This is a genomic window from Pseudomonas sp. MWU15-20650 (assembly GCF_023242475.1).
Classification (GTDB): domain Bacteria; phylum Pseudomonadota; class Gammaproteobacteria; order Pseudomonadales; family Pseudomonadaceae; genus Aquipseudomonas.
In genome coordinates this window covers 113,245-170,915 of sequence record NZ_JALJFG010000006.1, presented here as the reverse complement: position 1 = coordinate 170,915, position 57,671 = coordinate 113,245, and the positions used below count along the sequence as shown (strand labels likewise).

The 57,671-nt window shown below is 57.3% G+C and carries 47 protein-coding genes, 1 tRNA gene and 1 pseudogene (2 of these 49 only partly in view); 17 read left to right on the top strand and 32 right to left on the bottom strand.

Features of this window, described 5'->3' with window-relative positions; translation table 11 throughout:
- Both M5B43_RS08390 and M5B43_RS08385 read left to right on the top strand, forming a co-directional pair.
- Positions 1 to 643: the 3' portion of an ATP-binding cassette domain-containing protein gene (locus M5B43_RS08390; protein WP_248749648.1), read on the top strand. It extends 122 nt beyond the left edge of the window; only the last 643 of its 765 coding nucleotides appear in the window; the start codon falls outside the window, past its left edge; it ends in the stop codon at positions 641 to 643.
- Positions 644 to 759: 116 nt separating this feature from the next.
- On the top strand, positions 760 to 1,668 hold the full coding sequence (locus M5B43_RS08385) for a MurR/RpiR family transcriptional regulator (protein WP_248749647.1): 909 nt from the start codon (positions 760 to 762) through the stop codon (positions 1,666 to 1,668).
- A gap of 195 nt (positions 1,669 to 1,863) precedes the next feature.
- Here the strand turns inward: M5B43_RS08385 and M5B43_RS08380 are convergent, their stop codons facing one another.
- From M5B43_RS08380 to M5B43_RS08345, 8 genes are all read right to left on the bottom strand, one after another.
- On the bottom strand, positions 1,864 to 2,976 hold the full coding sequence (locus tag M5B43_RS08380) for a methyltransferase (RefSeq protein ID WP_248749646.1): 1,113 nt from the start codon (positions 2,974 to 2,976) through the stop codon (positions 1,864 to 1,866).
- Positions 2,970 to 4,022, bottom strand: a complete 1,053-nt coding sequence (locus M5B43_RS08375; RefSeq protein WP_248749645.1) for an FAD-dependent oxidoreductase — start codon at positions 4,020 to 4,022, stop codon at positions 2,970 to 2,972. Before M5B43_RS08375 ends, M5B43_RS08380 begins: the two co-directional genes overlap by 7 nt.
- A complete protein-coding gene (locus M5B43_RS08370; RefSeq protein WP_248749644.1) occupies positions 4,019 to 5,896 on the bottom strand; it encodes a class I tRNA ligase family protein in 1,878 nt (625 codons plus the stop codon). The genes M5B43_RS08375 and M5B43_RS08370 overlap by 4 nt, the downstream gene beginning before the upstream one ends.
- 94 nt (positions 5,897 to 5,990) lie before the next feature.
- A complete protein-coding gene (gene lysA / locus M5B43_RS08365; protein WP_248749643.1) occupies positions 5,991 to 7,226 on the bottom strand; it encodes a diaminopimelate decarboxylase in 1,236 nt (411 codons plus the stop codon).
- Between the two features lie 13 nt (positions 7,227 to 7,239).
- Positions 7,240 to 7,614 (bottom strand): cupin domain-containing protein, encoded by a 375-nt coding sequence (locus M5B43_RS08360; RefSeq protein WP_248749642.1) that lies wholly within the window; start codon positions 7,612 to 7,614, stop codon positions 7,240 to 7,242.
- A 35-nt stretch (positions 7,615 to 7,649) separates the two neighbouring features.
- A complete protein-coding gene (locus tag M5B43_RS08355; protein ID WP_248749641.1) occupies positions 7,650 to 8,912 on the bottom strand; it encodes an ATP-grasp domain-containing protein in 1,263 nt (420 codons plus the stop codon).
- Between the two features lie 40 nt (positions 8,913 to 8,952).
- Positions 8,953 to 10,119, bottom strand: a complete 1,167-nt coding sequence (locus M5B43_RS08350; RefSeq protein WP_248749679.1) for an MFS transporter — start codon at positions 10,117 to 10,119, stop codon at positions 8,953 to 8,955.
- A gap of 2 nt (positions 10,120 to 10,121) precedes the next feature.
- The gene (locus M5B43_RS08345; protein WP_248749640.1) at positions 10,122 to 11,420 is read right to left on the bottom strand and encodes a SidA/IucD/PvdA family monooxygenase; all 1,299 of its coding nucleotides are present in this window, start codon (positions 11,418 to 11,420) and stop codon (positions 10,122 to 10,124) included.
- Positions 11,421 to 11,736: 316 nt separating this feature from the next.
- Between M5B43_RS08345 and M5B43_RS08340 the strand changes: the two genes are divergently transcribed.
- Positions 11,737 to 12,651: a LysR family transcriptional regulator gene (locus M5B43_RS08340; protein ID WP_248749639.1), complete on the top strand. Its 915-nt coding sequence runs from the start codon at positions 11,737 to 11,739 to the stop codon at positions 12,649 to 12,651.
- Between the two features lie 79 nt (positions 12,652 to 12,730).
- Here the strand turns inward: M5B43_RS08340 and M5B43_RS08335 are convergent.
- The 8 genes and pseudogenes from M5B43_RS08335 to dapA form a co-directional block, all read right to left on the bottom strand.
- Positions 12,731 to 13,453, bottom strand: a pseudogene (locus M5B43_RS08335) (IS3 family transposase); the annotation flags it as partial.
- Between the two features lie 189 nt (positions 13,454 to 13,642).
- Entirely contained in the window at positions 13,643 to 14,647 is a 1,005-nt protein-coding gene (locus M5B43_RS08330) for a hypothetical protein (RefSeq protein WP_248749638.1), read from the bottom strand.
- Positions 14,648 to 14,757: 110 nt separating this feature from the next.
- Positions 14,758 to 15,831: a PIN domain-containing protein gene (locus tag M5B43_RS08325; RefSeq protein WP_248749637.1), complete on the bottom strand. Its 1,074-nt coding sequence runs from the start codon at positions 15,829 to 15,831 to the stop codon at positions 14,758 to 14,760.
- 386 nt (positions 15,832 to 16,217) lie between these two features.
- Positions 16,218 to 16,307: transfer RNA gene (locus M5B43_RS08320), tRNA-Ser, on the bottom strand.
- An 83-nt stretch (positions 16,308 to 16,390) separates the two neighbouring features.
- Positions 16,391 to 17,104, bottom strand: coding sequence for a phosphoribosylaminoimidazolesuccinocarboxamide synthase (purC, locus tag M5B43_RS08315; RefSeq protein ID WP_010212191.1), 714 nt, complete (start codon positions 17,102 to 17,104; stop codon positions 16,391 to 16,393).
- A 27-nt stretch (positions 17,105 to 17,131) separates the two neighbouring features.
- Positions 17,132 to 17,890 (bottom strand): MBL fold metallo-hydrolase, encoded by a 759-nt coding sequence (locus tag M5B43_RS08310; RefSeq protein WP_248749636.1) that lies wholly within the window; start codon positions 17,888 to 17,890, stop codon positions 17,132 to 17,134.
- A gap of 4 nt (positions 17,891 to 17,894) precedes the next feature.
- The gene (gene bamC, locus M5B43_RS08305; protein ID WP_248749635.1) at positions 17,895 to 19,010 is read right to left on the bottom strand and encodes an outer membrane protein assembly factor BamC; all 1,116 of its coding nucleotides are present in this window, start codon (positions 19,008 to 19,010) and stop codon (positions 17,895 to 17,897) included.
- A 17-nt stretch (positions 19,011 to 19,027) separates the two neighbouring features.
- Complete coding sequence (dapA, locus tag M5B43_RS08300; RefSeq protein WP_248749634.1) at positions 19,028 to 19,906, bottom strand: 4-hydroxy-tetrahydrodipicolinate synthase; 879 nt, start codon at positions 19,904 to 19,906, stop codon at positions 19,028 to 19,030.
- 262 nt (positions 19,907 to 20,168) lie between these two features.
- Here dapA and M5B43_RS08295 point away from each other — a divergent pair, with 262 nt between their 5' ends.
- Together M5B43_RS08295 and M5B43_RS08290 are read left to right on the top strand one after the other, a co-directional pair.
- A complete protein-coding gene (locus M5B43_RS08295; RefSeq protein ID WP_176999172.1) occupies positions 20,169 to 20,729 on the top strand; it encodes a glycine cleavage system protein R in 561 nt (186 codons plus the stop codon).
- 9 nt (positions 20,730 to 20,738) lie between these two features.
- Positions 20,739 to 21,212 (top strand): peroxiredoxin, encoded by a 474-nt coding sequence (locus M5B43_RS08290; protein ID WP_248749633.1) that lies wholly within the window; start codon positions 20,739 to 20,741, stop codon positions 21,210 to 21,212.
- Between the two features lie 36 nt (positions 21,213 to 21,248).
- On the opposite strand, the gene M5B43_RS08285 is transcribed toward M5B43_RS08290, so the two are convergent.
- Both M5B43_RS08285 and M5B43_RS08280 read right to left on the bottom strand, forming a co-directional pair.
- Positions 21,249 to 22,319, bottom strand: a complete 1,071-nt coding sequence (locus tag M5B43_RS08285; RefSeq protein ID WP_248749632.1) for an AI-2E family transporter — start codon at positions 22,317 to 22,319, stop codon at positions 21,249 to 21,251.
- Positions 22,320 to 22,349: 30 nt separating this feature from the next.
- On the bottom strand, positions 22,350 to 22,589 hold the full coding sequence (locus tag M5B43_RS08280; protein WP_248749631.1) for a sulfurtransferase TusA family protein: 240 nt from the start codon (positions 22,587 to 22,589) through the stop codon (positions 22,350 to 22,352).
- Between the two features lie 95 nt (positions 22,590 to 22,684).
- Here M5B43_RS08280 and M5B43_RS08275 point away from each other — a divergent pair, with 95 nt between their 5' ends.
- Positions 22,685 to 24,118, top strand: a complete 1,434-nt coding sequence (locus M5B43_RS08275) for a M48 family metalloprotease (protein WP_248749630.1) — start codon at positions 22,685 to 22,687, stop codon at positions 24,116 to 24,118.
- Between the two features lie 67 nt (positions 24,119 to 24,185).
- Here M5B43_RS08275 and M5B43_RS08270 read toward each other — a convergent pair whose 3' ends face one another.
- From M5B43_RS08270 to rpoE, 4 genes are all read right to left on the bottom strand, one after another.
- A complete protein-coding gene (locus tag M5B43_RS08270; RefSeq protein WP_248749629.1) occupies positions 24,186 to 25,625 on the bottom strand; it encodes a DegQ family serine endoprotease in 1,440 nt (479 codons plus the stop codon).
- A gap of 234 nt (positions 25,626 to 25,859) precedes the next feature.
- Positions 25,860 to 26,816, bottom strand: coding sequence for a MucB/RseB C-terminal domain-containing protein (locus M5B43_RS08265; protein WP_248749628.1), 957 nt, complete (start codon positions 26,814 to 26,816; stop codon positions 25,860 to 25,862).
- A gap of 16 nt (positions 26,817 to 26,832) precedes the next feature.
- Positions 26,833 to 27,420, bottom strand: a complete 588-nt coding sequence (locus M5B43_RS08260) for an RseA family anti-sigma factor (RefSeq protein ID WP_248749627.1) — start codon at positions 27,418 to 27,420, stop codon at positions 26,833 to 26,835.
- A gap of 32 nt (positions 27,421 to 27,452) precedes the next feature.
- Positions 27,453 to 28,034 (bottom strand): RNA polymerase sigma factor RpoE, encoded by a 582-nt coding sequence (gene rpoE, locus M5B43_RS08255; RefSeq protein ID WP_003172477.1) that lies wholly within the window; start codon positions 28,032 to 28,034, stop codon positions 27,453 to 27,455.
- Between the two features lie 463 nt (positions 28,035 to 28,497).
- On the opposite strand from rpoE, the gene nadB reads away from it, so the two are divergent.
- Entirely contained in the window at positions 28,498 to 30,114 is a 1,617-nt protein-coding gene (gene nadB, locus M5B43_RS08250) for an L-aspartate oxidase (protein ID WP_248749626.1), read from the top strand.
- On the opposite strand, the gene M5B43_RS08245 is transcribed toward nadB, so the two are convergent.
- Together M5B43_RS08245 and M5B43_RS08240 are read right to left on the bottom strand one after the other, a co-directional pair.
- Complete coding sequence (locus M5B43_RS08245) at positions 30,083 to 30,529, bottom strand: protein YgfX (protein WP_248749625.1); 447 nt, start codon at positions 30,527 to 30,529, stop codon at positions 30,083 to 30,085. The two genes, nadB and M5B43_RS08245, sit on opposite strands and share 32 nt — an antisense overlap.
- Entirely contained in the window at positions 30,513 to 30,767 is a 255-nt protein-coding gene (locus M5B43_RS08240; protein ID WP_065949260.1) for a succinate dehydrogenase assembly factor 2, read from the bottom strand. The genes M5B43_RS08245 and M5B43_RS08240 overlap by 17 nt, the downstream gene beginning before the upstream one ends.
- Positions 30,768 to 30,907: 140 nt before the next feature.
- Here M5B43_RS08240 and M5B43_RS08235 point away from each other — a divergent pair, with 140 nt between their 5' ends.
- Positions 30,908 to 31,849 carry a folate-binding protein YgfZ gene (locus tag M5B43_RS08235; protein WP_248749624.1) on the top strand — a complete coding sequence of 314 codons (942 nt, stop codon included), beginning with the start codon at positions 30,908 to 30,910 and terminating at the stop codon, positions 31,847 to 31,849.
- 36 nt (positions 31,850 to 31,885) lie between these two features.
- Positions 31,886 to 32,707: an HDOD domain-containing protein gene (locus M5B43_RS08230; protein ID WP_248749623.1), complete on the top strand. Its 822-nt coding sequence runs from the start codon at positions 31,886 to 31,888 to the stop codon at positions 32,705 to 32,707.
- Here the strand turns inward: M5B43_RS08230 and M5B43_RS08225 are convergent, their stop codons facing one another.
- Both M5B43_RS08225 and M5B43_RS08220 read right to left on the bottom strand, forming a co-directional pair.
- A complete protein-coding gene (locus M5B43_RS08225; RefSeq protein WP_248749622.1) occupies positions 32,708 to 34,093 on the bottom strand; it encodes a sensor histidine kinase in 1,386 nt (461 codons plus the stop codon).
- Entirely contained in the window at positions 34,086 to 34,757 is a 672-nt protein-coding gene (locus M5B43_RS08220) for a response regulator (protein WP_248749621.1), read from the bottom strand. The genes M5B43_RS08225 and M5B43_RS08220 overlap by 8 nt, the downstream gene beginning before the upstream one ends.
- A 234-nt stretch (positions 34,758 to 34,991) precedes the next feature.
- On the opposite strand from M5B43_RS08220, the gene M5B43_RS08215 reads away from it, so the two are divergent.
- The 7 genes from M5B43_RS08215 (at position 34,992) to M5B43_RS08185 (ending at position 47,883) form a co-directional block, all read left to right on the top strand.
- Positions 34,992 to 36,281, top strand: coding sequence for an OprD family porin (locus tag M5B43_RS08215; RefSeq protein WP_248749620.1), 1,290 nt, complete (start codon positions 34,992 to 34,994; stop codon positions 36,279 to 36,281).
- Between the two features lie 27 nt (positions 36,282 to 36,308).
- Positions 36,309 to 37,298, top strand: coding sequence for a tripartite tricarboxylate transporter substrate binding protein (locus M5B43_RS08210; protein WP_248749678.1), 990 nt, complete (start codon positions 36,309 to 36,311; stop codon positions 37,296 to 37,298).
- Positions 37,299 to 37,445: 147 nt separating this feature from the next.
- Positions 37,446 to 37,904 (top strand): tripartite tricarboxylate transporter TctB family protein, encoded by a 459-nt coding sequence (locus M5B43_RS08205; RefSeq protein WP_248749619.1) that lies wholly within the window; start codon positions 37,446 to 37,448, stop codon positions 37,902 to 37,904.
- Position 37,905: 1 nt separating this feature from the next.
- Positions 37,906 to 39,420, top strand: a complete 1,515-nt coding sequence (locus M5B43_RS08200) for a tripartite tricarboxylate transporter permease (RefSeq protein ID WP_248749618.1) — start codon at positions 37,906 to 37,908, stop codon at positions 39,418 to 39,420.
- Entirely contained in the window at positions 39,413 to 40,429 is a 1,017-nt protein-coding gene (locus tag M5B43_RS08195; protein ID WP_248749617.1) for an AbrB family transcriptional regulator, read from the top strand. The genes M5B43_RS08200 and M5B43_RS08195 overlap by 8 nt, the downstream gene beginning before the upstream one ends.
- A 159-nt stretch (positions 40,430 to 40,588) precedes the next feature.
- The gene (locus M5B43_RS08190) at positions 40,589 to 44,134 is read left to right on the top strand and encodes a YncE family protein (protein ID WP_248749616.1); all 3,546 of its coding nucleotides are present in this window, start codon (positions 40,589 to 40,591) and stop codon (positions 44,132 to 44,134) included.
- 338 nt (positions 44,135 to 44,472) lie between these two features.
- The gene (locus tag M5B43_RS08185) at positions 44,473 to 47,883 is read left to right on the top strand and encodes a YncE family protein (RefSeq protein ID WP_248749615.1); all 3,411 of its coding nucleotides are present in this window, start codon (positions 44,473 to 44,475) and stop codon (positions 47,881 to 47,883) included.
- An 86-nt stretch (positions 47,884 to 47,969) separates the two neighbouring features.
- On the opposite strand, the gene M5B43_RS08180 is transcribed toward M5B43_RS08185, so the two are convergent.
- From M5B43_RS08180 to ung, 4 genes are all read right to left on the bottom strand, one after another.
- Positions 47,970 to 50,258 carry an autotransporter outer membrane beta-barrel domain-containing protein gene (locus M5B43_RS08180; protein ID WP_248749614.1) on the bottom strand — a complete coding sequence of 763 codons (2,289 nt, stop codon included), beginning with the start codon at positions 50,256 to 50,258 and terminating at the stop codon, positions 47,970 to 47,972.
- A gap of 182 nt (positions 50,259 to 50,440) precedes the next feature.
- Entirely contained in the window at positions 50,441 to 52,378 is a 1,938-nt protein-coding gene (locus M5B43_RS08175) for a hypothetical protein (protein ID WP_248749613.1), read from the bottom strand.
- Between the two features lie 262 nt (positions 52,379 to 52,640).
- Complete coding sequence (locus M5B43_RS08170; protein ID WP_248749612.1) at positions 52,641 to 54,671, bottom strand: hypothetical protein; 2,031 nt, start codon at positions 54,669 to 54,671, stop codon at positions 52,641 to 52,643.
- A 228-nt stretch (positions 54,672 to 54,899) separates the two neighbouring features.
- Positions 54,900 to 55,592: a uracil-DNA glycosylase gene (gene ung, locus M5B43_RS08165; RefSeq protein ID WP_248749611.1), complete on the bottom strand. Its 693-nt coding sequence runs from the start codon at positions 55,590 to 55,592 to the stop codon at positions 54,900 to 54,902.
- A 136-nt stretch (positions 55,593 to 55,728) separates the two neighbouring features.
- Between ung and M5B43_RS08160 the strand changes: the two genes are divergently transcribed.
- A complete protein-coding gene (locus M5B43_RS08160; RefSeq protein ID WP_248749610.1) occupies positions 55,729 to 56,841 on the top strand; it encodes an enoyl-CoA hydratase/isomerase family protein in 1,113 nt (370 codons plus the stop codon).
- Between the two features lie 4 nt (positions 56,842 to 56,845).
- On the opposite strand, the gene M5B43_RS08155 is transcribed toward M5B43_RS08160, so the two are convergent.
- Together M5B43_RS08155 and M5B43_RS08150 are read right to left on the bottom strand one after the other, a co-directional pair.
- A complete protein-coding gene (locus M5B43_RS08155; RefSeq protein WP_248749609.1) occupies positions 56,846 to 57,280 on the bottom strand; it encodes a DUF3757 domain-containing protein in 435 nt (144 codons plus the stop codon).
- 162 nt (positions 57,281 to 57,442) lie between these two features.
- Positions 57,443 to 57,671 carry the 3' portion of a hypothetical protein gene (locus M5B43_RS08150; RefSeq protein ID WP_248749608.1) on the bottom strand. 110 nt of this gene lie beyond the right edge of the window, so 229 of the gene's 339 nt are visible here — the last part of the coding sequence; its start codon lies beyond the right edge, outside the window; the stop codon is at positions 57,443 to 57,445.

Sequence of the window (57,671 nt, the reverse complement as noted above, 5' to 3'; positions counted from 1 at the left end):
CAAAAGCACGTTCCTGCGTTGCATCAACCTGCTGGAGCAACCCAATGCGGGCCATATCGTGCTCAATGGCGAACCGCTCAAGCTGGTGGCCAACAAGCTTGGCGGGCTGAAGGCGGCCGAACCCACGCAGTTGCAACGTATGCGTTCGCAGCTATCGATGGTGTTTCAACACTTCAACCTCTGGTCACACATGAGCGCACTGGAAAACGTCATGGAAGCCCCGGTGCATGTGCTGGGCCTGGGCAAGAAAGAGGCACGGGAAAAGGCCGAGCACTACCTTGAGAAAGTCGGTGTGGCGCACCGCATGAGTGCCTGGCCGGCGCATATGTCCGGTGGCGAGCAGCAGCGCGTGGCCATTGCCCGCGCACTGGCGATGGAACCCCAAGTGATGCTGTTTGATGAGCCCACATCGGCGCTCGACCCCGAACTGGTCGGCGAAGTGCTTAAAGTCATGCAGGATCTGGCGCAGGAAGGCCGCACCATGGTGGTGGTGACCCACGAAATGGGCTTTGCCCGCGAGGTTTCGAACCAACTGGTGTTCCTGCACAAGGGCGTTGTTGAAGAGCGCGGCGACCCGCGCAAGGTGCTGGTCAACCCGCAGTCCGAACGCCTCCAGCAGTTTCTGTCCGGAAGCTTGAAGTAAGACCGCCGCCCACTCGGCGTTGCCCTGACAAGGTTAGCTTCGGATACACTCCAGCCAACCTTGTCAGGGTATCAGGCACGACCCTTCTCTCACCTTCAGGAAATGTTGAGCTGGATATGCCAACCCCATCGAAAGACACCACTGTCTATGCCGCGCCAGTCATGCGCAAACTGACGGAAATCGTTTCCGAACTGCCACCTTCACTGCGCAAGGTGGCGGACTTTATCCTGCGTCACCCGCTCAAAGCCGCGACGCTGACCATCGAGGAGATGGCGCACGAAACATTGACCTCACCCGCCGCCGTCAACCGCCTGGCCAAAGCGCTGAACCTCGGTGGCTACAGCGGCATGAAGGTCGAGTTGCTCGCCACGTTGCAGCAGATGGTGTCGCCGGTCGACAAGCTGCGCAACGAACTTGCCCATCGCCCAGACGGCGCGTTTGGCCTGCACGAGCAACTCCAGAGCGCCAGCAGCAACCTGGCCACGGCGGCAACCAACAACCATGCCGATACCTTTGAAGCGTTCGTCACCCGCCTGATCAGCGCACGCAAAATCTATATTCTGGGGTTCGGCAACAGTGTTTACTTAGCTGGCCTCGCCGCCTCGACCCTGATGCCCTTCTGTGCCGAAGCCACGGCCATCAGCATGGAGGGAGGCAACGAAAACGCCGCGTACCGACTGGCCGCGATCACCGATCAGGACGTGTTGTTGGCGATCTCCCTGCCGCGCTACTCCCTCGATACCCTGCAACTGGCCCGCTTCGCCAATGAACGTGGCGCATCGGTGCTGGCAATTACCGACTCCCCCGCCTCGCCGCTCACCGGCATTGCCGAACACACGTTGTTTGCGCCTTGCGATCACCCGGTGCTGACCAGCTCCAACATCGCCGTGCTGGCCCTGATCGAAGGCTTGGTCGCCGGCGTGATGGCGCGTAATAAAGAAGCGGTTAAGCTGGCTACCGAACTGACTGAAAGCGTGATGTCGTACCTGCACATTCCTGCCAGCGGTAAGCCGTCGAAAAAGTGATTCCGTTAGGGTTTTTACCTCATGGGCCTGTGCGGTCTCGATGTGTTTAGAGCATTTTCGTACAGCCCATCAGCCAACCGGCTCGAACCGGCGCCGCGTCAGGAACAACCCCACCCCCAGCGCAACGGCAAAGATCGACAACAACCCAGATCAACCCCCAATAAGCGGATCTAGCTTGCCGCAACGCAGCCGCCCCTATCTCCGGAGACCTTCAGATATCTTGCTCGCAAGCACGGTATCGCGGCAGCCATGCACACGATTGAGCTGCACCTCAATGTGATCGAACCGGTTGCCAGACAGTAGCGCCACCAGAGACCGCGCGGTGAAATTCTGCCCGCCTTCAGTCAAGATCTGTACATAGAGACTCATGAGCGCCGGCAGAATCGGCCCGGCCAGATCATCGTCCAACAAAGTTTCACTGACCACCAGACACCCTCCTGATTTGAGGTGGTGGTGAGCATTGGCCAGCAGTGTGACTTGGTAATCATGACTCCAGTCCCCCAACACAGCGGAAATCAGCACCACATCAAATTCAGCCTCAGCCAATGGCAAGCGAGCGAAGATATCTCCGGACAGACAAGAAATTCGATCGCCCAATCCATTGCGATCGACTTCGGCGCGGGCAAAACGCGTGGCTTTTTCCAGATCAATCAGTGTGATCTGCGCCAGAGGGATCGCCTGTGCGATTTCAATAGACACCTGCCCACCACCGCCGCCCAGATCAAGTATGCGTAACGGAGCCGCAGAGCCGATTCTCGCGCTCACTGCATCGGCAATTCGTGTCCCCGCGCCAGTGCTGAAGGTGTTCATGGCCGACATAAACACATCGAAGTCGTTCTCGCTTTTGTCCAGCTCGGCGTAAAACTCATTGGTGTTGCCTGGCGCCGAAGACAGTTGCAGGCGATCAGAGATTGGCTTGCCACTTTTGAGCGACTCGGCAAGCTGACCGAACAATGGATAGACATGACGACTATGGTGTTCGACCGCCGAGCAAATATTGTGCGCACTGTGGCGTGAAAGCAGTTTCTGCGCATCGCTTGAGTTGAAGAACTGTTCATCCCTCTGAATGATCAATCCCACCGACAAGCCGAAGGACACCAGTTTCTGGACTTGCGTCGCACTGAGCTGGCACGCGTCGGCCACTTCACTGATTGTCATTCCCGATGTCTCATCCAGATGACTGAACAGACCCACCTCTACGCAACCGAATAATGAGGCAGACAACATGTAGCCGTTAACCAGGGTATGTACCAACGCTTCTGAGCTTGGCAATTTACCTCGAAAATCAATGGTTCCCTGATTCAGCATATCTTTGATCCCTGTATTAAATTGATGTAAGCCAAGCTCTTGGCCGGTGCGTACTTGAAAGCGGCGCCTTCGCCGAAAGCAAATACATGTGTATGGTCGGGCAATGTGGCTTGCGCCTCAGGCGCCACTGAAGCGAAGGCGTCTGCCGAGCGTGTGGTTCGCACACCGGAGAATGAAAGCGGCGCGGGTGCGTAGCGCTGTAAATGCGCCACGGCCTTGTCCAGATGAGCGTTGGCACGGTCAGGCAGATTGTCTGGCGCGACGTCCCAATCTGGCTGAGGGAGGCCAAATAAGATCTCGCCGCACGCGGTCGGACGAGCATGGAAGCCACTGCCGTGTTCAACCACAAACGGCAGGTGCGCCAGGTTATGGCCTGCAAGCCGGTGAACGGTGATGGTTCGATTGCGCACTACATGCGGCAGCCCTAGGCGCTCGAGCAGGCTTGGGGTCCAGTAACCCGTGGCAAAGATCACTCCATGCGCCATGTAACGTCCCGCTTGTGTCACCAATTGCCGTACACTGGCACGGTCCTCGAAAGCCAGCACCTGATGACCAAACCGGAAGACCACCCCAAGCCGTTCACACGCAGCACGCAGCGTATGCCATGTGATCAGGGGATCTCTGAAGCCCGCGTGTTCATCTTCCACGGCGTAATCCACTGCCCCCCATTCGATATGCGGCCTGCACGCCTTAAGCTGTGCACGTGAAAGCACTCGCATGCCGCTCGCGTGAGCCCTGTCCAGCAGACCCTCAGCGGCTGCCGTACCGAAGCCGTAATAACTCGTGCAAGGACGGAAATCGTCAGCCAGTCCCAGTTCCGAGTAAAAATTGTGGCTCTGTACGATCTGAGCCGAGATGATAGGGTCAGGATCGAAAAAGCGTATTCCGGCCCCGGACACAATAGAGGCGTTTGCCACCTGGGACATTTGCTCGATGACGCACACACGCAGCTTGCGTCGTGCCAGATGCAGTGCGGTGCACAGACCAACCACCCCGGCACCGACGACGAGCCAGTCGTGGTGGCTAGATCCCTCGCTTGCACTCATGATCGATCCAGCTCGCCAATCACCTGCGGCATGATGCAGCTCAAGTGCAAGCGCAACAGCGCCATGGCTTCGGACTCCAGATACATGCTGGTGCGGCGCTCACCGTGGTCGGCCGAATCATCGAAATAAGCGCAGGTCATTCGCTGAAAACGGGTTAACACATCAAGCAATTGCTTGACTGAATTGGCGTATTGTTTGACGGCATACCCGTTGGGCACGCTGAGGGCGTTGCCCAGATGGATCTTGTGCCGATTGAAATACGTGTCGTATTCCTGGTGCAATCCAGTCCAGGAGCCTGGCTGCGGAACGACGCCCGCAAAGTGCTCGTCGAGTCGCTGTCGATGGATTGCAAACAATTGCGTGAGGTCGGCCTGAGCGCTTTGGCGAAACCTGTCAAACTCACTGCGATCATAGTTTTCCCGGTTAACGTCGGGTCTTTTCAGCGACAGGTAGAAGCGGTACCAGTCAGCAACGGCCGGCGAAGTAAACACATCGTTAGCCCAGATCGCGTGGTTGCGGCTAGTGGAAAATTTCAACTGTTCCAACAACAAGAACTCGTTAACCACGAACGTTATCTTCAATGCCCTCACACCCAGCGCGGCGAATAACTGCGGGTACAAATGGGCGTAATAAAACGAGTTGTCAAAACCCATCAGGTGAATGATTTCAAAATCTGCGCCATTGAGGCGTTCAATAGCCTGTTCGACATCACTGACTTCTTCGCCAAATACACTCTTGTAAATGGCGGCCAGGTAACCGGCAGCCATTTCGATCCAGGCTAGATAGGATTGCCCCCTCAGCTCCGGATATCTTGAAGGCACGCCCCATTCACTGTGGAACGTCACTACATAATCTTCCTGCGCGAGCCCCTGTTGCTTGAGCAGGTACTTTTCAAGTTTCTGTGGCGCAGTGACTTGAAAACCGGCGCGTTTAAAATCCGCAGCGCATCGGCCCAGATCCAGTACACCTTTTTTGCCCCGCCTTAGCGTCGGCGCCGCACCGCACAAGTTGCATGACACCTCATGCAGGTTGTAGCTGTTATTCGGGCTGCCGCAGTCTTCGCAAATACACCCATTGGAGGGGGCATGACACGTGGGACAGCCGCCTCGGGCAAAGGCGTCGAACACTTCAAGCTGGCAATCGGTGCACCATGCAATACCTTGCTGTTTGATCTGCAGAACGTCTTTTGCCAGCAGGCGCTCGATAAAGTCATGCACAAATTCGAGGTGAAAATGGCTGTCGCAATCATGCACGTCGTCATAACCGATACCTGCGTTATCAAAAGTGCACATGATCGAACGACTGAACTTTTCATAGATATCGTGGGCATGAATACCCTGTTGCCGCGCCTTCAGATCGACATAGGACTGGTGCTTGTCCAGACCGACAATCAGGCTGGCCGATGTGCCTTGGCTCTGTAGATAGCGCTTTATGATATCGGCGCAAATATAAGGCCCGGAAATATGCCCAAGGTGCAGATCGCCATTGGGTGTCGGGGGCGGCGTAAACAGGATCTGGCGAGTGGTCCGCGGCTCGGCTTGTGATTCTTCGTCTTCCCACCAGATACTCATGAACTCAACGTGCGACTGAGGATCAGCCTCGATGTAGTGTTCGCTGAAAGGCTTGATGTAAATGACATCTCCGGCCGAGATGTTGCTTCGAATGTTGTCCTGAACAAACTCGCCATGACCAGAAACGATGATGAACGTTTCATGTTCGTGGTGCAGATGTGGTTGGCTCAGCGTCCCGGCTTGAACGGTGACACTGGCAGAGCCGAAGGGTGTACGCAGCCACGGCTCAGGATAGATACGCTTGATCTGTGCGTTGTATTCATGACTCAACTTGAACTGCTGATGCTTTCTGACGACTTCCATGATTGTCTCCCCAACTCGCAAACATGCTGATCACCGGGCACAGGAATCCCCGGATGCAGACCTGTGTCTGCACCCTTCGTCCGTTCTTATTGGTTTAAATCGTTTCCAGCGAAAGTAACTCGTCGAATGTCTGGCGACGACGAATAACCTTGACCGCGCCGCCATCCAACATTAATTCCGGGATTAACGGTCGGGTGTTGTAATTGGATGACATGCTGGCACCGTAGGCGCCGCAATCATGGAAAACCAACAAATCATCCATTTGCAGATCCGGCAATAATTGGTGATCGATTTCAGCGTTGCTCTGCTGAGTGAATACATCACCAGCCTCGCACAGCGAACCGGCCACCACGGTATTGCGCCACAACTCCCGATCAAGCACAGGGACTTTCTGAAGCGCGGTGATCCGGTGAAAACTGCCATACATGGCCGGCCGTATCAGGTCGTTGAAGCCTGAATTCACCAGCACGAAATGATTCGTCCCGACATCCTTTTTAGCCCTGACTTGCGCCACCAGGCACCCGGACTCGGCGACCAGAATGCGCCCCGGTTCGATCTCCAGTGTCACTGCGTGCCCAAGATGTTTTTCAATCTTGCGACGGGCAAGATCCCAGATGCGGAAATACGCGTCGATGTCGATCTGCGGGTCATCGTCGCGATAGGCGACCGGCAGCCCGCCCCCTGCCGAGATCGCCGAAATATCGAACGGGCAGCGCATCACGTGCTCGACCATGCTTTCGCACACACGTTGCAGATGCTCGTAATCGACGCCCGAGCCGATGTGCATATGCAACCCCACCAACTCCAGACCGTAGGTTTCGATCAGTTGATAGCAGACATCCAGGTTTTCATGCCAGTTGCCGTGCTTACTGCTTTGGCCCCCGGTGTTGGTTTTGCGGCTATGGCCGTGACCGAATCCCGGATTGATCCGCAACCAGACTTTATGCCCGGGACTCGCCTTGCCCAGTTGTTCCAGCATTTGCGGTGAGCCGGCATTGACCGGAATGTTCAGTTCGATGACCCGCCGCAGCGTCGCTTCGTCCAGGACATCACAGGTGTAGACAATTTGGGCATGATCCCCGTCGTTACGGAATCCGGCTCTATGGGCTCGTTCAATTTCACCCAGGGACACGGCATCGACCATGGCACCCAGGCTTTTCATCAGTTTGAGTATCTGAATGTTCGGGTTGGCTTTCTGCGCATAGCGAATCACATCGAATGCATGCAACTGCGCAGTCCGACGACGAATCGAATCGGCGTCATATAGCCAGAAGGGGGTACCGAACTCGTGAGCCAGTTGGTTGATCAGCGAATCGTTGATGTTGTTCACAGTAAACACTCGTTCAAAGAGCCGGAGGGCTTAATTCGTACCAGACGTAAGCTTTTCGGGACGGTTCCAGCACATTCCATTCGCCCTTGTAGCCCGCCGGAAAGACCAGTTGCATACCGGGCAAAAACAACACCTGGGCGCCGTGCTCGTCTTCGATCATGATCCGCCCCTCCAACAGGCTGGCAAATTCATGCCCGGTGAAGTTCACCGTAAAACTGCCCACGCTGCATTCCCAGACCCCTACCGAGAACAACCGATCAGCACTTTCGAACTGCTTGTGAAAAGTCTGCACCGGACGACCCTGCGTGCACTTTTGCGGTGGGGTTGCGTACTCAGTGACTTCCATGGCCGGGTTGGCCAGCGAACGAATGTGGCGATTGTCAAACATGTTTTTATCTCGTGAAGGCGTTGGCAGGAACGGGTTCAGGCTGGCTCGATTTCAAACAAATCGGCCGATAGCCTCGCCGTGTGCAGCATGAAGTCAGGTGTGTCCCGATGCTCAATCGGCCAGAACCACTCCACATGGCCTTCACGTGTTTCGAAGTTCTGCGCATCCCTGTCGCAAACATCTCCAACGCCTTTGTAAAGACTGAGTTCCTGCACACCCTCGGGCAGTGCGACCGAATTGATACGGGTGATCTTTCCGGGCGCCGCTTTCAGAAAGGCGACGGCTGCCGTGCCACGGCGTTTGACGACAGGCATGTCATCCCAGATGTCACAGTAGCTCTTAGCGTGCAGGGCATAGAGGTCAATGCCCAGCGAGCGATAGACCAGGTCGATGATCCGGTCGCCCGCGGGGCGGGCGCCTACCTCAATGATGAAAGGCACGCCATCAACGATCTTGATCTCGACATGAGATACGCCACGTTCGATACCCAGTGCCCGACACGCCTCTTCGGCAGTCGCGCGCAAGGCGTCATAATCTGTCCCGGCATAGGGAACGATGTGGCCCATTTCAGCAAAATACGGACGTGGTGATAGTTGTTTGTGGGTGACGGCGGCCGCCGTACACTCGCCGGGCCTGCAATAAACTTCGACAGAAACTTCAAGCTCGCTGTCGAGGAAGGCCTCCAGGTGAATCCGCTCCGGGTCGATGTACAGAATGTCCTTGTACTTGTGCAACAGCTTCGCAGCGTCATCAATCGCCACTTGCAACTCCTGTCGGTTGCTCACCAAGCGCACGCCTCCACTGCCTCCAAAGACACTGGGTTTGAAAATGACCTTTTCCTGATCTTTGAAGACGTAGCTGGCGACACCTTCATTGACCGCCAGGGTCGGCGCCACATTCAGTCCAGCCTTTACCAGTTCAGTCTTCATCAGCAACTTGTCGCGGCAGCGTAGGATCACCGCGTCGCTGTGGAAGGGTATTGCGTACTGCCTGGCTATCGCAGCACCCGCCTCTAGAACAAAGTCGTTGACCGGAATGACTGCCGCCGGTTTGAGGCCTGTCCTGCGTTCGTAGTCTTTGACCGCCTCAAGCGCGCGCTCTGGATCCAGCAGGTACGGGCTGACGATGTAGTCGTCCGCCAGGCTGGCTGCCGGCCGGCGCCGCTGGGCCAGAACCTCGCCAGGGTAGGCGAGCACCACAACGGCCATGCCCAAGGCACGCGCAGTACATAGTACGGCCCGCTCCCTCATGGGCAAATCGGCGCCGATCAACAAGGCGTAACGATTGGATAATGTCATATCAAATCCTCAAACTTTACGTACATATGGCGCGCTTTTGTCAGGCGCTGACGGGGGCGGCGTTCGTCTGTCCTTGGGCAAAACGAATCGCAGAGGTCTGCAGCAAGAGTGCGATGGACAGCGTGATCATCAGGAACGGTACGAGCCACGCAGTTTCGATCATTGCCAGTTGCAGGCTCAGAATCAGCAACAGCACAGGTGTCGCCAGCGCATTGGCTCTGCTGACACAAAGGCCGACGGCGGCCTCGCTGTAGCGATAGGCAATAGCCGCGCGTATATGCACCCGGGCGCCGCCAAACGCCATGCCCAGAACCAGCAGGCTCAGGGCCTTGAGAACAAGCGAGTTGGGTACCAGGAACCACATCAGAGCGGCGACGACGGCAAGCGCAATCAGCCCGGACAAAAAGATCAACAGGTTACGGCCTGTATTGCCCAAAATGATCAGTACACCAATCAACGCCATGCCCATGCCGAACACGGCGTCCAGCACACCTAATTCAAACAGCGCCCAGCCATGACTCGCCACGTACTGCGGGAGCATGAAGTTGAACGCGCCGAGGATTGGCCAGATCAACACCATCGGAATGAATAAGGTCAGCGGAAGCTTCGCCGGCGCCACCGATGCGTTGCCCTCCTGTGTCTCAATCACGGTGGCGCCGCTTCGGGTGTAGCAAACCGTAGACACGAGCAAGAAGCTGATGCACAGGAGAATGTAGAAACCCATACCAGTCAGAACCGGCATCAGGCCGGCCGCCAATAACGGGCCAATCATCAGTGCCGCCTGGCTGGTGGCGGTGGTCGCACCGCTGATGCGCCTGACTGTCGCTTCATCCATGCCACGCTGAACCTGGGTAAACCACATGTCCAGGCTGGCTTCCAGCAGCATGAATATCAGCCATACAAACAGATTGGTGATGAGCAGTCCGACCGTGATATCACGGGCCACCCCGGCGACCAGACTCAGGGCTGCGAGGCAAACCAGGAACCAACTGCTCATCTGGCGCCCGTTCATTCGGGTCGACAGGCGTTTGATCATCATCGGCGTCACAAACGCCGGGATAAATGAACAAAAAATTGCGAGTGCCAACGGCAAATAGCTGCCGTCATTCTGATTGAGAATGGTCCATGTCAGGGAAACCAGCAGTGCACCGGAAAACAACCGGTAAACCGTGGAGGAGACTAAAAACACGATCAGCTCTCGGGGCATTTTCACGATGTAATTGCTCCCAGCATGGCCCTGTTATTCAGCGTATTGACGATTTCCCCACCCACTTCATGGGATCGTCGCGAAATAACCGAAAGCAATGTATCGCTCAGCCCATGAGTATGCTCCGACATGCCCTGGATATAAATGTTAGGTTTAAAGTTGGCAGTCATCTGCAAGGCGTAATTACGACTCAAGCGCGGTATGTGTGCAGACTCTGCCCAATAAGGTTTGAGGGAGTCCAGCAGCGCCAAGTTATTCTTGCGGCTATAACCGGTAGCACAGATAACTACATCCACTTCAAGCTCCTGACACTCACCGTCGAGCGTCGAAACCAATGTGACAGACAACGCTTTATTGTACTCGACCACATCGGTGAGCCGTTTGAACTTAAGCATTCCGAAGCGATCGACATCCCCGCCAATCAGAGCTTCATATTCTTCACGATAGAGGCTTTGAATAATTGCCAGATCGGCGACCGAGTAGTTGGTGTCGAAGTGTTTTCGAATCAGTGCTTGGCGATTGTCCGGATCCAGATGATAAAACCGGTCGATCATTTCGTTATCAAACACTTCATTCACGTATTCACTGTCATCGGCTTGCTTGAACCCGATGCCACTGCTCGCCACCCGCACATCTGCATGACGATAACGACTTATCAGGTGCTGATAAATCTCCGCCGCGCTCTGTCCGGAACCCACTACCAGAAACCGATAGCGTTCGTTTTCATCGTATTCCGACAGCTTTTCCAGCAACTGCGAGGAATGGAAGACGTGTGGGCTGGCGCACGCCACCGGCATTGCCGGTTCACCGCCAATAGCGATGGCAAGATTCTGCGTCCTCACGACCTGTATGTTGCCCGTCAGCATATCATTGACGGTTACATCAAGAGCGACGACCTGATTATCTTCTTTAACCGGCAGAATCGACTGAACCCATGATGAGTAACGCGTCACATGATTAAAGTGGCCGGCAACCCAGCGCAGGTAATCATCAAATTCCTTGCGACTCGGGTTGAAGTCGCGCAGGTTGGCGAAAGAACTCAGTCGGCGGTGCTCATGCAAATAGTTCACAAATGTAAAGTGACTTTTTGGGTTGCGCAAAAAACAAAGATCTTTCATAAAAGAAATTTGCATCTTGGCACTGGGCAACATCATGGGATGATGCCAGCCGTGCTTGTTCTTGGCTTCAAAAAAAGTGATTTTTTTGCCTTCAGTCTCCTCTTTATAATCTTCATAAAGCGAGACCGCCAAGCCAATATGCGAAGGGCCAAATCCAATGCCGACCAAATCATGCATGTCCATAAGTTGCACCCTCACATGGGTCGATTCCAATTAATCCATTCGTAAACTTGATCCGCCTGCTGCTCTCGCAGGGTCCTGATGCCCGTATCGGCACTGCTAAATAACAGATGCACGACCGCACATCTGATGGGAACAGAGTGGTAGAGATTTATTTGTCGGGCCAGTGTAATTACATGGCCAGCACATTCAAAATATCATTTCTTTTTAGGTATGTTTCATTTCTGATATGCCTTCAACAAGGCTGCAATGGGCTCGCGTGCTATGCTCGCCTGCGTTTTTCAATGGATTCAGGCCGTATCTGTGTTGGGGGGATGTAGTGAAATTCAGTTTCAGGCAAGTCGAAATATTCTGGGCGATCATGACCACCGGCAGCGTGACCAAAGCGGCGGCATTGCTCAAAACCTCACAGCCAACCGTCAGCCGTGAAATCGCACGTTTCGAGCATGTCCTGGGGCTCAAATTGTTTGAACGAACACAAGCGCGCTTGCAGCCAACCACTCAGGGGCTGAGCTTGTTTGAGGAGGTGAAAACCTCCTATTACGGGCTCGAACGCATCCACAATGCGGCGCTATCGATCAAGAATTTCCAGAGCAGTCTCACAATCGCATGCCTGCCTGCCTTTTCGCAGAGCCTGTTGCCCTATGTGTGTGGTCGGTTCATCAAGGCGTTTCCGGAAGTGAACATCAACATCACTCCGCAGGAGTCACCACTGCTCGAAGAATGGATGACGGCCCAACGGCATGATTTTGGACTGACTGAAAACAGCGAAACACCGTCAGGTACCCAATGTGAAAACATCTTCACAGGCGATGAAGTGTGCGTGCTGCCATCCAATCATCCGCTGTGCGGCAAAAAGGTAATTACGCCTCTGGATATGGCCGGTATCAATATGATTAGCCTTTCGGGTCAGGACCCGTACCGGATCATCCTCGACAAGATACTTGCCGAAGCCCAAGTCAAATGTCGCACGGTCATCGAAACCCACAGCGCAGCGGCCGTTTGCTTCTTCGTTCAGCAAAACGTCGGTGTCGGCATTATCAATCCATTGACGGCCTTGAGTTTTGCCAGTCAGGGTTTGTGCTTGCGGCGGTTTTCGATTTCGATACCATTTTCCGTCAACCTCATCACACCGTTGTATCGGCCACAGACGCCAGTAGCAATGTCCTTCATTGATGAGATGAAGTTGAGCTCCGGCGAATTACGCCAACAGCTTCATACTTTGCTGGGGTAGCGATGATGTTCATGACAAGTCGTCCATATGTGGGAGGACAAGGATGGCTAACCAGAGCAACGGTCGCTAACCGGCCCAGACAGTTGCCTCGATGACTCATGCTGACGACTAAATTGTTCGCTTTCAAATAGCTGCGCCAATCGGCGCTGCTGTGTTGCTGCCCTGGTCGGAATGAACCATCACCTCTTGCTTCGGTTTACGCCTCCAAACCGCCATCAACAACGCATCAATAGCCAAATCATCTGAGAGCGCAGCCCTTCAAGACGCATCAGCCTTGCCACACGATGGCGCCCGCAAACCTCACCGACCTCGCGCAGGTCGTCATGGATTTTGCGATAGCCATAAACGCCGCCGCTTTCCAGCCACGAATGCTTGATCAAACCCAGCAATCGTTGGTCGTCTTTAGCGCGTGCAGATTGCGGCTCAGACAACCAAGCGTAATAACCACTGGGATGGACTTTCAGTGTGAGGCAAAGCCGTCGAATCGAATAGTCGCCCGCTCGCTGCTTGATAAAGGCGTACTTCTACCGCACTCCTTGGCAAAGTACGCGGCGGCCTTTTTTAAGATGTCTCGCTCTTCGGTGACCGGCTTGAGTTCGGCTCGCAGACGACGCAGTTCAGCGTGCTGATCATCGTCTTGCTGCCGTTCTGCTTGAGGTTTGCTGTAGCGCTTTATCCAGGCATAGAGGCTATGCGTCGACACGCCAAGACGCGCCGCCACATCAGCGACAGGCAGCTTCTTTTCGGTCACTTGATTGACCGCTTGGATTTTGAATTCTTCGGGATAACGTGGGTTGCTCATGGCACCTGCTAATTGGCCTCAGTTTAAGGCATGGAGGTGTCCACGAAACCCGGGGCGATTCAAAGAGGGGTTGGCGATTTTTCACGCCGGTACAAGTCCCAGCGTTCTAAACCACCTTGACCTGAATCAAAGGCCTTTACGCGTCGTTTCACGGGCGTTCAGAGACCGAGAAACCAGTTTCTGACTCGTTTATCTACCACACGTCGTGCATTTTGGTTTCGGCGGTTTGCTTGGAATCGGATAACAAGCAAAATATTGTAGTGCCCCTACCCAGTTCGGCTTTATTTCGTAACCTTCGAAAATTGGTACTGAAATTTCTGAGGGGCTCCATTTTGGGCGTGAAACGCTTTCAAAGACGCTTTTTGCATCTTTATACTGCGTCCACTTATGGAAGATATTTTTGCCATATTGAGCTTCTAGCAAAATATGAATGGCAGCAATCGCATCAAGTAAGTTCTTGAAATTCGCATTTTTCAAGCTTCCCCCCCGATTGTGCTTCACTGAGTTGTATGCGTCATACCACTCAAGCGTCTGCGTGGGTGATTGGGCATTCCAGTTAGCAAAGGGTTGAAAAACTTTTAAATTCGGATATTGACCCAATACCACCTTGTATTCATTTAGCTTGAGTATTGGTAAGCAATAAATGTAGTCGCTTGTTTTGTAGGTTTTCTTTTGTGGGTAGCCGTTTTCAATCAGTACCCTAAGCAAAAGGTATTCGACCTCGGCGCATGCCAATATCAACAGTTCACGTATTTTATGACCATAAGATTCGAAATTTGTAACCGATGGTTCAACAACGTAGAGAAGTGAATCTAATGAATCTTGAATTGCTTGGTAAGCTCTAATTTCTTGATAGTAGCTATCTCCCACGTAGTTAAACTGGAAGTTCCCTCGACTTATTCGCGAGAAGAACAATCCGGGATTAGCGACCTCAACCAGATCGAGTACATCAATGTTGATATTTTCGCAAAAATGAAGCAGATAATAATAAATTGATTTTTCCGTAGGTTTCAGAATATCCCCGCCAGCGAATCTTTGATCGTAATCACTTTCAGTCTGTTGGATCCATTCCTTCCAGTTTCGACAGTCGTAAATGTAATGCGGACTATCCACGTACAGGTGAATTATTTCGCCTTCTTTTTGGAAGATTCCTAATAAACCGTCCCGATTACAGAAAGCATAGCTTTGTAGCATCGTCTAATCCTTGAGCAATTCATCGTTAACCCAGTGACCAGATCGCCGGGAAAGAAAGGCCGCATCTGCGGCCAAACGCTTAAATACCAATGGAAAATATAACGTAAATGCTACCGATAATCTTCGTAAGGGGTTTCCTCTACTGAGAATTCAATACCGCCCGATAGACCTTGAACGCTTATATCCATGCCTTGAATAGTGAATTCGCCATCGTCAACCTCATACGACAGGTCGATCTCCACTGTAAATTCTAGTTTTCCATCTTCTATCTGCGTCGTATCTTCGAATGTATAGATGACGTCGTCTTCCCTGTCGTATCGACCATTTGCATAATCCGGCCCCGTTACTGAAACACGATAATTTACCTCAACATCACAAACGATTTGGCAGTTTTCATCATCAATATGAATGATAGATGGATCAAAATCTCCAACGCCGAGAATCGAGAACTCATCTACTTCAGCATCCTCCCACGTCGACGAGTTGTAGGCGTCAGCATCTTCGATCAACGATTTGATAGTCTGCTTGATTTCCTCTTCATGCTCTTCGATATATTCTTTTATGAATTTAGACCGATCTTCATCATGAGAGTTATAAAGGTCGAGCAGTTTGCTTAGGCTTTCGATTTGTATGAATCTAGGGTTTTCTTCGCAAAAAGTAATTAGATCCTTGTCTTCGGAAACAACATATATCTCTTCCCGAACTTTCAATGCCCCCCGAACAGCCAGAAGCGTAAATGCGTCAGGGAATTCATTTTTTTTCTTCCCTCCCTGAAACGGCGGTTGTTGATCAAAATACATTTCGACAATTTCGTTTCCGTCTACCTTGCTCAAATCAACAACGGTAGTATTGGAGTCATCGAGGAAATCATCAAAAACCTGAATAGCGTGTTTTTCGATTTCTTTTTGATCGAAAGGCACGAATAAGTTTTTGATAACCTCATCATTAGAGTTTGTCAGTATTTTCGCTTTTCGACGAAACGCGTTGACACCATTGATAGCATCACCAATGTGCTCACCTATTTTACGCTTCACTTCTCGCACTACTATCGTACTGGTGAGGTGATTCAGCTCGCCAGCACCACAAATCTCTTTGAAAGACTCCAGTGTCTTGGATGAAAAATCCAAGCCAGCTTTGACAAAAAATTCGGTATCTACAAACACATTCCTTGTTTGAAGCGGCATCGCAATCTCCGTCGGTGATGGCTCTATGATTGCCAATACTCTCTTTGCCACGAATTCAAAGCAAGCCTCCTCGGTTGCCCTTCTTCTGCACCGACCCACAGCAGCACGTCATACGGTCTGTACAGAGCCATAGGAGCTTTGAATGCATAATCGCTCGCGTTCTATGCAGAGCGATGCGAACCACGCTGATTCGCACCATAGGCGGTCACACAGGGTGCGAGCCAATGAAGTGTGAGGTAGGACTCAAACGCAAAAATAAAAAGTACAGACGAAAAAAAACAGCGATTTGATCACTGCAGTTTGGCAAAAATTTGCTACAAACTACTGCTACAAATCGCTGTTTCTGAACCCTCGTAATTCATTGAATTACAAAGGTTTTTCTATAATGGCGGAGAGATAGGGATTCGAACCCTAGGTACCGGTGAAGGTACAACGGATTTCGAATCCGTCCCATTCGGCCACTCTGGCATCTCTCCAACGGCGCGCATCATAACAGCCTGTTACGTGGAAGCAAAGCTCAAAAGAGATTTTTTTCCGTGCTATCAGATGCTTGCGTCGATTACAGCGGTACGCCGAGACGATTGGCGACTTCTTCGTAGGCTTCGATCACATCACCGAGGCCCTGGCGGAAGCGGTCTTTGTCCATCTTCTTCTTGGTGTCCTTGTCCCACAGGCGGCAGCCGTCCGGGCTGAACTCGTCGCCCAGGACGATGGAGCCGTCGTGGAAGACGCCGAATTCCAGCTTGAAGTCCACCAGCAGCAAGCCGGCGTCGTCGAACAGTTTGCTCAGGACGTCGTTGACCTTGAGGGACAACTCCTTCATGCGCGCCAGTTGTTCAGCGGTGCCCCAGCCGAATGCCACGACGTGGGATTCGTTGATGAACGGGTCGCCCTTGGCGTCGTCCTTCAGGAACAGTTCGAACGTGTAAGGGTTGAGCTTGAGGCCCTCCTCCACGCCCAGGCGCTTGACCAGGCTGCCGGCAGCGTAGTTACGCACGACGCATTCGACCGGGATCATGTCCAGCTTCTTCACCAGGCACTCGTTGTCGCCCAGCAGTTTGTCGAATTGGGTCGGGATGCCGGCCGCTTCGAGCTTCTGCATGATGAAGGCGTTGAACTTGTTGTTCACCATGCCCTTGCGATCAAGCTGTTCGATGCGCTTGCCGTCGAACGCCGAAGTGTCGTTGCGAAACAGCAGGATCAGGCGGTTGGCGTCGTCGGTCTTGTATACCGACTTGGCTTTGCCGCGGTAGAGTTCTTCACGTTTTTCCATGATGGGCTCCGCTTGCTAAATGGTGGGCTAGGCGATGTGTCGCCAGTCGAGCCCTGAATCTTGATCGGCCAGTTGCAGCCAGTCCGGGTCGCACCCGAGGGTGTCGACAAAACATTGCCGGGCAAGCGTCGGCAGGTTGTTCTTGCTGCTCAGATGGGCGAGGACCAGGTGTTGCAAGTCTTGCCAGCCCAACTCATACACCAGGTACGCCGCCTGGTGGTTGTTCAAATGTCCTAGTTCGCCGCCCACCCGCTGCTTGAGAAAGTACGGGTAGTGACCACGCGCCAACATGTCTCGACAGTGGTTCGACTCAATCATCAACGCATCGAGGTTCCGGTAACCGTCCAGCACCCTGGCGCAGTAGGAACCCAGGTCGGTCAATACGCCGAAGCGTCGCTGGCCGTCACTGAATACGTACTGCGTCGGCTCCTGGGCATCGTGAGCGACCGCAATCACATCGATGCTCAAGGCTCCGACTTGCAGTTGCTCGCCACCTGCCAGGAAACCTGCGGGCTCTATGGGTTTGCGCATCCCGCGCAAGGTACCGCGACTCAAGTACACCGGAAGATTGTAGCGCCGAGACAGCAAACCCACGCCATGCACGTGGTCGGCATGTTCGTGGGTCACCAGAATCGCGCTCAGCTGCGAGGGGTGAACCCCCAGGCGCAGCAGGCGCCGCTCGGTTTCCCGCAAGGAGAAACCACAATCCACCAGCACGTACGTATCGTCATGGGCGACCAGCGTACCGTTCCCTTGGCTACCGCTGCCGAGAACGGCAAAACGCATCGGATCAGCCCAGGTTGTCTTGAATCACGCCCAACACTTTGCGCGCTGTTTCAGCAGGTGCAACGGTGTTGATGTTTTTCTCGACGGTCACTTGTACGTTTTCGCCAACCTTGCTCAAACGAACCTGGTAACGCTCGGCACGGGTTTCGATCTCTTCCTTGGTCGGCTTGCTGCCGAACAACTTGCTGAAGAAACCTGGCTCGTCGTCTTTCTTCTCGGCCTTTTCAGCCACGTTGATGTAATACAGGCCCAGGCTGCGGTTGATGTCCTCGACACGCCAAGGACCTTGCTCCAGCGCGCGGCCGACACTGGCCCACGCACGGTCGAGGTCTTCACCCAGGTTCAGCACCACGTTACCGCTGCCGTCTTCGGTGAGGCTGACGCGGTTAGGCGTGTCGTAATCCCGTGCGGCGAGCAGGGAAACGGAGCCCCCCTTCTCGGAGATGCGGCTCATGCTGGCCAGCATCTCGTCAACCAGTGCGGCGTCGACGCCGGTGTTGACCGAACGGTTGGTGAAGTCGACGTTGGCGGTGCTGCCGGCAGGACGCTCGGCGCTGACCACATAGACTTCACTGGTATTGCGTTGCACGCCAGGCTCGATACGCACACGCACACGGGCTTCGCTGTCGGCGGCGACACCGCCAGCCTGCAGGCGCTTGGCCATGCTGGCGGACAGTTCGCTGCTCTGCTGCCACGCGGTAGTGAACTCGCCGGTCTGCGGGCGCTGCTGGTCCAGGCGGAAACCGTTGTCCTGGAAGAACTGCACCGCCACCGGCCAGACTTCAGCAGGTGGGCGCTGAGCCATGATCCAGCGGTTGTCACCACTCTTCTGCAGGCTGTAGTCACTGGCCTGCGCCACGGACGCAATCGGCTGTGGACGCGGCACCACGAACTCGCCCTTGACGGTGTCGTCGGCAACGTTGCGTGGAATCGGCAGCAACGGGTCAAGACGCTTGGCTACGTTGACGTCAGGTGGCAGTTGCATCGGTTTGGTCGCTTGCGCATCCAGGTAATCGCTGCCGCGGTCACGGAAGTAGCCTTCCGGGCCCCAAATCCAACCGCAGCCACTGGTGCTGGAGATAATCAAGGCAAGTGCGGAAAGTCCGGCCAATCGCTTCATGCGTAGTGCTTCCTCAATTAAACCAGGACGCCGGACTGGCGCAGGGCCTGTCGCAGCGGTTCGTGGCAGGCTTCGCTGAGCCGGGTGAGCGGCAGACGGATACCGTCCGGCATCAGGCCCATTTCAAACAGTGCCCACTTCACGGGAATAGGGTTGGATTCGATAAACAGTGTCTTGTTGAGCGGCATCAGCTTCTCGTGGATCGCACGGGCGGTCACGGCATCACCGGCGAGGGCGGCGGCGCACATGTCGCTCATGGCTCGTGGGGCCACGTTGGCGGTCACGGAGATGTTGCCCTTGCCACCCAGCAGGATCAGCTCGACAGCGGTGGCGTCATCCCCGGAATACACCAGGAAGTCGTTGCTCACGCCGGCCAGGATGTCCTTGGCGCGCTGCAGGTCGCCCGTGGCTTCCTTGATGCCGATGATATTCGGCACGGTGGACAGGCGGATCACGGTCGCAGCCTGCATGTCACACGCGGTGCGGCCCGGTACGTTGTAGAGGATCTGCGGGATGTCGACAGCTTCGGCAATGGTGCGGAAGTGCTGGTACAAGCCTTCCTGGGTCGGCTTGTTGTAATACGGCGTGACCAGAAGGCAGGCGTCGGCGCCGGCTTTCTTGGCGTTCTTGGTCAGCTCGATCGCTTCACGCGTCGAGTTGGCGCCCGTACCGGCGATCACGGCGATACGCCCTGCGACGCGCTTGACCACGAATTCAATCACCTGGATGTGTTCTTCCACATCCAGAGTGGCCGACTCACCCGTGGTGCCGACCGCCACAATGGCGTTGGTGCCTTCTTGCAGGTGGAAGTCCACCAGTTTGCCAAGGCTGTCCCAGTCGAGATGACCTTGTGCATCCATGGGTGTGACCAGTGCCACCATACTGCCCGCAATCATGCAACCGCTCCTGCCGGAAAAAGAGAGCCGTAATGGTACTGGCGCCAAGATGCTTGTACAAGCAAAGTACCGCGTGAGGTTGCGTTCTGGATCAACTAAACGATGGGCAATGCCATCATTGAGCCAAAGCACCGCCTGCAGCAGACCGATCACGCAATGAAAACGCCACCTCCTAGCCCTTGGCGATGGTTTTCGCTACCCTTCATCCTTTGATCGATACAGCGCTTACCGTATCGACCGCTCATCGCTTTAGGAAGGCTGCATGTCCACCCCCACAGTTCGCGAACAATTCCTTGTTATCAGTGCCCTCGGCGCCAACCCCATGGAGCTGACCAACGTCCTGTGCCGCGCCAGCCATGAGAACCGTTGCGCCGTCGTGACCTCCCGCCTGACCCGCCACGGCGAATGCAGCGCGCTGGTCCTGCAGATTTCCGGTACCTGGGACGCCCTGGCGCGCCTGGAGACCGGCCTGCCTGGCCTGGCCAAGAAGCACGACTTCACCGTCAACGTGGTGCGCAGCGCTGCCCTGGAAAATCGCCCACAAGCCCTCCCTTATGTAGCGTATGTCAGCTCGGCCTACCGCTCGGACATCGTCAATGAGCTGTGCCAGTTCTTTATCGACCACAACGTCGAGCTGGAAAACCTGACCTGCGACACCTACCAAGCCCCCCAAACCGGCGGCACCATGCTCAACGCCACGTTCACCGTGACCTTGCCGCCCGGCGTACAGATCAGCTGGCTACGCGACCAGTTCCTGGATTTCGCCGATGCCCTGAACCTCGACGCACTGATCGAGCCATGGCGCCCACAGAACCCAATGTAAGGAAACCCCATGCCGGTAGCCATCGACAAACCCGTCGCCGACTTCGAAGCCCAGGCCACCAGTGGCCAGACCTTCAGCCTCGCAGCACTCAAGGGTAAACAAGTGGTGATCTACTTCTACCCGAAGGACAGCACGCCAGGCTGCACCACCGAAGGCCAGGGTTTTCGTGACCAGTACGCGGCGTTCAAGGCGGCCAACACCGAAGTGTTTGGCGTGTCGCGCGACAGCGTGAAGTCCCATGAAAACTTCAAGGGCAAGCAGGCATTCCCCTTCGAACTGATCAGCGATAAAGACGAGGCAGTCTGCCAACTCTTTGATGTGATCAAGCTGAAGAAACTGTACGGCAAGGAGTACATGGGCGTGGATCGCAGCACGTTCCTGATTGACAGTGAAGGCGTGTTGCGCCAGGAATGGCGCGGCGTGAAAGTACCAGGGCATGTGGACGCTGTTCTGGCGGCGGCACAAGCGCTGAGCAAGGCATGAACCTCTGGGGCGAGCACCGGGTGTTCGCCCCAACCGTTACAACAAAGGCGCAACAACCGGCTCTTGCCGCGGCCACGCATCCAGCACGGCCTTGAACAGCGTCGCCAGGGGTATCGCAAAAAACACCCCCCAGAACCCCCAGAGCCCACCAAACAACAGCACGGCGCAGATGATCGCCACCGGGTGCAGGTTGACGGCCTCCGAGAACAGCAGCGGCACCAGCACATTGCCATCCAGGGTCTGGATAATGCCGTAGACCGCCATCAGGTAGATGAACTGGTCACTCCAGCCCCACTGGAACAAAGCGATCAGCATCACCGGTACGGTTACCACCACCGCACCGACATAAGGCACCACCACCGACACCCCCACCAGCAATGCCAACAGCGCTGCGTAGTTCAACCCGAGCGCGACAAAGGCGATGTAGGTGACCCCCCCACAGATAACGATCTCAATGACCTTGCCCCGGATGTAGTTGGCGATCTGCCGGTTCATTTCTTCGGCCACTCGTGTAATCAACGCTCGCTCACGCGGCAGGTATCCGCGTACCCAGCGGCCTATCATCGTGCGGTCTTTAAGGAAGAAAAACACCAGGATCGGCACCAGTACCAGGTAGATCATGATGTTGACCACCAACGGCAAGCTGGACAGGGAAAAGGTCAGGGCCCATTGCCCGAACTTTCCGATTTCGCCGCGGGCCACTTCGATCGCCTGCAGCACCTGCTCATCCGACACCAGGTGCGGGTAGCGCTCCGGCAACAGCAGCAACAGCGATTGCCATTTGGCGAGCATGCCCGGCAACTCGTTGAACAAGGTGATCAATTGATGCCACAACAGCGGCAACACCACCACGATGAACACCACCAGCACCCCCATGAACAAGGCAAACACCAGCCCTACAGCCACCGCACCGGGCAGACGCAGGCGCTCCAGACTGGTGACCAGGCCCTGCATCAGGTACGCCAGCACCATTCCCGCCAGCACCGGCGCCAACATGCCACCCAAGGTGAGTACGGCGGTAAAGGCCAAAAACAGCAGGACGGCCAGCACCACGGCTTCTTCATCGGAAAAGTAGCGCTGAATCCAGTCTCGTAACACTTTGAACATCAATCAACCTCGGGTGGTGGGGCAAACGGCTCAGGCCTTGCGCAGCCAGTAACGGTAGACACCGGCCGCCTCTTCTTCGTGCAGCAGGGTGTGACCGGCCAACTTGGCAAAGGTCCGGAAATCGCGCTGGGAGCCTGCATCCGTGGCGGTCACCTTGAGCACTGCACCACTGGCCAGGCGGTTGAGTTCCAGCTTGGCCTTGAGCAAGGGCAACGGGCAGTTGAGGCCACTGGCGTCGAGCTCGGCGTCAAAGGCTACAGCGTCGGTCATGGTTTTACTCCGAGCGGGTATTCGAGCTGCTTAGAATATCTGGTCCGAAGCTCGGTGTCCGGCTACAGTAAGCTCTTTGTCGAAAGGCTTTGTGCATGACTTTTTTGCGCCCTACCCTGCTGACGCTGGCTTGCCTGCTGGCCTCTCCGGGCTTCGCTGACGACCTGCCGTCACTTGGCGACGCCAGTTCTGCCATTGTCTCGCCACAACAAGAATTCCAACTGGGCCGTGCCTGGCTGGCCTATCTACGAGGCCAGGTGTCGCAGCTCAATGACCCACAACTCAAGGATTACGTCGAAACCAGCGTGTACAAGCTGGTGGAAACCAGTCAGGTCAATGATCGACGCCTGGAATTTATCCTGATCAACAGCCCGCAGCTCAACGCTTTTGCGGCACCTGGCGGGATCGTTGGGGTCAACGGTGGCCTCTTCCTCAATGCCCAGACCGAGGGGGAATACGCGTCAGTACTGGCCCACGAGCTGGCTCACTTATCCCAGCGCCACTTCGCCCGCGGCGTGGAAGCGCAGTCACGCATGCAGATCCCAATGATGGCTGCCCTGCTGGGTGGCATCATCGCCGCCGCAGCAGGGGCTGGCGATGCCGGGATTGCCGCCATTGCCGGCTCGCAGGCCGCAGCCATCCAAGAACAACGCCGGTTTTCCCGACAGAACGAACAAGAGGCCGACCGTATCGGTATCCTCAACCTGGAGAAAGCTGGCTACGACCCGCGCTCCATGCCAACCATGTTCGAACGCCTGATGCGTCAATACCGTTTCGACGCCAAGCCACCGGAATTCTTGTTGACTCACCCGGTGACCGAGTCTCGAATCGCGGATACCCGCAACCGCGCCGAACAAGCCAAACCCGGCGGTAAGGAAGACAGCGTGCGCTATCAGCTGATTCGCGCACGGGTGCAGTTGCAATACGAGGACACACCCGGCTTGGCAGCCAAGCGCTTCCAGGCGCAACTGGACGAAAACCCGAAAAACGACGTGGCTCGCTATGGCCTGGCCATCGCACAGATCAAGGGCACCCAATACAAGGACGCCCGGGAGAACCTGCAACCCTTGCTGGCCAAGGCGCCCAACGACATCACCTACAACTTGGCGCAGATTGAACTGGACATCAACAACAACCGCCTGCCCGATGCCCAGCAACGCACGGACCGAATGCTTACCCAATATCCTGGCAACTACCCGTTGAATCAGGTCCGCGTAGACCTGCTGCTCAAACAGAACCGCACTGCAGATGCAGAGAAGGCGCTGGATGGGCTGCTCAAGTCCCGCCCGGATGATCCGGACGTGTGGTACCAGGTCGCCGAGACACGCGGCCTGTCCGGCAACATCATCGGCCTGCATCAAGCCCGTGCCGAGTATTTTGCATTGGTAGGTGACTTCAAGCAGGCGATCCAGCAGTTGGACTTTGCCAAGCGCCGCGCCGGAAACAACTTCCCACTGTCTTCGCGTATCGACGCTCGCCAGCGTGAGTTGATCGAACAGGAACGCCTGGTGAAAGGGATGATGAGCTGACCCCATCGCCCACAAAAAAGCCCCGCCTTCGCTAACCGAAGACGGGGCTTTTTATTAAGCTAGCGGATTACTCGGCCAGCTTGAAGGTGATGAAGCTGGCACGCCCCTGACGCAGCACGCGCATTGAGACCGAGCGGTTCTTCGGCAACGCCTTGGCGATATCGGTGAACTCCTTGGTGGAGTTGATCGCTTCGTTGTTCAGATGGGTGATCACGTCACCCGGCTGCAAGCCGATCAAGGCCGCCGGGCCGTCCTGGACTTCCTTGATCACAACACCGCTCTTGAGGTCGAAGCTTTTCTTCTGCTCATCGGTCAGCTCAACCACGGCAATGCCCAGGCGGTTGCTACTGCGTTCGGCACCTGGCTTGGCATTGCCCAGAGCATCCAGGGTCGCCCCCTCTTCAGGGATTGCACCTACGGTGAGCTCGACGGTCTGGCGCTTGCCTGCACGGATCACTTCCAGCTTGGCTTTGCTGCCAGCCTTGAGAGCCCCCACCAGATGTGGCAAGTCGGCCGACATGATGATTGGCTGGCCGTTCATGCTCAAGATCACATCGCCCACTTGCAGGCCACCCTTGGCGGCGGGGCCATCATCCTGAATTTGCGCGACCAGGGCGCCGGCCGGCTTGTCGAGGCCGAAGGACTCAGCCAGGTCTTTGTTCACTTCCTGGATCACCACGCCCAACCAGCCACGACTGACCTTACCGCCGCTCTTCAACTGATTGGAAACATCCATGGCCACGTCGATAGGGATCGCGAAAGACACGCCCATGAAACCACCGGAACGGGTGTAGATCTGCGAGTTGATCCCGACCACTTCGCCCGCCAGGTTGAACAGCGGGCCACCGGAGTTGCCTGGGTTGATCGGCACGTCGGTCTGAATGAAGGGGACGTAGTTCTCGTTGGGCAGGCTACGGCCAATGGCGCTGACGATACCTTGGGTGACCGTATGGTCAAAACCGAACGGCGAACCGATCGCCACGACCCATTGGCCAGCTTTCAGGTCCTGGGATTTACCCAACTTGAGAACCGGCAAATCTTTGCCGTCGATCTTCAGCAAGGCCACGTCGGAACGTGGGTCGGTGCCAATCAGCTTGGCTTTGAGTTCACTGCGATCAGCCAGGCGCACAAGGATCTCATCGGCGTCGGCAATCACGTGGTTGTTGGTGAGGATATAGCCGTCAGGCGAAATGATGAAACCTGAACCCAGGGACTGCGCCTCGCGCTGACCGCCGCCGCCACCGCGCGGCGCACGTTGTTGTGGCATGCCACGCTCGAAGAACTCACGCAACATGGGCGGCAAGCCTTCCAGGTCTGGCATCTGCTGGTTCGATACTTTGCGATCCGGCAGTTTCTGCGTGGTACTGATGTTCACCACGGCAGGCGAGGCCTGCTCCACCAACTGGGTGAAGTCAGGCAGCTCGGCCGCTTGCGCGGACACGGCCTGACCCAGCACCAGCACCGTGGCGACTATGGATAAGTAAGACTTCAAACGTGGTATCGACATACAGCTCCCGTTACGACGAGCAGGGTTGAGCGACAGGGTTCAATAAACGCCGAAAACTGCGACCGACATCTTTGATCCGCGAACAAAGCGAGGCCAGAACCGACAAGCCCTGACCTATAAAAAACATGGGGGATTTTTGCAAGTGAAAATACTGATCCAGAAATTTCATGCTCTCAGCACCCAACCAAGCTTGGGCTCAGATTGAAAGGCCAGGATGAACATAAGATTAACAAATCACGGCTTCGCAGCGGTCTTTTCACCGCGCACCGACAGCGCGATACGCTCGGCGGTGCCGATGGGAATTTCACCGACTACGGTCACCATGACTTCGCCGTCCACTGTATTCAGGCGACGAGATACGGCAACGGTCGGGCCGAGCTGAGTGCGGGTTTCATTCACGCTCGCACCGTCGGTCGACTCAAGGAACACAGAAAAACGCGCAAGCCCATCGTCATACATCAGGCTGTCGACTGTCGTTTTAGTTTGGGTATCTTTGCGCGAAATGCTACTGGTCAACTGGAAACCCGGCGGCAGCCAATCCAGATGCCATGCCTGGGTGGCGGGAACCACAGGCGCCTTACTGTTCGAAACAGCGACGGGCGAGCACTCGCTACTGGGTTGCAAGTCGTGATCGGTGGGTGTTCCCGTGCTCAGCCGAGTGAACTGAAAACGCTCTAACAACTGCCCCTGATCATTGAGCAGCAGAGACTTGAGCGGCAGCGCAGTTTCACGATCCACATGCAACTCAAAGCCATACCGGTATTGATCACGAGGAGTGATCGACACGATGACCGCATTACGCCCGGCCACACGCGATTTGCCAATGATGGCCAGCTCGTAGAATTGGGTGAGTTTTTGCGGATCAAGCGCACGCGAGGGCGCCTCAGGTGAATTGCCGAGACCGGCAACCAAAGTACCACTGACGCATTGCGTCCGGCCATCTACCCGTACGACTTCCTGGGCAGAACCATCGAGCTGCAGGAGCCGCTCCCGGACCTGACCCTCTTGGACACGGTGCCAGATGTCATGGGTAGAAAAACTGCCGTTACGCTCGTAAACGAACGTACCTTCAAAGCTTTGCTGCTGCTCGGCACGCCCAAGTCGGGTCAGCCAGTCTTGGGCTTCATCGGCATGGGCGGATAGTGCAAACCAACCACCGAGCAAAAGCGTAAGGAGCGGTATGGCGCGCATAGGGCTCCTTAGAGGTTCAACGGTTTTCCAGGCTTGCAGCGCGAGCGTATGGCAGAGCGCTTTCAGTGCCTTTCAAGGCCGATTCCTGAGCATGTTGGCGCAGGTAACCTGGAAGACGTTGGTCCTGCCAACCGGATTGCCCTTGAAGTACACCGTTAGCCATAGGGCCGGTGGTATCGGAGCTTTCCTTATAGCCTGCCAGTACAGCCGGGCCTTTGACTTGCGGACCGGCCATGACCGGTTGCTGAGCCTGTTGGGCCAGTTCGGCACCGGCAATTTCGTCCTGGTTGTACAGACGAACACCGGCCAGTACGGCAACGGTCACCGAAGCAGCCACCGCCAGACGACCCAGGCTACGCCATGGACCACGAGCAGCTTTTGCCGGAACGGCTTCATCGGCCAGCGCAGCAGAAACGGCCGCAGCAATATCCAGACGAGGGATTAGAAGATCCTTGTGCATCACCGCCCGAGCGACTTGGTAACGAGACCAGGTATCACGGGTTTGGGCATCATCAAATGCGTTGAGCACTCGACGAAGTTCCAGTTCATCCGCTTCGTTATCCATCACTGCGGACAGCGATTCCTGCAGGGCATCACGACTCATGGCGGTTCCTCTCTTGGCTGTCGCCGCTGTCTTTAGTTTTCCTGCAACAACGGTTGCAGGGCTTTATCGATGGCTTCCCGGGCCCGGAAAATCCGTGACCTTACAGTCCCCACCGGACATTGCATGACACTCGCAATGTCTTCGTAACTCAGACCATCGAATTCACGTAAAGTTAACGCGGTACGCAAATCTTCTGGCAGTTGCTGAATTGTGCGATGAACGGTGCCTTCGATCTCGTCGCGCAGCAATGCACGCTCCGGCGACTCGAGATCTTTGAGGCCGTGATCACCATCATAAAATTCAGCATCTTCTGAACTGACATCACTGTCTGGTGGGCGGCGACCGCGAGACACCAGATAGTTTTTTGCCGTGTTAATGGCGATGCGATACAGCCACGTGTAGAACGCACTGTCACCGCGAAAATTGCCCAGTGCACGGTACGCCTTGATAAAGGCTTCCTGTGCAACGTCCTGCGCTTCATGGGTGTCGTGCACAAACCGCACGATCAACCCGAGAATTTTGTGCTGGTATTTCAGCACTAGCAGATCAAATGCTCGCTTATCGCCGCGTTGTACGCGCTCGACCAGCTGCTGATCCTCTTCCTGGGTTAGCATGAACACTCCTCGTTGTACTTGAAGGAGGCTTGCATAACTAAACGATCAGGCTTGCAAACATAGACTCGGGCTTTTCGCAAAAGTTCTCCCCCTCCAAGCAAGTTTCCGGTGCGCACTGATTTGGCACACACGAAAAGCGCAGCCCGGGCGTTGCCGGCTGCGCGAATAATCTTGTCGCCGGTTTCCTGACGCGTCCAATGCTCCCGACGGGCCAATAAACTCAACGTTTTCCCAGCTTTCGGGCAACCTGCTATTGAGTCGGGGCTTATGCAAAAAGTTCCCGCTTCGCTAATTGGCCGCTTTAACCAAAGCTGTGCACCATAATCTCACAATGCCACGAATGCCTGGCTATTGTGCCGCTCCCCCCCTCTATATACTAGTGGCCCGTGTGACCCTTTGATTCGCCGATCCAGGCGTCCTGTTTGCGCCACCCCTTTGGATCGCTTTTTGCGGAATCCTTCAAATGAGCCAACAGTTTCAACACGATGTTCTGGTGATTGGTAGTGGTGCGGCCGGCTTGAGCCTTGCGCTGACGCTTCCCAGCCACCTGCGTATTGCGGTACTGAGCAAAGGCGACCTGGCCAACGGCTCGACATTCTGGGCCCAGGGCGGTGTAGCGGCGGTGCTGGACGACACCGACACGGTGCAATCCCACGTCGAGGACACCCTCAACGCCGGCGGCGGCCTGTGCAATGAAGAGGCGGTGCGTTTTACCGTCGAGCACAGCCGAGAGGCGATCCAATGGTTGATCGACCAAGGTGTGCCCTTCACCCGCGATGAACATGCAGGCAACGATGATGGCGGTTTTGAGTTCCACCTGACCCGCGAAGGCGGCCACAGCCACCGGCGCATCATCCACGCTGCCGACGCCACCGGGGCGGCCATTTTCAAGACCCTGCTCGACCAGGCCCGCCAACGCCCCAACATCGAGTTGCTGGAGCAACGTGTCGCTGTCGACTTGATCACCGAAAAACGCCTGGGCCTCGAGGGCGAACGTTGCCTCGGCGCCTATGTACTCAACCGCGCCAGCGGCGAAGTGGATACCTACGGCGCGCGCTTCACCATTCTCGCTTCGGGCGGTGCAGCCAAGGTCTACCTCTATACCAGCAACCCCGACGGAGCCTGCGGCGACGGGATTGCCATGGCTTGGCGCTCAGGCTGCCGAGTGGCCAACCTGGAATTCAACCAGTTCCACCCGACCTGCCTGTATCACCCGCAAGCCAAGAGCTTCCTGATCACTGAGGCCCTGCGCGGTGAAGGCGCACACCTGAAACTGCCGAATGGCGAGCGTTTCATGCAGCGCTTCGACCCACGCGCCGAGCTGGCGCCACGGGACATCGTCGCCCGCGCCATCGACCATGAAATGAAACGGCTGGGTATCGACTGCGTATACCTGGACATCAGCCACAAACCCGAAGCGTTCATCAAGACGCACTTCCCGACGGTCTATGAACGCTGCCTGACCTTCAATATCGACATCACCCAAGGCCCGATCCCAGTGGTGCCGGCTGCGCACTACACCTGTGGCGGCGTGATGGTCGACCAGCATGGCCGCACCGACGTGCCCGGCCTCTATGCCATCGGCGAAACCAGCTTCACCGGACTGCACGGCGCCAACCGCATGGCCAGCAACTCGCTGCTCGAATGCTTTGTCTATGCACGCTCGGCGGCGGCGGACATCCTCGAGCAACTGCCCCACATCCCCGTGCCGGCTGCCCTGCCCCGTTGGGATGCCAGCCAGGTGACCGATTCGGACGAAGACGTGATCATCGCCCACAACTGGGACGAACTGCGCCGCTTCATGTGGGACTATGTAGGCATCGTGCGCACCAACAAACGCCTGCAACGCGCTCAACACCGCGTGCGGTTGCTGCTGGATGAGATCGACGAGTTCTATAGCAACTACAAGGTCAGTCGTGACCTGATCGAATTGCGCAACCTGGCACAGGTGGCGGAACTGATGATCCGCTCAGCCATGGAACGCAAGGAAAGCCGTGGCCTGCATTACACCCTCGACTACCCGCAGATGCTGCCCGAGGCCCGCGACACTATTCTGGTGCCAACCACCTACGGCGGCTGAACTTCAGACGTACCCGCAGGCGCCGATGCACATCGGCGACCTGCGAATCCGCTGGTACACAGATCGAGCGCGCCCACCGCTCACCCTGCACCCGATAACGCAGCACCACGATCAACGGCAAGGCCAGGCTGTCGGGTCGCAGCTGCACGCGATGCCAGCCGCGCGCGTCGCTCCACACTTGCCAGCCGTCCTCGTCGCGGCACAGGCCACGAATCGACGAACGGTGAGTCAGCAGGATATGACGCGGTAAAACCCACACGGCATGCGCCAGACACAACAACATGCCCAGGCTTGAATAAGGTAAATCGAGAGCCAGCAAACTGCCCAGTGCGAACAACTGGGCGAAAAGATACGCCACCAGCAACAGCCGTGAGGCCTGCCAGCGGCATTCAAAGCGATTACTTGGGCTGGACACGATCCAGAATCATCCGAACCATGCGCTGCAGCTCCGGATCTTCAGATTCAGCGCGCTCCATGAACCAGCCAAACATGTCCTGGTCTTCGCAAGTCAGCAACCTGACGTAGAGGTCGCGGTCCACCTGATTGAGTGTCGCGTACACCTCTTTGGTGAAAGGCACCAGCAACACATCCAGCTCCAGCATGCCACGACGGCTGTGCCAGTAGAGGCGATTGATTTCTACAGCTTCGACCATGGAGCCCTCCTCAAATAGAGCGCAAGTATACAGGCCCGGCGGCACTGGAACAGTCGGCTTTGGTCGCCCTATACGGAAACTATCCATTTGCCGGGCGCCCCTCTATGATGCACCTATGACTTTTTGACCTGCGAAGACCCATGGCTGACTCTGCTTTTTTCTGCCCCCTGCCCCACGAAGGCGTTCTCGCCGTCCGCGGCTCCGACGCTGCCAAGTTCCTGCAGGGCCAACTGACCTGCAACCTCAATTACCTGAGTGAGACCCAGGCCAGCCTGGGCGCGCGCTGCACGCAAAAAGGGCGCATGCAGTCCAGCTTTCGGATCCTGCTGCAAGGTGACGGCGTGCTGTTGGCGATGGCCACCGAACTGCTCGAACCGCAACTGGCGGACCTGAAGAAATACGCCGTGTTCTCCAAATCCAAACTCACCGACGAAAGTGGCGCCTGGGCACGCTTCGGCCTGGCGAACGCGGACCAGGCCCTGGCCGCGCTGGGCCTGGCGTTGCCGGCCGAGACCGACAGCGTCGTGCGCACCGGTGCATTGATCGCCGTCCGCGTATCCCCCGACCGCGCCGAACTCTGGGTTCCCAGCGAGCAATCCGAAGCCGTGCGCAGCCAACTGGCCGCGCATCTGCAACAAGCGGGCTTGAACGAATGGCTGCTCGGGCAGATCCGCGCCGGTATCGGCCAAGTAATGCCCCAGACCCGCGAGCTGTTCATCCCGCAGATGCTCAACCTGCAAGCCGTGGGTGGCGTCAGCTTCAAGAAAGGTTGCTACACCGGCCAGGAAATCGTGGCGCGCATGCAGTACCTGGGCAAACTCAAGCGTCGCCTGTATCGCCTGAGCCTGCAGGCGTCCGAACTGCCCGAACCCGGCACTGCGCTGTTCTCTCCCAGCCACAACAGCTCGATCGGCGAAGTCGTCATCGCGGCAAAAGCTGACCATTCGATTGAACTTCTGGCCGTGCTGCAAGCCGAAGCTGCCGACAGTGGCGACGTGCATTTAGGCACCCTGGAAGGCCCCAGCCTACAACTGCTCGACCTGCCTTACCCACTGGATCGCGATAAAGAGATCCAGCGTTAATCGCCGTACCTTTTTGCAACACCCTAGAGAGCATGAATGAACAAGCTGGCGGAAAAAGTCCAACAGGCTTTGGTGATGGCCATCGACAACGATGACCTGGTTCTGCCGACATTACCGGAGGTGGCCCTGAAAATTCGTCAGGCCGCCGAAGACCCGGATATCAGCATCCACCACTTGAGTAAAGTTATCGGGCGCGACACCGCGCTGTCGGCGCGCCTGATAAAAGTGGTCAACAGCCCGCTGTTACGGGCGAGCCAGGAAGTCACCGACCTGCACACCGCCATTACGCGGCTCGGCACCAACTACAGCAGCAACCTGGCCATCGGCCTGGTGATGGAGCAAATCTTTCACGCTCGCTCCGAAGTCGTCGAGCTGAAGATGCGCGAAGTGTGGCGTCGCAGCCTGGAAGTGGCGGGCGTCAGCTACGCCTTGTGCCGCAGCCACAGCCAGCTCAAGCCGGACCAGGCAGCCCTGGGTGGCCTGGTGCACCAGATCGGCGTGCTGCCGATCCTCACCTATGCCGAAGACCATTACGAATTGTTGTCCGACCCCGTCAGCCTCAACCATGTGATCGACAGCATCCACCCGCTACTGGGCGACAAGCTGCTGCGCGTCTGGGACTTCCCGGAGATGCTGGCCAGCCTGCCAGGCCAATACCTGGACCTGACACGCGACTCTGCCAGCCTGGACTACATCGACCTGGTGCAAATTGCCGTGCTGTATTGCCACCGAGGCACCGACCACCCCCTGGCGAACGTGTCGATACCCACCTTGCCGGCCATCAAGAAATTACGCATAGACCCCTACAGCGAAGCCATGCGCACGGAATTGGATGAAGCGCGCTCGATGTTTTACTGATCAACCCGCGATAAAACTCACGCGCACTTTCAACCCGGCCAACTCGCCGTCATGCAGGCTGATCTGCGCCAGATGTGCGCGGCAGATCTCCCCGACAATCGCCAGCCCCAGGCCAGACCCCATGCCCTGCTGGTTGCGTCGATAAAAACGCTCAAACACCCGGTCCCGCTCATCCAGCGGGATTCCCGGGCCGTCATCTTCGACTTCCAGCACCGCCGGCGCCGTCACCCGCAGGATCACATTGCCGCCGGAGGGTGTGTGCGCCAATGCGTTATCGACCAGGTTGCTGAGCAGTTCATTGAGTAGCGTCGGTTCGCCGCGCAGCCACACCGGCTCATCCGCCTCCAGCGCCAAGGCCACACCCCGCGCATGGGCCAAGGGGGCCATGGCCATGCCCAATTCACGGGCCAACTGGCTGAGGTCGAGTCGCTGCGCGCCCCCTTCGGCAATGGCCCGGGCGCCGTTTTCGATACGGGCCAGGGACAGCAACTGATTGGCCAGATGGGTCAGGCGATCAGTACCCTGGGCGGCGGTTTCCAAGGTGCTGCGCCAAGTGGCCGGGTCTTCGGCACGCAGGCCCAATTCCAGCCGGGCCTTGAGCGCCGCCAGCGGGGTGCGCAGTTCATGGGAGGCGTCGGCAATAAACTGCGCCTGACGTTCGAACTGCCCGCGCAGGCGTTCGGTGAAGTGATTGAGGGAACGTACCAACGGGCCGAATTCGTGCTGCACCTCTACCAGCGGCAGCGGCCGCAGATCATCGGGCTGGCGCTCTTCGACCGCTGTGCGCAGGCGCTCCAACGGGCGCAGTGCCGCGCTCACGGCGAACCACACCAGCAACAACGCACCGACGGCGAGCATGCCCAGGCGCAGCAAGGTGTCGGCCATCAGGCTGCGGGCCATGGCGACGCGGGCTTCGTCGGTTTCCGCAACACGGATTTCCGCCATGCCATTCATGTTCGGCTCGGAGACGGCCTTGAGCAAGCTCACCACCCGCACAGGCTGCCCCTGGTACTTGGCATCGTAGAAGCGTGCCAACGCCGGGTAATCGTCAGTGCGCGGTGTACCGGGAGGCGGGCCGGGAAGGTTTTCGTAACCGGAAATGAGCTTCTGGTCGATGTCATTGACCTGGTAATAAATACGCCCGGCGCTGTCGTAGGCAAAGGTATCCAGGGCGACGTATGGCACATTGGCGCTGAGGGTGCCGTCCACTTGGGTCAGCCCTGCGGCAATGGTGCGCGCCGAAGCCAGCAGCGTGCGGTCGTAGGCCGTGTCGGCCGCTTCGCGACCATTCCAGTAGGCGCTCATGCCACTGGCAAGCATCAGCAACACCAGCAGCAGCGCCAGGTTCCACAGCAGGCGCCAGCGCAGGCTGCTGGGCTTATGCATCGCGGGCTTCCAGCAAGTAACCGAGGCCGCGGAAGGTCACAATGGCAATGGGCTGGCCGTCGAGTTTCTTGCGCAGGCGGTGCACGTAAATCTCAATGGCGTCCGGGCTGGCTTCTTCGTCGAGACCAAATACCTGGGAAGCCAACTGCTCCTTGCTCATCACGCGCCCAGGCCGCGCAATCAAAGCCTCGAGCACCGCTTGCTCGCGAGAGGTCAATGTCAGCAATTCACCACCGACCGTGAAACGCCGAGTGTCGAGGTCGTACACCAGCACGCCACACGCCTGCTGGCGTTCTCCGCCCAAGACGCTGCGCCGCAGCAGCGCCTTGACCCGCGCTTCCAGCTCCGTCAGTTCAAACGGCTTGGCGAGGTAGTCGTCGGCGCCCAGGTTCAGACCGTGTACGCGGTCTTTCACATCACTGCGCGCAGTCAGCATCAATACCGGCAGATTTTTCCCACGTGCCCGCAAGCGTGCCAGCACCTCAAAACCATCCATGCGCGGCAGGCCCACGTCGAGGATCACCGCCGCGTATTCCTCACTGCCCAAGGCCAGGTCCGCGGCCACCCCATCGTGCAGCACGTCGACGGTCAAGCCCGTGCTCTTGAGCGCTTGGGCGACGCTTTCGGCGAGTTGCAAATGGTCTTCAACCAGGAGGACACGCATGGATTTTCACCTCTTTCGGGCATGGTCGACGCCACACGTTGGCGGGCAGTTTACAGGCGCCACCTGGCCTGTGAAGCCCGAAAACATTGAAAGGCAACTGAAAGGTTAATGAAAGCTTCGCCCTTTAGCATCCAGCAACGGTGGTCTATGCCCGCCGAGCGACCTGATGGTTGCGCCCGAAAAACGCCTCGAAGCGTTTTCGCCAAAATAAGAACAATAACGGAGTACACAACGATGCTGTCGACACAGCCCCAGGCTTGCCCGCCTGTCCGTTTTTCCCGCCTTGCCCAGACCGCCCTAGCCAGTGCCACCGCCCTTGCCGGCTTTGCGCCGCTTAGCCAGGCCGCCTTCTTCGAAGACAGCAGCGGTACCCTGGAAACCCGCAATATGTACTTCAATCGCGACTTTCGCGATGGCACCAGCGCACAGCAATCCAAGCGCGATGAATGGGCCCAGGGTTTCATGCTCAACCTGCAATCGGGCTACACCGAAGGGACTGTCGGTTTTGGCGTGGATGCGCTGGGCATGCTCGGGGTCAAGCTCGACTCCAGCCCTGACCGCACCGGCACCGGTTTGCTGCCCACCGACGATGGTCGGGCCGTGGACGAGTACTCCAAACTCGGCGTGACGGGCAAAGTGAAGGTCTCCGCCACGGAGTTCAAGATCGGCACGCTGATCCCCGAGCTGCCGATCCTCAAGCCCAATGACGGCCGCATCCTGCCGCAGACCTTCAACGGTGGCCTGCTGACGTCGAAAGAGTTCAAGAACCTGGTCTTTACCGGTGGCCGCCTGGATAAAGCCAAAGACCGCGACTCCACCGACTACGAAGACATCGCCCTCAATAACAAGAACGGCCGTTTCGTCAGTGGCGCCACCGGCAAGCACTTCAACTTCGGTGGCGTGGACTACAAATTCACCGACAAGATCACCGGCAGCTACCACTTCGCTCAACTCGATGACGTGTACCGCCAGCACTTCCTCGGCCTGGTTGCTTCACGCCCGCTCGGCCCCGGCACCTTCGGCGCCGACCTGCGCCTGGCCATCAGTGATGACACCGGCAGTGCCCGCGGCGGCAAGATCGACAACAAATCCCTCAACGGCCTGTTCAGCTATGCCCTCAATGGCCATAAGCTCAGCGCCGGCTACCAGCACATGTCCGGTGACAGCGCCTTTCCCTACGTGGATGGCAGCGATCCGTACCTGGTCAACTTCGTGCAGATCAACGACTTTGCCGGCGCCGAAGAACGCTCCTGGCAGGCGCGCTACGACTACGACTTCGCCAAGCTTGGGATCCCGGGCCTGAGCTTCATGAGCCGTTACCTGTCGGGTGACAACATCAAACTCAAGAACGGCGAGACCGGCAAGGAGTGGGAGCGCAACAGCGAGATCCGCTACGTGGTGCAAAGCGGCACGTTCAAGGATGTGGCGGTGCGCCTGCGTAACGCGACCTATCGCTCCAACTATTCAGCCCGCGATGCGGATGAAGTGCGCTTGCTGGTGAGTTACAGCGTCGCCCTGTGGTAACCAGCCCTTATAACAACAAAGACGGAGATAGCCATGACCCTTTCACTGCGTAAATTTGCCCTCGCCGCCGGCTGCATGCTGTTCGCCGGCCAACTGCTGGCCGCGGATGAACCCAAGCGCCCGGAATGCATCGCCCCGGCCTCCCCCGGTGGTGGTTTTGACCTGACCTGCAAGCTGGCGCAAAGCGCGCTGGTCAACGAGAAGCTGTTGAGCAAGCCGATGCGCGTGACCTACATGCCAGGTGGCGTGGGTGCGGTGGCCTACAACGCCGTGGTGGCCCAGCGCCCGGCGGACGCCGGCACGTTGGTGGCCTGGTCCAGCGGTTCACTGTTGAACCTGGCCCAAGGCAAGTTCGGCCGCTTCGATGAGAGCGCCGTGCGTTGGCTGGCAGCAGTGGGTACCAGCTACGGTGCCATCGCGGTAAAAAGTGATTCGCCCTACAAGACCCTCGACGACCTGGTTAAAGCCCTGAAGAAGGATCCGGGCAGTGTGGTGATCGGCTCCGGCGGCACCGTCGGCAGCCAGGACTGGATGCAAACGGCCCTGATCGCCAAGGCCGCCGGAATCAACCCGCGAGAGCTGCGTTATGTAGCCCTCGAAGGCGGCGGCGAAATTGCCACCGCCCTGCTCGGTGGCCACATCCAGGTAGGCAGCACCGATATCTCCGACTCCATGCCGCACATTCTCAGCGGCGACATGCGCCTGCTGGCGGTGTTCGCCGAGGAGCGTCTGGACGAGCCGGAAATGAAGAATATTCCGACGGCCAAAGAGCAAGGCTACGACATCGTCTGGCCAGTGGTACGCGGCTTCTACCTCGGGCCGAAAGTCAGCGACGCCGACTACGCCTGGTGGAAAGACGCGTTCGACAAACTGCTGGCCTCCGAAGACTTCGCCAAGCTGCGTGACCAGCGCGAGCTGTTCCCGTTCGCCATGACCGGTCCGGAACTGGACACCTACGTGAAGAAACAGGTGGCTGACTACAAAGTGCTGGCCAAAGAGTTCGGCCTGATCCAGTAATCGCCCGTCTTTTGTGTAATGCCCCTGTAGGAGTGAGCTTGCTCGCGAAGAACGCAAGTACACCGTGTGCATCCAGGATGGCCGGCGTCATCGTTGACGTTTTTCGCGAGCAAGCTCGCTCCTACAAGAGGGGCCTTGGAGTTTTCTATGCTCTTACAACGCATTTTCGCTGCTGCGCTGTTACTGGCCTGCGCCGGCCTGGCGCTGATGGCCTGGCCGTACCAGGCGTCGTTTTCCTACGAGCCGGTCGGACCTCGCGCCTACCCACTGCTGATGCTCGGGCTGATGAGCCTGGCGTTGCTCTACATGCTGTTTCGCCCACAACCGACCCAGCACAGCGATGAAGAACCGCCGCTGGACCGCCAGACCCTGATCAAGATCGGCATTTGCGTGGTCTTGCTGCTGATCTTCGCCGGCACGTTCGAATCCCTGGGTTTCATTCTCAGCAGCATGCTGATCGGCATCCCGATGGCACGGCTGTATGGCGGCCGCTGGTTGCCCGGTGCGGTGATCATCACCTTGATGAGCGTCGGCCTTTATCTGCTGTTCGATAAAGCCATGGACGTACCGCTGCCCCTCGGCCTGCTCGACGTTCTGGAGAACTGATATGGATACTTTTGGCTATTTGGGTCAGGGCTTCGGCGTTGCACTGAGCCCGTACAACCTGGTGACCGCGCTGTGCGGCACCCTGATCGGCACCGTGGTCGGCCTGTTGCCGGGCTTGGGCCCGATCAACGGCGTGGCATTGCTGATTCCCATCGCGTTCGCCCTGGGCCTGCCGCCCGAGTCGGCCTTGATCCTGCTCGCGGCCGTGTACCTGGGCTGCGAATACGGCGGCCGGATCAGTTCGATCCTGCTGAACATCCCGGGTGAAGCGTCCACCGTGATGACCACCCTCGACGGCTACCCGATGGCGCGCAAGGGCCTGGCCGGTGTGGCGCTGTCGTTGTCGGCGTGGAGTTCGTTCATCGGTGCGTTTATCGCCACCTGCGGCATGGTGCTGTTTGCCCCGCTGCTGGCCAAATGGGCGATTGCCTTCGGCCCTGCGGAGTATTTCGTACTGATGGTGTTCGCGATCGTTTGCCTGGGCGGCATGGCCGGTGACAAACCGCTGAAGACCTTTGTCGCGGCACTGATCGGCCTGTTCCTCTCCGCCGTCGGTATCGACGCCAACAGCGGTGTGTACCGCTTTACCGGTGACAACATTCACCTGACCGACGGCATTCAGTTTGTGGTGCTGGTGCTGGGTTTGTTCTCCATCAGCGAGATCCTGTTGCTGCTGGAAAAAACCCACCGCGGCCAGGAAGCGGTCAAGGCCACCGGACGGATGATGTTCAACCTGAAGGAGGCGGGCGCGGTCTTCGTGGTGAACATTCGTTGCGGCCTGCTCGGTTTCATCATGGGGGTCCTGCCGGGTGCCGGTGCCACCTTGGCATCGGCCGTTGCCTACATGACCGAGAAACGCATGGCCGGTGCCAGCGGCACATTCGGCCAGGGCGACATGCGCGGCCTGGCGGCGCCGGAAACGGCTATCGGCGCTTCCGCCTGCGGCGCACTGGTGCCGATGCTGACCCTGGGCGTACCGGGTTCGGGCACCACGGCCGTGATGATCGGCGCACTGTCGCTGTACAACATCACCCCGGGCCCACTGCTGTTCCAACAGCAACCCGACATCGTCTGGGGCCTGATCGCGTCGTTGTTCATCGCCAACATCATGCTGGTGATCCTCAACATTCCGATGATCCGCATCTTCACCCGCATCCTCGCAGTGCCGAACTGGGCGCTGGTGCCAGTGATCGCCATCATCACGGCAATTGGTGTGTACGCGGTTCACGCCACCACCTTCGACCTGTTCCTGATGATCGGCATCGGCATCTTCGGCTACATCCTGCGCAAGCTGGATTTCCCGCTGTCGCCGGTGCTGCTGGGCTTTATCCTCGGTGGCTTGATGGAGCAGAACCTGCGCCGCGCGCTGTCGATTTCCAATGGTGCGCTGGAGATCCTGTGGTCGAGCCCGATCACCTTTGGCGTCTGGGTGTTGACCGCGCTGATGCTGCTGTTGCCGCTGGTGCGTATCTACCGCAGACGCGCCCTGCAGCGTCGTGCCGTGGCCGATGCTTAAACAATGGTGGGCAACACCGCTGGTCGGTCTGGCCGGCGGTTACCTGGCCAGCCTGGTGGGCTGGCCGTTGCCCTACATGGTCGGCTCGTTGCTGGCGATCATCCTGGTGCGTTGCCTCACGCCGTGGCAACTGGCGGAGATTCCCGGCGGGCGCAAATGCGGCCAATGGGTAGTGGGCATCGGCATCGGCCTGCACTTCACCCCCGTGGTGATTGAGCAGGTGATGAGCCACTTCGGCCTGATCTTCTTCGGCGCCTTGGTCACCAGCCTGTCCAGCGTGGTCGGCGTGTGGTTGATGCGCCGCAGTGGTGAAGACCGTGCCACGGCGTTTTTCTCCAGCATGCCCGGCGGCTCCGGAGAGATGGTCAACCTCGGCGCCCGCAATGGCGCGGTGCTCAGTCGCGTGGCGGCAGGGCAGAGTTTGCGCGTGCTGGTGGTCGTGTTGTGTGTACCGGCGATCTTCAAGTATTTGCTGGGTGGCGGCGCACCGCAGTTTCATCCTGCCCCGGTCGACTGGGCCTGGCTGGCCCTGCTGTTCCCGATAGGTGCGTTGGTCGCCTGGGGCTGGCAGCGTTTGCACCAACCTAATCCTTGGCTGTTCGGGCCATTGCTGGTAAGTGCCATCGCCAGCGTGACCTGGGACTTGCACATCGGCCTGCCCGACGGTGGCAGCCAGATTGGCCAATGGTTGATCGGCAGCGGTTTGGGCTGCCACTTCAATCGGCAGTTCTTTCGTCGGGCCCCGGCGTTTATGGGGCGTACCTTGATCGGCACAGCCTTGACCATGGCCCTGGCCACGTTGGCAGCGGTAGGGTTAAGTGCATTGACCCAACTGGATCTGCGCTCACTGACACTGGGCATGATGCCTGGCGGCATTGCCGAGATGAGCCTGACGGCGCAGACGCTGCAATTGTCAGTGCCGTTGGTGACGGCGATGCAGGTGATGCGCTTGTTGTTTGTGTTGTTTCTGGCGGAGCCGTTATTCAGGCATTGGAATCGGCAGTCCTGATCTTGCTTTGGCTTGGGTCGCCCCAGGCCCCTACCATTCGTCGCCACTGTCAATTCTCACAGCTATCCATCTCCCTGATCACAGCGTTGAATCAACCGAGCGATGCTCAGCCCAACCAGTTCGGGCACGCCCCTCAACGGCTCTGACAGGACCTTCTTCATGACTATCGACCAGGATACCCAGCACCCCGATCGCTCACCCATTTCCGTTCAGCCCGCCTCTTTGCGCCCTGAAGGCTTCACCATTGCCCAACCCGACGACGCCATCTTGACGTCACAGTCCTTTCGCAATACTCCCTTCGCGGACCTGCCTCTGTACCTGCCTACTCTGAGCAATCCGGTCGTCGGCTTCGATGGTGGCTTTAACCGGGCGGCGCTGGAGGTCAGTGACAAAGGCGTAACCTGTATCCTGCCGTCTTATCTTGAGCAGGCTGGCAGTGACTTCATCGAGCTGAAGTTGAACGGTGTTCGCGTTGACTTTCATACCGTCACCGATGAGGAGGCCCGCCTGGGCCTGCAAATTGTCCTGCATGTGGACAGCGGACGCTTTATCCGTGAGGCCGGCAACACGCTGCAGGCCTTTGTGACCCGCTTCGGTGGAGGCAGCGGCCAAACCAGACTCTTCAATATCAAGGTTGATATCGAGATCCCAGGTGGTCGTAACCCAGTAGCCAGTACCACGCAAAACGAGAACCTGCCCAAGCCCGTATTTCCTCAGGATGTAATCGACTTCGGCGTCACACCGGAAAACTCCACAAACCCCATCCCCGTATCCATCGGCTATTACCCGGTGAACACAAACCTGCCCAAGGTCAATCATCGCAAGGTGCGTGATGAAATTCGTCTGAGCCTCGGGGGGGCCGTTGTCAAACACTCCGTGACTGAATTCGAGGCGACGGGCGAAGCGCCGATCATCATCAACATCAACACCGGTAAGTGGGATGAGGTCGGTGACGGCGTGCACGTGTGCGATTACGACGTGAGGGACGAGGTCGGCAACCACTCCCAAGGATTTTCCCCACCTCAAGTCATCGAGGTACGGCGCAACACTGGTGCAGAACCGCTTTTACCGGCCGCTTACATCTACGAATCCGTCGAGCGGCCAGGCGAAAACGATCTGCTCGACGCTGATAAACTTAAAGGCGGCGATGCAACCATCGTGGTTGAAGTGAACCGCTTGGGCTATGAAGCCCACGACATACAACGCTTGAAAATCTCCGGACGCACTGCAGACGGCCAGCTGATTACCCACTCTTACGACCACCCTATTGACTCCACCATTCGCGCCCAGCGCATCCACTGGCCCTACGCCGATATCGTGCCGTTGATCGATGGGCGTATCCAATTGACCTATCAACGGCTTCGCCTCAACGCATTACCCCGCAACTCCTTCGCCAGGTTGGTGGATATCACCGGTACGCCCGTCGAGGCCGGCCTGGCGCCACCTATCGTGGTGGAGGCCGTAGGTGGAAACCTGCCCGCAGCCACCGACCCAGTGACGGTGATCATCAGAGCCCTTACCGGCTACCCTGCCAACGCCCGCGTTTTGCTGGTGCTCAACGGCACCTACGCCAATGGTCGGTCCTACTATGCGGAGTACCCGGCCCGCGCTGGCCTGGTCGATATCTACCTAGAACTGCCCAACGGGCCCAATGGCGAAATCGCCCAGTTGGAAGGCGGCTCGCTCTCGCTGCATTACACCGTCAACGGCGGGCCACCGTCACGTCGGCTGAACCTTAACGTGGGAGGGCTGCGAGCCGTTCTGCCACCGCCCATCACCCGCGAAGCAGTGCCACCGGACTATGTGTTCGACCCGGACAAGAACCGCGGCAACCTGAATGTTACGGTCAAGGCTCACCCCGCCTTCACCTTGGGCGCCACGGTGTACCTGCACGCCGAAGGCAGTGCCCCTGGCGGCAGCGCGCCCCCGATGGAGTTCGAGATCGACGAAAACTGGCTCGATGCCGACCTGCCCTTCGTGGTAGCTCGGCTCTACGTCACCGCCAACCTCAATGGCACCCAACGCTTGTACTACACCGTGGTAAAATCGGGGCAACGTGACATGCTTTCCGAGGCCCTGACGATCCGCGTCGGCGTGGCCCTCAATCTGCCCGTGCCCGAGGTGCTCGAAAGCACGTCGATCACGCCAACCCTGAGCCGCCTGAACCCTGTGCATGTGCTGCCACCGCGTGCGGAAGTAGTGACCGTGCGCGTACGTTACAGCCCGATGCTGGCAAGCGATGACATCAAGGCGTATATCATCGGCAAACCGGGGCTCGGTACACCGGATATCGCCATCAAACCCGGCATCCCCGCCCCCGGTGAAGACTACGTCGAATTCACCGTAGCCAACCCATTCGTGGGTGCCAACATGGGGCAAAGTTGCCGGGTGTTCTACGAGGTGATCCGCGATCACAAAACTGAACCATCCAAGGAACTGACCCTTGATATCCAGGCGCTGCCGGAGCAGGACTTGGACTTGGTGAGCGTGCCCCAGGCCGAGGCCAATAGTGGGGTGATTGACGTCACCAAGGCACATGATGTTCGGATTGATGCCTGGCCGTTTTTGCGCTACGACCCTGAGAACCCGCAATCGGTGTGGATTGATGCCGAGGGCACGGCGAATGAAGTGCTGCGCAACGGCACCCCACTGACGTCCGAAGAGTTTGCCGCCAAGCGCATCCTGACGCCGATTCCGGCCAGTTACCTGAGAAGACTCAACGACGGCAGCCCGGTGGACTTCCAGTCGTATGTGTCGCTGGATGGCGGCGGGCGGGCGACAGCGCAACCGTTGGTGCCTGCACGTTACAGAGTCAGGAAGCAGCCGGGTGTTGTAGACAGCATCAACGTAGGCGGCGGCCCGGATCGCATCGTCATTAATGCAGAGGGGACCGTGGCTTATGTTGCCAACTACAATAGCGCCACGGTATCCGTGATTGATCTGACGACGTTCAGCCTTTCGGATACGATTATTATGCCTGCTAACACTTACACAAATGGATTGGCGCTTCATCCGGATGGGTCACGACTGTATGTCAGTGGATACTACTCTGGCGAAATTCAAGTAATCGATACCAGCGACAATACAATCAGCAACAAGATTACGGGCGTTAACGTTTATGGATATGGCGCCTTAACTTTTAACTTGGACGGTTCACGCCTTTACTATGGGGCTTACTATCAATCCCGACTTCACGTTATTGACACATCGAACGACACTCTAATTTACACAGGCGTTGCCTATTACCCAGTAGACTTGGCGCTGGCGCCACAGGGCACACGCCTTTACTGCGCAGGGTTGGGTGCGATGGGTATTATCGACACCGCTACCAATACTCAGCTGTCGACACTTGGAGGCTTCAGTTATGCCTGGCGACTGGCATACAGCCCTTATGCGCAAAAAATCTATATGACAGATCAAAGTGCGGCCAACGTGAAAATCGTCGACACACGCACCAACTTAATCAGCAAGTCCATACCCAACCTAACCGCTGCATTCGGTATAGCCTTTCATCCCACACGCCGGCTGGCTTATGTAACGATGAGCAGCGCCAACTCAGTGGCAATCATTGATATCGACAAAGAGGAGGTCATCAGAACCCTGACGGGGTTCGTCAATCCCAAAAGCATCGCTATTGCCCCCGATGGGTCATATGCGTTGGTCAGTAACTTCACTGCCAACACGGTGTTCATCCTTCAACTTTGACACCCCGGAACGCCTTTAACCCGTAACGCAAACAGGTTTATCCAGTCGATAAACCTGTTTGCGCTTTATTTGCTACTTATCAGCGCTTATTCGCATTTTCACTGCTTGCAGCCAGCCCGGCAGCGGAGTCACCCACAGCGACCGCATCGACTTGCAGGAAAGCGCGAATATATCTGCTCGACGCAAGTTTGGGGGCAACCGTTCAGGCAGCCCTCAGTGGGCCATACCATTCGTCGGCACTGTCAATTCTCACAGCTAGTCATTCGTCCTCCACCTTGCGTTCAATCCCTGATGCTCCCTCCCGTCGCGGTGCCGCATCCTACTACGAGGTCTCGATCATGGAACCAGCCCTGAGCGCTCCCCCCCCTGTCTCGCAGCTAGCACCTTACATTCCCGGTTTGACGACGCCGGTGGTGGGGTTCTCCGGTGGCGTGTACCAACAGTTACTGGAGGGCCACGGTAGCGCGGGCTTGATTTGCATCTTGCGCGCCTATGCAGGCCAGCTTGAAGGTGATTTCATTGAGTTGTTCTGCACCGATCTGCTGGTTCCGGTCGACTTCCACACCGTTACCGAACAGGAAGCGCGCGAGGAAAAACCAATCCCCCTGCACATATCCGCATCCCGCCTACCAGACGGTACGGTGGGGCCCGTGTTTTTCCGGGTCACCCACCTTGATCACCGCAAAGAAGAAACCCATCGCCTGACCCTCAAGGTCGACACGGTATCGCCCGCCGATCGCGAGCCGATTACCAGCCCGCCCTGGGTCAATGAACAGTTGCCACGGCCACAACCGACATTAACCTTTATCGATTCGGCGGCCGCCGGACGTGGAGTGGCGATACGCATTGGCTTCTATCCAGGGGATCTCAACCGGCCAGTTGCAACTTACCGTGCGGCGCGCGACCGCATCCGTCTGAGTATCGGTGGGCAGATCATCGAGTACCCAGTCACCGAAAACGAGGCCAGTACTCGCAACCCGATCACACTCACCGTGTACTACGCCACTTGGTTGAGAATCGGCAGTGGCTTCCATGCCTGCTCCTACGATGTCATCGATGAAGTGGGCAACTACTCCCCCGGTCGGTCTGCCGAGCAGATACTCGAAGTACGGCTCAATCCAGATGAGCGGTTGCTGGACCCCGCGCAGATCGTCGAGGCCCCTTCCGGTACGCTGGATGCGGACAGGTTGGCAGGCAAAGACGCGACCTTGAGGGTCGCCATTGCCGGTAAAGGTTGGGCGCCGGGCGATGGTATCCGGCTGACCATTCGTGGGCGTTCACTGGGCGGCGGTGACGTCGAACAGACCTACAACGCCAGCCTCCCATCGACCACTGTACCTTTCACCGATGTCCCATGGCCCAACGCGGATGTACGCGTGCTTATCGGTGCATTGATTCAATTGAGCTATGAGCGAATTCGCCCAGACCAGGCGAACCTGCCCTCGGATAACGCCTTTGTCCAGGTGACCGGTACGCCTGACCAATCCAGCCTCGCCGCTCCCCAAGTACCGGCCGCCAGCGGCGGCGTCCTGCACCCACTGACTGACCCGGTGACCGTCACAATAACCACATACACCGGCCAAAAACCCCATGACCGAGTCACACTGGTAGCACAAGGTACATACGCCAACGGCCATCTCTTTTACCAGGAACACGTGCTGGAGGCCGGACTGGGCAATGTGGTCTTTGAGCTGCCCAACGGAGTTGACGGTGATATCCGACAACTAGACGGTGGCCACCTGATGTTCTACTACTACGTCAATAAGGCGGGAGATCGCCCGCCGTCCGACATACTGACGCTCGACATCGGCGCTCCCCAGGACGCACTGCCCAGGCCTGAAGTTCGGGAAGCACCGGCCCCTGGTTTCACCTTCGACCCCGAGGTTTCCCGAGGCAACGCCAACGTGTTAGTGCGCGCGCATGCCTCGTTCACCGAAGGCGCCACAGTCACCTTGTATGTCGAAGGCAGTGCCATGGGCGGTAGCCCACCCCCTGATTCATTTCAGATCACCCCGCCATGGGTCGGCCAGGACTTGCCGTTTGTCATTGCCCGAGTATTTGTCGTGGCCAACCTCACTGGCTCGGCGCGTATTTACTACCGGGTGGAAAAAGCCGGCCAACGCACCCGCTACTCCCTAGCGCTGCTCATGCGTGTCGGCAGTGCGCTGCAACTGCCCGTGCCATGGATTCTGGAAAGCACGATCACCAGCCCGACGACCGCACGACTCAACCCACTGCATGTGTTACCCCCTGCCTGGCCGGTGTTCACTTTTCGGGTGAGCTACAGCCCCATGCTGGCCAGCGATGATATCCATCCGAAATTCATTGGGACATACGGCCTGGGAACGCCGCAGATCAAACCGCGGCCTGGCGACCCTGTGCGAGGTTACGTCGACTTCATACTCGATAATCGCGTGATTGGCGCAAACCTCGGCCGAACCGCCGAGCTGTCTTATGACGTGATACGAGCCAATACCACCACCCACTCCCAAGTTTTGACCTTGACCATCGACTCGCTCGCAGAGCAAGCCCTGGACCTGGTCAGTGTGCCCCAGGCATCGGGCAGCATCATTAACGCCAACGCAGCGCATAGCGTCGTGATAAATGAATGGCCGTTCATGAACGTTGGGGACCCCGTGTGGATCGATATCAAGGGCGCAGCCAATCTTGCGTTGCGCAATGGCACGCCGCTGACGCCAGCGCAATTCAATGCCAAACGTGTAGAGGTTGACTTACCACCTGATTACCTGCGCTCGCTACCCAACCAGAGCGCCCTGAGCATTGAGGTGCGGGTATCACTCAACGGCAGCGTGCATAAAGATTTTGCTGTCGCCTTGCGTACCGTCAACTACCGGATCGCCAACACCGCCGGCATTTTTGCAACCATCCCGGTGGGCAATTCGCCGAACGCCTTGGCACTCAGCCCTGACGGCACACGACTCTATGTAGCCTGTATTGTTGGCAGCCCGTCGATCTGGGTGATCGACACCCTGCGTAACCGCGTCCTCGACCACTTCGATGTGCCCGGCTCGCCCCTGCGCATGGCCGTTCATCCAACGGCCAATCACCTGTACGTGACCGACAATAGCAGTTCGACCGACACCCCTATTCGCATCTACAGCACTCAGGACTACTCGCTGATCGACACATTGACCGGATTCACCAACGTCAATGGTATCGCCCTTAACACCAACGGCTCACGCCTGTACGTGGCTGATAACGGGGCGTCACAACTGGTGATAATCAATACCGCCACCCGCCAACGCCTGGCGTCAATCCCTGTGCGTGCCCCCATTGATGTCACTCTTAGTCCCGATAACAACCGCGCACACGTTGCCACATTCTACGACTGGTCCATCGTCGACTTGCGCAGCAACACGTTGATCAACAGCGCAGATACCCGCTCATCACCTGTGACCATCGCCCACGCCCCTCGTGGCTCACAGGTATACATCTCGGGCCGAGCAGGCGGCATCGTCAGTATCGGCGACACCGCTACCCAGCGCATCAGCCGGACACTGACGGGGTTGCAAGGGCCATTCGACATTGCATTCGAACGTCAGCGCGACCTTGCCTACGTGTCGCAAACTGACGCAAACCTGCTGGGGATTATTGATACGCGCGCAAGGCAGATGATTGGCTCGTATGCTGGCTTCAACAAGCCCCGTGGAGTCGTGGTAGCTCCAGACGGTTCCCACGGGTATGTGGCCAATATTGGCGGCGATTCCGTGTCCTTAGTGGTGTTTTAGCTCGCCCCCGGTGCGAACTCAATAAAAAGCCCCGGATCTTGCGAACCGGGGCTTTTAATTGGGTTACACGTGCGACGTTCACATCCTTAAAAGTCGTAACGCAACCCCACGTTCACGCCCCAAGGCTGGTCAATGCTCTTGCCCATGCTACGTTCCACATCGGCATGCACCTTCCAGTTCTTCGACACCGCCATGGCGACACCGGCCGCCATTTCAACCCGCGAACCCGACAGGTCGTTGTTGAAGCTGTTGCCGTTGACGGACACCTTGTTGCTCTGGTTGAACTCGTGGGCCACCGCCGTACGCAGGTACGGCTGCAACACGCTGCCGCTTTCCAACTGGATATCGCGCCCGGCAGTCACACCCAGCTTACCCACTACCGAAGCCGTACGCGCACCTTCAGCCTGCAGGCCATTGTCCAGTTCGTAGCTCTGGCGCTGGATAATCGCCATGGCCAACTGGCCGTAGGGCTCAACGAAGAAACCGTCATCGAGCTTGATATTGCGCCCCACTTCAGCCGAAGCCGTGACCGCGTTTTGCGTGTAGTTGCCCTTGGCTTTCTTGCCATCGCTCATGGCGACGTCGGATTCGTTGTGCAGGCGGTTGAACTTGAGTACGCCGTCGAAATAGAGGCCACTTTCGGCATCCATCCAGGTCGCATAACCACCGACGTAGTAGCTGTCGACGGTGGCTTTGCTGCCGCGGCTCAGGTCCAGGTCCGAGGTGCTGTGACCGGCCATGAAGCCTGCCAGCCATTGACCATCGCCACCGGACAGCGGCACATCGGCGCCCAGGGTAAAGCCACGCTGGACCTGGTTGTATTGCACACCTTTGTCGCGGTTGTTGACTTCAAATTTATTGCCGTAGGCACGTGTCCACAGACCGCTCGACGCACCGTCACTGTGACGCAGTTCGCCCATGCGCGTACGCAGGTTGGTCATTTCGCCATAAAGCACGCTTGGCGCTGCGTTGGCCAGGGCCAGTACCGAGTTGGTGCTGGGGCTGATCACCTTGCTGCCGGGGTCCAGCAGCCAGTCCTTGCCTTCGTTGTCGTCGACCAGGCTATAAGAGTAGGTGCCGACATCCACCCGGTCACCGACCAGGCTGAACTTGGCGCCGCCGTCTTCGGTGTGTACGACGTGCAGGCGATCGTCGGTCAGCGGATCGGCGCCGGTGCTGGCGATCAGCAGGCTATGGTCGCCCGACGACGTGCCAGTGACATTGAGGAAGTCGCCGGTCAAGGTGGCGAAGTCCGCGCTCATGACGAAGGTGCCGTTGCCCGACAGGTTGGCCACATCCAGTTGGTAGAACGTTCCGGGGTCGCCAAACTTGACGTTGCCGCCGGCCAGGGACAGATCGCCCACATGCTGGTTGTCGACCATCACCCAGGTGGCATCAGTGTTGACCGCCAGCTTGTCGACGTTTTCCAGGCGGCCGGTGAGGACCGAGCCATTGTTCAGACCGACACTGGCACTGCCGCCGTTGTTGACGATATCACCCGTCAGAATGGCATGGTCCAGGTTAAGGTCCAACGCGCTGTCGGTACCCACCTGAATATTGCCAGCCAACTCGCTGAAGCGCACGCGCATGTTGGCCGAGCCGCCCTGGGTCAGCTCGAGCATGTTACCGTTCTGACCCAGCAGGGACGAACCATTGGTCACGTCGATTTCAGCCGTGATCGGCCCCTGCACAGTAATCGCGGGGCCATCGAGGCCCGTCACACGCGAGCCGTCGAGTATCAGATGAGGCGACTCAAGGGCAGTTGCACTTTCAAGGGACATCACAACGCCCGTGGTACCACCGGTAATTTCGCTGCCCGTGGCGATTGCGGCCCCTCCCAGGAGCCTCAACCCTTGCTGGCGTTGGCCCACCAGCACAGAGTTGTTCAACTCCAGAAGGCTATGGGACGTGACGTTGGCCCCATAGGTCGCTCCAGTGATTTCACTATTGTCGACTTGTGCGTAGGACCCCGTGGTCGTGCCCACCTGGCGAGCCACGTTCAAGCCGCCACTGGTGTGGCTGGTAATGCGCGCGTCGGAAATAGTGGCGCTTGAGTTGCTGAGCGCAATGGCCGCCTGGGAGCCATGGACAGAACTCACAGTGGCGCCTGTCAACGTCAAGGTCGACCCGCTCGTCGCACGTATTTCTTTAACGTTGGCGTTCTTGTGAACAGTAAGCGTCGCACCATTCCGGGCCAGATAGTCGCTGGCTGCGGACCCCGGGCGGACGTCATATTTGCCGCTGCCCACCGTTCCGTCCACAACAATCGTCGACATTGCCTGTTGACTCAACAGGCATAACGGTGCGGCGGCTACGAGCTTGATGATCGATGATAAACGCGAATAACGAAAACGCGGGGAAGTAGGAGAAATCATGTTGTGTAGCCTCAGAATTAAGTACCAGTTCGAACCCGGAACCCGTATCGAAGAGGTTTCCGTTTTCCACGGTGCAGAGACTAATAACGTGAGTTCCCAAAGAGCGTAGGACTTTCCTTAAGGTACAAACTTAATAAAAAACCCCACCCTCTCAAGCGAGAGGGTGGGGCCCCGACAGTCGATCAAAGCGTACCTTTGACGCGCGACGCATCCGGAACACAAAAGCCAGGAATGTTGCCACCCGAACCAACCAGATCCCAGGCTGCCCTCACCTCGTCGGACCTGCCCCGGTCTCCCGTGGAGGGGCGCAGAAGCCTCCAACGCACACCGACGATGCCTCGGCCATTATTGCCCGTGACGTCCTGAATCCAGACCTTCAAATCCAGCGGGACGGTCAAGCCCAGATTGACATGCTCACTGTTGAGTTCGAATTCAGGGGTCTCTATGGCATCCCCTACAGGCGTGCCAGGCGCATTGAACGCGTATCTGACAGCCTCGATAACCACTATGTCGCCAACCATGAGGAGCCCTGGATCCAGAATCTTGACAGGCACACCTAGCCAAGGCTGCCGAGCACAGTTAATGACATAGGTGAAGTTCGGGTTGCCTATAATAACCGCGGCTTTTTCAAAGGTCACAGGTGTCAGGCTACCGATGTTGAAGATATCCACGACAACATCTTGATTCGGAGAGTGCTTATAGTTGATGGCATCCCGAATAACGCAGTGGGTTTCAATGGTGCCATTGCCCTTGGCATCGATAGTGGCCCACGCCACGGTAAAAGGCACCGGAAAATCGGCCGCTTCCATCCCCGTTACCGGGTAAGTCTCAACGACATCCCCTCCATAGACATAGTCAATGAAATCACCCGTTTCCAGCCCCGGCGGTAAGGTAAAAGTGACGGTGGCATCGAAGTTGCGATCTTTCTCGGAAAGACGGTTATCGGGTTTGGGGTCGGGGCCCCCACCGAGCAGAACGGGCTGTGCCAGGCTTGGGTCTACAGGGCCTTCACCAGGGTTTTGCCCACCGGGCTCACGCAGGTCGACATCCACTTGCACCATAGCTGCGTTGTAAGTGGGGCTGCCTTGGCGCTCAATCATAACTCTGATATCCGCCGTATAGAAATTCCCGCCTGCCGCGATAGCTGCAAAATCTGCAGGGACGTCAATCGGGAAAACGGGCATGCCAACAGATTTACGATAGATCTCAATAGTCCCCCATAACACGACCAGGGTGTCGTTCTGCAAATGGCCGGTAAGGCTTGCCAACCGCACCGTTGCACCGTTACGGGCCTCTTCTTTATCAACCAATGGCGCTTCCAACACACTGACGGGACCAAACACGGGCGCTTCGTTCAGACTCACTTGTACGTAGTTTGGAATAGACAACGTAGTCGTGTTGCCAGACCGATCAGTCAGGTTATATCTCACTTCTATCGAACCTGACCGCTCAAGAATCGTTGCAGCTGGGATATGACCAGTAATGTCGCCTGTCAATGGCACGTTATCCGCGATCCCAACGATATTACTTCCCACAGTTACTCCATAAGTATCACCGCCACGTCGGTCCGCCGGCGTGGGAATGGTGAACCCCAAACCCGGTTTACCCACGAGAAAGGCTGGGGTCAGTTCGGGGCCGTAATTTTCTATCATGACCCTCGAAGGTTGAGTGCCATAGTTAGGGTCCTGCGCATCTACGTAAACCCGATTGATGTTGTAATTAACGTCATTGTCGCTGAGGTTGAGAATGTAAACGCTGATGTCTTTGACACCATGGCTTTGCAAGGCCGACTTGGGACCCAAATTCACAATTACCGGATCAGGTAAAGTGACAGTTGCGTCGTAGGTCTCAATATGTACCGGCCGATCATTTACAAAGACGGTGAGTGTATCGAACGCATTGGTAAAACCGGTACGGTCCCACAGGGCAACCTCCAGACTGAGTCCGCTCAATTGAAGCGCCCTTGGCACCACATTCCGGTGGTTGTCGCCAGCAATGGCCGGCAATAAACCAGGGATCACCGGAGCAGGTGCATAGCCGGGAACGGGATCGGGTTCTTCCCACTCTTCCATGGGACCTACAGGGTCGTGACTAACAGGTTTACTGAATGGGTTGGACATGATTCAAACTCCTCAAAAGAATAAGTATCTGTCCGGGTATAAAACGACGATAAGACTAAACACCCGGGTGTCATTTTCTAAACGTATACCGACCCTGCAGAGGTCTGAATTGGCAAACCTGCTGGCGTCTCATTCATTTAATGGCATTTCCCTTTAACGCGTAACTGTCAAACTTGACAGTTCCCCTTACGGCTCAACTGTGATGCTCACCACCACGAGCATCTCTTCCATTACAAGCGCATTACCTCCTTCTCCACTACGCCTAATCGTCCGACACGCAAGGCGGTAAGTTGGGCCGGATCAGTGAGATAAACACCAACCTACGCTCGGAATATCCCATGCCTGCACCTGCCGGTTTGATGATCTGGTAGCGCGCAATCGCAGAGCCATGCCGAGGGTGGGTTTGCCCTTCTGGTGGCTTGATCAGCCCCGGAAGCAAGATGTAGGGGTCAAACGGAACCTGAAAGACATACCCATCACGGGCTTCTTGTGGCGTCAGCGTATGGCTGAAGGACTTGATCGTTTCAGGAATGACACCACCGGCAGAACCATTAGGGTTCGCATAACTGGCCCAATCCAAAATCACCTCATCGCCGCCGTCCAAGAGATCTATATCCCCAGGTATTTTAACGCCGGCGCCGTTGGCCCAAGGTCGCAGAGCACAGTTGATAAACCCGGCACCAGGACCGGGTCCGTACTCGACTCCTACATACTCAAGCGGTTTTAGCCCGACGAGCCGCACGATATTGACCATTACCGGCGTGTCTGACGCGCGTTGCCGGTTGACCCCATTGAAGGTCCAGTAAAAGAAAGGAACCCAACCTGGCTCTAAAAACTCAATGATGTTCCAGTCGACCAACCACTCAATTTCCTGACCCGCGCTATCCCCCGCTTGTACGGTGTAGGTCGCGATGGGCCCGGGAAAGCTTCCCGCCATTAATTCCAACGTTTGACCAACATCGGGCGCGCCATACAACGAGGTAATCACGCGTACCGGTTTACCCTCGTCGTTGATAGTCAATTGGTTGTCACCATCTACCCCCTTCACTGTCACCACGTCCAGCAATAGGTTGATAGGGTCTGGGTTATTCGGGCTCACCGGTCCGGCAACCGTCAGATCCACAGCAGCAAAGCGGGTGATCGATGGCCTGGAAGGGGCATTCCCTCTTTGCCAGCGGTATTCCGCCCTCACAATCCCAGGAACAAACTCGTAACCGCCGGAGGCCAACACCGAATAGGGAATCGGCACTTTGATAGGCCAATTCTGAATAGCAGCAATCGGGATAGGGTCCAGCGGAATAAGATCCCATGACGGTAGGAGACGATCGCCCCCTGTGGAGCCGAACAGTTCGCGGATATTCATGAATACCCCGCCGTCAGCACGGGCGTCACTGAGGGTGATACGCCCGTCATCCAACTGCGGAATTTCAACAGGCCGCAGATCGATAGGGGTAGGCATCAGATTGATTAGCAAAGGAGCGGTACGGGAAGGTCCCGATTCACGGCCCGAACGATCTCTCAAATAGTACTGAGCGTTGTATTCTCGGTTGGCAAGACCGCGAAGAACGTCACCTGGGAAATGAACCTCAATGGGCAGAGTTCCATCCTTGTGCGCTTGAACAATGGTGGTGGTGGCAACGATGTCCGAATGGCGTGGACGTTTGCGCAAGGGCTTCAGAAAAGGCAACGGTATTAAAGAGGCCTCTACCCCATCACCCAGGCGTATATCCGGCCAGATCGAATCAATGGTAGCTGTCACCCTATCTTGATTTGCGGGATCATCCAGATATGCATCCGTTACGCCGTCATCTTCGATGACCTGCGGGAACTGGAAACGCGGACCACGCAAGCCGTTATTTGGCCCAACCTTGTCACTGTCCAATATTGTCGAAAACGAAGGCTCCCCTGGGTTACCACTTGATTCTCTTAATATGACCTCGTAGCGCAATCTATGCAGGCCGGGTACTTCCATGAGATGGGGAGGTACCAGAGAGTCAACGTCAGGCAGGTCGCTAGCATCATAAGGCGCCTCCAGCCTCTTCTCATCAAACATCTCGCCCCCCCAGAACCACTGGACAAGAGTGACATCCCCTGGATCAAGTACATTATTGCCGGGCCACAACGTAGGCACTTCAACCCTCAGCCCTGTACTTTGAAAAAACACCGGTATTATATGACCGCGGTCATCTGCCTCAAGCTCTAATGCATCAGGTGCAACAGGTGCATCCAGGACCAGCACACCTGCTTTTGTGCCACGACTGGAAGGTGGGTTAAGCGGATCGTACTCAGACATATCGACTCTCCTAGACGACTATCAGGTTGAGGCCCTCGACCACCTAAAGGGTACTGACCCCATCCAAAGATCACGGAGAGTAGTTAAGGCAATTTGCCCCCAAGCGGATACTGTCAGAACTAACAGGTGCTGCGTCCCCTGCAGTTTTTTTCAGCCTGGCCAGAACGATAAAATTCTTTCGAATCATCGAATTGCAGATGTGAGACGGCATAGCACGCCTCGCACATATCAGACAGGCGGCAACACCCAATCAATCGGTGTCTCACCGCTTTGCTCAAGAAACTTGTTGGTCCGGCTGAAATGCCCACACCCCAGAAACCCGCGATACGCGGACAACGGCGACGGATGCACCGACGTCAGCACCAGATGCTTGGTGGCATCGATGAGCTTCTGCTTGCTTTGAGCATGGGCGCCCCACAGCAGGAACACCAGGTGCGGCTGATGCTCACTGACCACTTCGATAATTCGGTCGGTAAAGAACTGCCAGCCTTTGCCCGCATGGGCGTTGGCGTTGGCGCGCTCCACGGTCATGGTGGTGTTGAGCATCAGCACACCCTGGTCGGCCCAGCGTTGCAGGTAGCCGTGGTTGGGGATGTCGATGTTCAGGTCGCGCTTGAGTTCTTTATAGATATTGACCAGCGACGGCGGCGCCGGCACGCCCGGTTGTACCGAGAAGCACAGGCCGTGGGCCTGGCCAGGGCCGTGGTAGGGGTCTTGGCCGAGGATCACCACCTTGACCTTGTCCAGGGGTGTTGAATTGAGGGCGTTGAAAATCAACGGGCCGGGCGGGTAGATCTCTTTGCCAGCAGCATGTTCCTGGCGCAGAAACTCGCGCAATTGAGCCATGTAGGGCTTCTCGAACTCATCGCGCAGGGCGTGTTTCCAGCTGGGTTCGAGTTTGATACGGTCGCCATCGGTCATAGTTCAATTGTCTTGTAAAAAAGAATGAGGCGAACCCTAGGAAAGCCGACCCCGCTTGTCAATTGATCTGACACGCCACCGGCACTTTCCTACGAAGCGATCATACTGATCCTTCACTGTCCCGATTGAGGTCATGATGAACCTGCACTTCGAAGAACTGACCGGCAGCGACGGTGCCCGCGTTGGCATCGCCAGCCTGGACGCTGAAAAATCGCTCAACGCCCTCTCCCTGCCGATGATCCTGGCCCTGGGGGAACGCCTGGATACCTGGGCCAAAGACCCGAACATCGCCTGCGTGCTATTACGCGGCAATGGGCCCAAAGCCTTTTGCGCCGGCGGTGAAGTGCGCAGCCTGGCCCTGGCCTGCCTAGAGCAACCCGGCGAAGTACCGGCCCTGGCCGCGCAGTTTTTTGCCGCCGAATATCGCCTGGACTATCGCCTGCACACCTACCCCAAGCCGTTGATCTGTTGGGGGCACGGCTATGTACTGGGCGGCGGCATGGGTTTGTTGCAAAGCGCGTCCGTGCGCATCGTCACGCCGAGCAGCCGCTTGGCCATGCCCGAGATCAGCATCGGCCTGTACCCGGATGTGGGTGCCAGTTGGTTCCTCTCACGCCTGCCGGGCAAGCTCGGCTTGTTCCTGGGCCTCACCGGCGCGCACATCAACGGCCGTGATGCCCTGGACCTGGGCCTGGCCGACCGTTTCCTGCGCGATGATCAACTGGACGAACTGATTGAGGGGTTGCTGCAACTCAATTGGCAGGAACAAACGCCGATACAGCTCAATAGCTTGCTCAAGGCGCTCGCCCAGGAAGCCACCCGCCAGCAACCCGAAGCGCAGTGGTTGCCGCGTCGTGCGCAGATCGACGAATGGTTGGATGTCGGTGATGTGCAGTGCGCCTGGCGCGCCTTGAGCCTGCTACGCGAGCACCCCGACCCGCTATTGAGCCGCGCAGGCAAAACCCTCAGTGAAGGCTGCCCGCTGACGGCGCACCTGGTGTGGGAGCAGATCCAACGCGCCCGCCATTTGTCTTTGGCCCAAGTGTTTCAGATGGAGTACACCTTGAGCCTCAATTGTTGCCGTCATCCGGAATTCGCCGAAGGGGTAAGGGCGCGATTAATCGACAAGGACCAGACGCCCCATTGGCATTGGCCGGATATCAACGCACTCCCGGAAGCGGTGGTGCAGGCGCACTTCAACAAGGCATGGGAAGGTAGGAACCCTCTGGCAGACTTGTCCGACTACTGACAGGTCAATGCCGTTTGTCGTTGACCGTGAAAGCGCAGTTGTCCGGCTGTCTGTCTTCGCACAGATACACGGGTTGGTCGAGCACATCTGTGCCGAGTTGCCAGTAAAACGTCTCCTTTAACGACATGTTGGTCACGACGTCCAGCAAGTCCGGCCTCAAGGCCGTAACCTCGCCGCTGCCAGTACGATAGAGGCACTTCTCCATGTAGCCGTTTTCCCGTTCCTGCCCCTTTCCCGGCGTGAATACTGCGCCGATGAACAGGTCGATAAAGTCGCGGTACTCGACCTTTGGGCTTAGCCACCGCACCGTTTTATCCGACGTCTGAAAACGGCCAGCGACGTATTTGATCGTCGACGGATACGGGCAACCTTGCTCAGCGCTCGCCTGAGCAATCACGCTGCTCATCAATAAGAGCAGGAAAATCAGTTGTTTGAACATAGGGAGTTCCGTTCGCCCATTCGCTCTACAGGACAAAAACAATGACTTTTCCCGTAGTGAAATACATCTGAAACCCCAAAGATAGCTGTTAAATCTGACAGTAAGAATAAACCGTACACACAAAAAAGCGGCGCTTCATGCGCCGCTTGCTTTCAAAACATTTCAACGATGACCGCCGCGGCCACCTCCATGGTCGGAACCACGGCCCTGCCCGCCATTGCCCCAGCGGTTACCCCAGCCCTGGTTCGGATAGGGCCGGTAAGCGGGCCGTGGGTAGTAACGCGGTGCCGGCTGGTAGTACCGCGGCCCCGAATAATAGCGAGGCGATGGCGCGTAGTAGCTACGCCCATACGGGTAATACGTCGGGCCCCCGTAGTAATAGGCTGGCGCC

What these genes read in the sequence shown, in the direction of transcription:
- M5B43_RS08175 (WP_248749613.1), bottom strand. Translation starts at nt 52,378, where the DNA reads ATGTCCAACCCATTCAGTAAACCTGTTAGTCACGACCCTGTAGGTCCC.
- M5B43_RS08160 (WP_248749610.1), top strand. Translation starts at nt 55,729, where the DNA reads ATGAACCTGCACTTCGAAGAACTGACCGGCAGCGACGGTGCCCGCGTT.
- M5B43_RS08230 (WP_248749623.1), top strand. Translation starts at nt 31,886, where the DNA reads ATGAACAAGCTGGCGGAAAAAGTCCAACAGGCTTTGGTGATGGCCATC.
- M5B43_RS08190 (WP_248749616.1), top strand. Translation starts at nt 40,589, where the DNA reads ATGACTATCGACCAGGATACCCAGCACCCCGATCGCTCACCCATTTCC.
- M5B43_RS08270 (WP_248749629.1), bottom strand. Translation starts at nt 25,625, where the DNA reads ATGTCGATACCACGTTTGAAGTCTTACTTATCCATAGTCGCCACGGTG.
- bamC (WP_248749635.1), bottom strand. Translation starts at nt 19,010, where the DNA reads ATGAAGCGATTGGCCGGACTTTCCGCACTTGCCTTGATTATCTCCAGC.
- M5B43_RS08355 (WP_248749641.1), bottom strand. Translation starts at nt 8,912, where the DNA reads ATGACATTATCCAATCGTTACGCCTTGTTGATCGGCGCCGATTTGCCC.
- M5B43_RS08375 (WP_248749645.1), bottom strand. Translation starts at nt 4,022, where the DNA reads ATGAGTGCAAGCGAGGGATCTAGCCACCACGACTGGCTCGTCGTCGGT.
- M5B43_RS08170 (WP_248749612.1), bottom strand. Translation starts at nt 54,671, where the DNA reads ATGTCTGAGTACGATCCGCTTAACCCACCTTCCAGTCGTGGCACAAAA.
- ung (WP_248749611.1), bottom strand. Translation starts at nt 55,592, where the DNA reads ATGACCGATGGCGACCGTATCAAACTCGAACCCAGCTGGAAACACGCC.
- M5B43_RS08290 (WP_248749633.1), top strand. Translation starts at nt 20,739, where the DNA reads ATGCCGGTAGCCATCGACAAACCCGTCGCCGACTTCGAAGCCCAGGCC.
- M5B43_RS08225 (WP_248749622.1), bottom strand. Translation starts at nt 34,093, where the DNA reads ATGCATAAGCCCAGCAGCCTGCGCTGGCGCCTGCTGTGGAACCTGGCG.
- M5B43_RS08220 (WP_248749621.1), bottom strand. Translation starts at nt 34,757, where the DNA reads ATGCGTGTCCTCCTGGTTGAAGACCATTTGCAACTCGCCGAAAGCGTC.
- M5B43_RS08285 (WP_248749632.1), bottom strand. Translation starts at nt 22,319, where the DNA reads ATGTTCAAAGTGTTACGAGACTGGATTCAGCGCTACTTTTCCGATGAA.
- M5B43_RS08180 (WP_248749614.1), bottom strand. Translation starts at nt 50,258, where the DNA reads ATGATTTCTCCTACTTCCCCGCGTTTTCGTTATTCGCGTTTATCATCG.
- M5B43_RS08330 (WP_248749638.1), bottom strand. Translation starts at nt 14,647, where the DNA reads ATGCTACAAAGCTATGCTTTCTGTAATCGGGACGGTTTATTAGGAATC.
- M5B43_RS08295 (WP_176999172.1), top strand. Translation starts at nt 20,169, where the DNA reads ATGTCCACCCCCACAGTTCGCGAACAATTCCTTGTTATCAGTGCCCTC.
- M5B43_RS08325 (WP_248749637.1), bottom strand. Translation starts at nt 15,831, where the DNA reads ATGCCGCTTCAAACAAGGAATGTGTTTGTAGATACCGAATTTTTTGTC.
- M5B43_RS08265 (WP_248749628.1), bottom strand. Translation starts at nt 26,816, where the DNA reads ATGCGCGCCATACCGCTCCTTACGCTTTTGCTCGGTGGTTGGTTTGCA.
- M5B43_RS08350 (WP_248749679.1), bottom strand. Translation starts at nt 10,119, where the DNA reads ATGCCCCGAGAGCTGATCGTGTTTTTAGTCTCCTCCACGGTTTACCGG.
- rpoE (WP_003172477.1), bottom strand. Translation starts at nt 28,034, where the DNA reads ATGCTAACCCAGGAAGAGGATCAGCAGCTGGTCGAGCGCGTACAACGC.
- M5B43_RS08370 (WP_248749644.1), bottom strand. Translation starts at nt 5,896, where the DNA reads ATGGAAGTCGTCAGAAAGCATCAGCAGTTCAAGTTGAGTCATGAATAC.
- M5B43_RS08310 (WP_248749636.1), bottom strand. Translation starts at nt 17,890, where the DNA reads ATGCGTTTTGCCGTTCTCGGCAGCGGTAGCCAAGGGAACGGTACGCTG.
- M5B43_RS08360 (WP_248749642.1), bottom strand. Translation starts at nt 7,614, where the DNA reads ATGTTTGACAATCGCCACATTCGTTCGCTGGCCAACCCGGCCATGGAA.
- M5B43_RS08235 (WP_248749624.1), top strand. Translation starts at nt 30,908, where the DNA reads ATGGCTGACTCTGCTTTTTTCTGCCCCCTGCCCCACGAAGGCGTTCTC.
- M5B43_RS08280 (WP_248749631.1), bottom strand. Translation starts at nt 22,589, where the DNA reads ATGACCGACGCTGTAGCCTTTGACGCCGAGCTCGACGCCAGTGGCCTC.
- M5B43_RS08345 (WP_248749640.1), bottom strand. Translation starts at nt 11,420, where the DNA reads ATGGACATGCATGATTTGGTCGGCATTGGATTTGGCCCTTCGCATATT.
- M5B43_RS08215 (WP_248749620.1), top strand. Translation starts at nt 34,992, where the DNA reads ATGCTGTCGACACAGCCCCAGGCTTGCCCGCCTGTCCGTTTTTCCCGC.
- purC (WP_010212191.1), bottom strand. Translation starts at nt 17,104, where the DNA reads ATGGAAAAACGTGAAGAACTCTACCGCGGCAAAGCCAAGTCGGTATAC.
- M5B43_RS08260 (WP_248749627.1), bottom strand. Translation starts at nt 27,420, where the DNA reads ATGAGTCGTGATGCCCTGCAGGAATCGCTGTCCGCAGTGATGGATAAC.
- M5B43_RS08185 (WP_248749615.1), top strand. Translation starts at nt 44,473, where the DNA reads ATGGAACCAGCCCTGAGCGCTCCCCCCCCTGTCTCGCAGCTAGCACCT.
- M5B43_RS08205 (WP_248749619.1), top strand. Translation starts at nt 37,446, where the DNA reads ATGCTCTTACAACGCATTTTCGCTGCTGCGCTGTTACTGGCCTGCGCC.
- dapA (WP_248749634.1), bottom strand. Translation starts at nt 19,906, where the DNA reads ATGATTGCGGGCAGTATGGTGGCACTGGTCACACCCATGGATGCACAA.
- M5B43_RS08275 (WP_248749630.1), top strand. Translation starts at nt 22,685, where the DNA reads ATGACTTTTTTGCGCCCTACCCTGCTGACGCTGGCTTGCCTGCTGGCC.
- M5B43_RS08240 (WP_065949260.1), bottom strand. Translation starts at nt 30,767, where the DNA reads ATGGTCGAAGCTGTAGAAATCAATCGCCTCTACTGGCACAGCCGTCGT.
- M5B43_RS08195 (WP_248749617.1), top strand. Translation starts at nt 39,413, where the DNA reads ATGCTTAAACAATGGTGGGCAACACCGCTGGTCGGTCTGGCCGGCGGT.
- M5B43_RS08380 (WP_248749646.1), bottom strand. Translation starts at nt 2,976, where the DNA reads ATGCTGAATCAGGGAACCATTGATTTTCGAGGTAAATTGCCAAGCTCA.
- M5B43_RS08385 (WP_248749647.1), top strand. Translation starts at nt 760, where the DNA reads ATGCCAACCCCATCGAAAGACACCACTGTCTATGCCGCGCCAGTCATG.
- M5B43_RS08200 (WP_248749618.1), top strand. Translation starts at nt 37,906, where the DNA reads ATGGATACTTTTGGCTATTTGGGTCAGGGCTTCGGCGTTGCACTGAGC.
- M5B43_RS08155 (WP_248749609.1), bottom strand. Translation starts at nt 57,280, where the DNA reads ATGTTCAAACAACTGATTTTCCTGCTCTTATTGATGAGCAGCGTGATT.
- nadB (WP_248749626.1), top strand. Translation starts at nt 28,498, where the DNA reads ATGAGCCAACAGTTTCAACACGATGTTCTGGTGATTGGTAGTGGTGCG.